At 66.6% G+C, this 56,967-nt stretch carries 51 protein-coding genes and 1 other RNA gene (2 of these 52 cut by a window edge); 31 read left to right on the top strand and 21 right to left on the bottom strand.

All coding sequences use genetic code 11. The annotated features are described in order from the left end of the window. Together gluQRS and RPC_RS24505 are read left to right on the top strand one after the other, a co-directional pair. Window positions 1-822, top strand: partial view of a tRNA glutamyl-Q(34) synthetase GluQRS gene (gene gluQRS / locus RPC_RS24510; protein WP_011475283.1) — the 3' portion only. Its footprint begins 54 nt before the window's first position; only the last 822 of its 876 coding nucleotides appear in the window; its start codon lies beyond the left edge, outside the window; the stop codon is at window positions 820-822. An 85-nt stretch (window positions 823-907) separates the two neighbouring features. Beyond that, complete coding sequence (locus RPC_RS24505) at window positions 908-2,155, top strand: ATP-binding protein (RefSeq protein ID WP_011475282.1); 1,248 nt, start codon at window positions 908-910, stop codon at window positions 2,153-2,155. Here RPC_RS24505 and RPC_RS24500 read toward each other — a convergent pair. Then, entirely contained in the window at window positions 2,082-2,975 is an 894-nt protein-coding gene (locus RPC_RS24500; protein ID WP_011475281.1) for a YihY/virulence factor BrkB family protein, read from the bottom strand. The two genes, RPC_RS24505 and RPC_RS24500, sit on opposite strands and share 74 nt — an antisense overlap. A 129-nt stretch (window positions 2,976-3,104) precedes the next feature. Between RPC_RS24500 and RPC_RS24495 the strand changes: the two genes are divergently transcribed. The 6 genes from RPC_RS24495 (at window position 3,105) to RPC_RS24470 (ending at window position 7,074) form a co-directional block, all read left to right on the top strand. Next, entirely contained in the window at window positions 3,105-3,299 is a 195-nt protein-coding gene (locus RPC_RS24495) for a twin transmembrane helix small protein (protein WP_011475280.1), read from the top strand. 36 nt (window positions 3,300-3,335) lie between these two features. Next, on the top strand, window positions 3,336-3,908 hold the full coding sequence (locus RPC_RS24490; protein ID WP_011475279.1) for a cob(I)yrinic acid a,c-diamide adenosyltransferase: 573 nt from the start codon (window positions 3,336-3,338) through the stop codon (window positions 3,906-3,908). 103 nt (window positions 3,909-4,011) lie between these two features. Beyond that, window positions 4,012-4,761, top strand: coding sequence for an electron transfer flavoprotein subunit beta/FixA family protein (locus RPC_RS24485; RefSeq protein WP_011475278.1), 750 nt, complete (start codon window positions 4,012-4,014; stop codon window positions 4,759-4,761). Further along, complete coding sequence (locus RPC_RS24480; protein WP_011475277.1) at window positions 4,761-5,714, top strand: electron transfer flavoprotein subunit alpha/FixB family protein; 954 nt, start codon at window positions 4,761-4,763, stop codon at window positions 5,712-5,714. Before RPC_RS24485 ends, RPC_RS24480 begins: the two co-directional genes overlap by 1 nt. Window positions 5,715-5,857: 143 nt before the next feature. Continuing rightward, a complete protein-coding gene (locus RPC_RS24475; protein ID WP_011475276.1) occupies window positions 5,858-6,739 on the top strand; it encodes a 3-hydroxybutyryl-CoA dehydrogenase in 882 nt (293 codons plus the stop codon). Window positions 6,740-6,873: 134 nt separating this feature from the next. Beyond that, window positions 6,874-7,074: a putative motility protein gene (locus tag RPC_RS24470; RefSeq protein ID WP_011475275.1), complete on the top strand. Its 201-nt coding sequence runs from the start codon at window positions 6,874-6,876 to the stop codon at window positions 7,072-7,074. Window positions 7,075-7,240: 166 nt separating this feature from the next. Here the strand turns inward: RPC_RS24470 and tlpA are convergent, their stop codons facing one another. Next, entirely contained in the window at window positions 7,241-7,915 is a 675-nt protein-coding gene (tlpA, locus tag RPC_RS24465) for a thiol:disulfide interchange protein TlpA (protein ID WP_011475274.1), read from the bottom strand. 102 nt (window positions 7,916-8,017) lie between these two features. Between tlpA and argH the strand changes: the two genes are divergently transcribed. From argH to RPC_RS24445, 4 genes are all read left to right on the top strand, one after another. Then, the gene (argH, locus tag RPC_RS24460) at window positions 8,018-9,415 is read left to right on the top strand and encodes an argininosuccinate lyase (protein ID WP_041803284.1); all 1,398 of its coding nucleotides are present in this window, start codon (window positions 8,018-8,020) and stop codon (window positions 9,413-9,415) included. Window positions 9,416-9,502: 87 nt separating this feature from the next. Further along, window positions 9,503-9,766 carry an LPS translocon maturation chaperone LptM gene (gene lptM, locus RPC_RS24455; protein ID WP_011475272.1) on the top strand — a complete coding sequence of 88 codons (264 nt, stop codon included), beginning with the start codon at window positions 9,503-9,505 and terminating at the stop codon, window positions 9,764-9,766. A gap of 9 nt (window positions 9,767-9,775) precedes the next feature. Beyond that, window positions 9,776-11,041, top strand: coding sequence for a diaminopimelate decarboxylase (gene lysA, locus RPC_RS24450; protein ID WP_011475271.1), 1,266 nt, complete (start codon window positions 9,776-9,778; stop codon window positions 11,039-11,041). 547 nt (window positions 11,042-11,588) lie between these two features. After that, entirely contained in the window at window positions 11,589-14,141 is a 2,553-nt protein-coding gene (locus RPC_RS24445; protein WP_011475270.1) for a TIGR02302 family protein, read from the top strand. A gap of 177 nt (window positions 14,142-14,318) precedes the next feature. Here the strand turns inward: RPC_RS24445 and RPC_RS24440 are convergent, their stop codons facing one another. From RPC_RS24440 to RPC_RS24420, 4 genes are all read right to left on the bottom strand, one after another. Continuing rightward, window positions 14,319-15,779, bottom strand: coding sequence for a pyridoxal phosphate-dependent decarboxylase family protein (locus tag RPC_RS24440; RefSeq protein ID WP_011475269.1), 1,461 nt, complete (start codon window positions 15,777-15,779; stop codon window positions 14,319-14,321). Then, window positions 15,776-17,002, bottom strand: coding sequence for an ATP-grasp domain-containing protein (locus RPC_RS24435; RefSeq protein ID WP_041803283.1), 1,227 nt, complete (start codon window positions 17,000-17,002; stop codon window positions 15,776-15,778). The genes RPC_RS24440 and RPC_RS24435 overlap by 4 nt, the downstream gene beginning before the upstream one ends. Window positions 17,003-18,781: 1,779 nt before the next feature. Next, window positions 18,782-19,153, bottom strand: a complete 372-nt coding sequence (locus RPC_RS24425; protein WP_011475267.1) for a response regulator — start codon at window positions 19,151-19,153, stop codon at window positions 18,782-18,784. Window positions 19,154-19,155: 2 nt separating this feature from the next. Further along, window positions 19,156-20,076 carry an MJ0042-type zinc finger domain-containing protein gene (locus tag RPC_RS24420; protein ID WP_011475266.1) on the bottom strand — a complete coding sequence of 307 codons (921 nt, stop codon included), beginning with the start codon at window positions 20,074-20,076 and terminating at the stop codon, window positions 19,156-19,158. A gap of 207 nt (window positions 20,077-20,283) precedes the next feature. Between RPC_RS24420 and ftsE the strand changes: the two genes are divergently transcribed. The 4 genes from ftsE to RPC_RS24400 all read left to right on the top strand — a co-directional run bounded on the left by ftsE (window position 20,284) and on the right by RPC_RS24400 (window position 23,577). Continuing rightward, the gene (gene ftsE, locus RPC_RS24415; protein ID WP_011475265.1) at window positions 20,284-20,943 is read left to right on the top strand and encodes a cell division ATP-binding protein FtsE; all 660 of its coding nucleotides are present in this window, start codon (window positions 20,284-20,286) and stop codon (window positions 20,941-20,943) included. Further along, window positions 20,936-21,907, top strand: coding sequence for a cell division protein FtsX (locus tag RPC_RS24410; RefSeq protein ID WP_011475264.1), 972 nt, complete (start codon window positions 20,936-20,938; stop codon window positions 21,905-21,907). The genes ftsE and RPC_RS24410 overlap by 8 nt, the downstream gene beginning before the upstream one ends. 147 nt (window positions 21,908-22,054) lie before the next feature. Further along, entirely contained in the window at window positions 22,055-22,777 is a 723-nt protein-coding gene (locus RPC_RS24405; RefSeq protein ID WP_011475263.1) for a YdcF family protein, read from the top strand. Window positions 22,778-22,788: 11 nt separating this feature from the next. After that, complete coding sequence (locus RPC_RS24400; protein ID WP_011475262.1) at window positions 22,789-23,577, top strand: lysophospholipid acyltransferase family protein; 789 nt, start codon at window positions 22,789-22,791, stop codon at window positions 23,575-23,577. Window positions 23,578-23,592: 15 nt separating this feature from the next. On the opposite strand, the gene RPC_RS24395 is transcribed toward RPC_RS24400, so the two are convergent. Continuing rightward, on the bottom strand, window positions 23,593-24,189 hold the full coding sequence (locus RPC_RS24395) for a gamma-glutamylcyclotransferase (RefSeq protein WP_011475261.1): 597 nt from the start codon (window positions 24,187-24,189) through the stop codon (window positions 23,593-23,595). Window positions 24,190-24,218: 29 nt separating this feature from the next. On the opposite strand from RPC_RS24395, the gene RPC_RS24390 reads away from it, so the two are divergent. Next, complete coding sequence (locus RPC_RS24390; protein WP_011475260.1) at window positions 24,219-25,406, top strand: DUF2125 domain-containing protein; 1,188 nt, start codon at window positions 24,219-24,221, stop codon at window positions 25,404-25,406. Between the two features lie 192 nt (window positions 25,407-25,598). Here the strand turns inward: RPC_RS24390 and RPC_RS24385 are convergent, their stop codons facing one another. Continuing rightward, window positions 25,599-28,115 carry a glycogen/starch/alpha-glucan phosphorylase gene (locus RPC_RS24385; RefSeq protein ID WP_011475259.1) on the bottom strand — a complete coding sequence of 839 codons (2,517 nt, stop codon included), beginning with the start codon at window positions 28,113-28,115 and terminating at the stop codon, window positions 25,599-25,601. 443 nt (window positions 28,116-28,558) lie between these two features. On the opposite strand from RPC_RS24385, the gene RPC_RS24380 reads away from it, so the two are divergent. Further along, window positions 28,559-28,993: a hypothetical protein gene (locus tag RPC_RS24380; protein ID WP_011475258.1), complete on the top strand. Its 435-nt coding sequence runs from the start codon at window positions 28,559-28,561 to the stop codon at window positions 28,991-28,993. 168 nt (window positions 28,994-29,161) lie between these two features. Here the strand turns inward: RPC_RS24380 and RPC_RS24375 are convergent, their stop codons facing one another. The 3 genes from RPC_RS24375 to polA all read right to left on the bottom strand — a co-directional run bounded on the left by RPC_RS24375 (window position 29,162) and on the right by polA (window position 33,987). After that, on the bottom strand, window positions 29,162-29,965 hold the full coding sequence (locus RPC_RS24375) for a DUF2865 domain-containing protein (RefSeq protein ID WP_011475257.1): 804 nt from the start codon (window positions 29,963-29,965) through the stop codon (window positions 29,162-29,164). A 145-nt stretch (window positions 29,966-30,110) separates the two neighbouring features. Beyond that, the gene (pyrE, locus tag RPC_RS24370) at window positions 30,111-30,674 is read right to left on the bottom strand and encodes an orotate phosphoribosyltransferase (RefSeq protein WP_011475256.1); all 564 of its coding nucleotides are present in this window, start codon (window positions 30,672-30,674) and stop codon (window positions 30,111-30,113) included. Between the two features lie 247 nt (window positions 30,675-30,921). Next, window positions 30,922-33,987, bottom strand: a complete 3,066-nt coding sequence (polA, locus tag RPC_RS24365) for a DNA polymerase I (RefSeq protein WP_011475255.1) — start codon at window positions 33,985-33,987, stop codon at window positions 30,922-30,924. 151 nt (window positions 33,988-34,138) lie between these two features. On the opposite strand from polA, the gene RPC_RS24360 reads away from it, so the two are divergent. Further along, window positions 34,139-34,732 (top strand): hypothetical protein, encoded by a 594-nt coding sequence (locus RPC_RS24360; protein WP_011475254.1) that lies wholly within the window; start codon window positions 34,139-34,141, stop codon window positions 34,730-34,732. 196 nt (window positions 34,733-34,928) lie between these two features. Here RPC_RS24360 and RPC_RS24355 read toward each other — a convergent pair whose 3' ends face one another. Continuing rightward, a complete protein-coding gene (locus RPC_RS24355; RefSeq protein WP_011475253.1) occupies window positions 34,929-35,987 on the bottom strand; it encodes an acyltransferase family protein in 1,059 nt (352 codons plus the stop codon). A 177-nt stretch (window positions 35,988-36,164) separates the two neighbouring features. On the opposite strand from RPC_RS24355, the gene hrpB reads away from it, so the two are divergent. From hrpB to RPC_RS24340, 3 genes are all read left to right on the top strand, one after another. Then, entirely contained in the window at window positions 36,165-38,774 is a 2,610-nt protein-coding gene (hrpB, locus tag RPC_RS24350; RefSeq protein ID WP_041802248.1) for an ATP-dependent helicase HrpB, read from the top strand. Between the two features lie 381 nt (window positions 38,775-39,155). Next, entirely contained in the window at window positions 39,156-39,665 is a 510-nt protein-coding gene (locus RPC_RS24345; protein WP_011475251.1) for a TIGR02281 family clan AA aspartic protease, read from the top strand. Window positions 39,666-39,781: 116 nt separating this feature from the next. After that, entirely contained in the window at window positions 39,782-39,991 is a 210-nt protein-coding gene (locus RPC_RS24340; protein WP_041802247.1) for a hypothetical protein, read from the top strand. Window positions 39,992-40,288: 297 nt separating this feature from the next. Here the strand turns inward: RPC_RS24340 and RPC_RS24335 are convergent, their stop codons facing one another. The 3 genes from RPC_RS24335 to RPC_RS24325 form a co-directional block, all read right to left on the bottom strand. Further along, window positions 40,289-41,218 carry a sugar kinase gene (locus RPC_RS24335; RefSeq protein ID WP_011475249.1) on the bottom strand — a complete coding sequence of 310 codons (930 nt, stop codon included), beginning with the start codon at window positions 41,216-41,218 and terminating at the stop codon, window positions 40,289-40,291. After that, window positions 41,215-42,162 (bottom strand): NAD(+) diphosphatase, encoded by a 948-nt coding sequence (gene nudC / locus RPC_RS24330; RefSeq protein WP_041802246.1) that lies wholly within the window; start codon window positions 42,160-42,162, stop codon window positions 41,215-41,217. The genes RPC_RS24335 and nudC overlap by 4 nt, the downstream gene beginning before the upstream one ends. A gap of 124 nt (window positions 42,163-42,286) precedes the next feature. After that, window positions 42,287-42,706: an HIT domain-containing protein gene (locus RPC_RS24325; RefSeq protein WP_011475247.1), complete on the bottom strand. Its 420-nt coding sequence runs from the start codon at window positions 42,704-42,706 to the stop codon at window positions 42,287-42,289. Window positions 42,707-42,855: 149 nt separating this feature from the next. On the opposite strand from RPC_RS24325, the gene ffs reads away from it, so the two are divergent. From ffs to RPC_RS24305, 5 genes are all read left to right on the top strand, one after another. Then, window positions 42,856-42,952: signal recognition particle sRNA small type (ffs, locus tag RPC_RS25275), an RNA gene on the top strand. 173 nt (window positions 42,953-43,125) lie between these two features. Then, window positions 43,126-44,982 carry a DNA polymerase III subunit gamma/tau gene (locus RPC_RS24320; protein ID WP_011475246.1) on the top strand — a complete coding sequence of 619 codons (1,857 nt, stop codon included), beginning with the start codon at window positions 43,126-43,128 and terminating at the stop codon, window positions 44,980-44,982. A gap of 26 nt (window positions 44,983-45,008) precedes the next feature. Next, the gene (locus RPC_RS24315) at window positions 45,009-45,326 is read left to right on the top strand and encodes a YbaB/EbfC family nucleoid-associated protein (RefSeq protein ID WP_011475245.1); all 318 of its coding nucleotides are present in this window, start codon (window positions 45,009-45,011) and stop codon (window positions 45,324-45,326) included. Window positions 45,327-45,328: 2 nt separating this feature from the next. After that, window positions 45,329-45,934 (top strand): recombination mediator RecR, encoded by a 606-nt coding sequence (gene recR, locus RPC_RS24310; RefSeq protein ID WP_011475244.1) that lies wholly within the window; start codon window positions 45,329-45,331, stop codon window positions 45,932-45,934. A 20-nt stretch (window positions 45,935-45,954) separates the two neighbouring features. Further along, on the top strand, window positions 45,955-46,356 hold the full coding sequence (locus RPC_RS24305; protein ID WP_415914773.1) for a hypothetical protein: 402 nt from the start codon (window positions 45,955-45,957) through the stop codon (window positions 46,354-46,356). A 234-nt stretch (window positions 46,357-46,590) separates the two neighbouring features. Here RPC_RS24305 and RPC_RS24300 read toward each other — a convergent pair whose 3' ends face one another. The 6 genes from RPC_RS24300 to RPC_RS24275 all read right to left on the bottom strand — a co-directional run bounded on the left by RPC_RS24300 (window position 46,591) and on the right by RPC_RS24275 (window position 53,651). Next, the gene (locus RPC_RS24300) at window positions 46,591-47,034 is read right to left on the bottom strand and encodes an NfeD family protein (RefSeq protein WP_011475242.1); all 444 of its coding nucleotides are present in this window, start codon (window positions 47,032-47,034) and stop codon (window positions 46,591-46,593) included. A 76-nt stretch (window positions 47,035-47,110) separates the two neighbouring features. After that, a complete protein-coding gene (locus RPC_RS24295) occupies window positions 47,111-48,121 on the bottom strand; it encodes an SPFH domain-containing protein (RefSeq protein WP_011475241.1) in 1,011 nt (336 codons plus the stop codon). Window positions 48,122-48,369: 248 nt separating this feature from the next. Then, window positions 48,370-49,407 carry a ferrochelatase gene (hemH, locus tag RPC_RS24290; protein WP_041803278.1) on the bottom strand — a complete coding sequence of 346 codons (1,038 nt, stop codon included), beginning with the start codon at window positions 49,405-49,407 and terminating at the stop codon, window positions 48,370-48,372. A 71-nt stretch (window positions 49,408-49,478) separates the two neighbouring features. Further along, window positions 49,479-50,651: a nickel/cobalt transporter gene (locus RPC_RS24285; protein ID WP_011475239.1), complete on the bottom strand. Its 1,173-nt coding sequence runs from the start codon at window positions 50,649-50,651 to the stop codon at window positions 49,479-49,481. Beyond that, window positions 50,651-51,358: a DUF1007 family protein gene (locus RPC_RS24280; protein ID WP_011475238.1), complete on the bottom strand. Its 708-nt coding sequence runs from the start codon at window positions 51,356-51,358 to the stop codon at window positions 50,651-50,653. Before RPC_RS24280 ends, RPC_RS24285 begins: the two co-directional genes overlap by 1 nt. A 202-nt stretch (window positions 51,359-51,560) precedes the next feature. Beyond that, window positions 51,561-53,651, bottom strand: coding sequence for a M3 family metallopeptidase (locus RPC_RS24275; RefSeq protein ID WP_011475237.1), 2,091 nt, complete (start codon window positions 53,649-53,651; stop codon window positions 51,561-51,563). 137 nt (window positions 53,652-53,788) lie between these two features. Here RPC_RS24275 and RPC_RS24270 point away from each other — a divergent pair, with 137 nt between their 5' ends. The 4 genes from RPC_RS24270 to RPC_RS24255 all read left to right on the top strand — a co-directional run. Further along, complete coding sequence (locus tag RPC_RS24270) at window positions 53,789-54,070, top strand: hypothetical protein (RefSeq protein WP_011475236.1); 282 nt, start codon at window positions 53,789-53,791, stop codon at window positions 54,068-54,070. Between the two features lie 684 nt (window positions 54,071-54,754). Next, window positions 54,755-55,897, top strand: coding sequence for a type III PLP-dependent enzyme (locus RPC_RS24265; RefSeq protein WP_011475235.1), 1,143 nt, complete (start codon window positions 54,755-54,757; stop codon window positions 55,895-55,897). Window positions 55,898-56,193: 296 nt separating this feature from the next. Then, window positions 56,194-56,787 (top strand): GNAT family N-acetyltransferase, encoded by a 594-nt coding sequence (locus RPC_RS24260; RefSeq protein WP_011475234.1) that lies wholly within the window; start codon window positions 56,194-56,196, stop codon window positions 56,785-56,787. Then, on the top strand, window positions 56,787-56,967 hold the 5' portion of the coding sequence (locus tag RPC_RS24255) for a hypothetical protein (RefSeq protein WP_041802244.1). Its footprint extends 5 nt past the window's final position; the window shows 181 of its 186 coding nt (coding positions 1-181); it begins with the start codon at window positions 56,787-56,789; its stop codon lies off the right edge, out of view. Before RPC_RS24260 ends, RPC_RS24255 begins: the two co-directional genes overlap by 1 nt.

Raw genomic sequence — 56,967 nt, 5'->3', positions numbered from 1 at the left:
CACGCTTTTTCGGCGTTGCTGAATTTCGACCTGGCGCGGGCGGCCGGCGGCCGGATGTTGCTGCGGATCGAGGACATCGACGCCACGCGCTGCCGTCCGGAATTCGAAGCCGCGATCCTCAGTGACCTGTCCTGGCTCGGCCTCCGCTGGGAGGGCGAGGTGCGGCGGCAGTCCGAGCATTTCGAACTGTATCGGCAGGCGACGACGCGACTCAGCGAGATGGGCTTGCTGTATCCGGCGTTCGAAAGCCGCGCCGAGATCGCCCGGTTGGTGATGCAGCGCGAGCAGGCCGGGCCGTGGCCGCGCGATCCCGACGGCGCGCCGCTGTATCCCGGCGACGCGCGCGCGCTGACGCCGGATCGGCGCGCGCAGCTGCTGGCCTCCGGCGCGCCCTATGCGCTGCGGCTCGACATGGCGGCGGCGATCGCCCGGGTCGGTTCGCTGAGCTGGCGCGAACGCGGCGAAGGCCCGCACGGCGAGACCGGCACCGTGCCGGCGCAGCCGCAGGCCTGGGGCGACGTGGTGCTGGCGCGCAAGGACACGCCGACCAGCTATCATCTCGCCGTGGCGATCGACGACGCGCTGCAGGGCGTCACCGAGGTGGTGCGCGGTCGCGACCTGTTCTGGGCCACCAGCGTGCACCGGCTGCTGCAGGCGCTGCTCGATCTGCCGCAGCCGGCCTACCGGCATCATCGTCTGATCCTGGACGTCGCCGGACACAAACTGTCGAAGTCGATGCGGGCCACCTCCCTGGTGGAATTACGAGGTAGCGGGATCACGCCGCCGGCGATTCGTCGGCAATTGGGTCTGCCACCGGCCTGAAGTTGGCGGCAAGCCGACGGCGCGCAGCTTGCGTGACTCGAAGCACCGTGTCGTGGCATGGTGCGCGCGGGCGGTCGGGGGATTGATGGCAGTAACATCGCGCCAGCTGCGAAGCGGGCGGACGCTGGTGAAGCGGACGGCGAAGAAGCGCGCCCGCAAACCCGCGCCGCCGAAGCGCCGCGCGCCGCCGCGCTCCGATCCCGGCATCGTCGAGTTGGCGTTGGCGGCGTTCGCCCACGAGGTGCGCACGCCGCTCACCGGCATTCTCGCGGTCAGCGATCTGCTCGCGACCTCCGATCTCGACCCCCGCGAACGCCGCTGGGTCGACACCATCAAGGCCGGAGCCGAGCATCTCGCCGGCCTTGCAACCTTGTTCGTCGACGCCGCACGCAGCAGCGCCTCCGGCCTCGGCGTGCGCGAAGATTTCTTCGATCTGCGCGCGCTGGCCCGCAACGCCGCCAACTCGCTGGCCGGGCGCGCGGCCGCCAAAGGCCTGCAGGCGACCACCCGGATCAGCGACAAGCTCCCGGCCTTCGTGGTCGGCGACGCGATCCGGCTGCGCGCGGCGCTGGAAAACCTGATCGACAATGCGGTGAAGTTCACCGAGCAGGGCTCTGTCGCGATCAAGGTGTCGACCGCGCGCGCGCCGAAGGGCAAGGTCGGAATCGTGTTCGCGGTGTCCGACAGCGGCATCGGGCTGACGCTCACCGAGATCAAGCGGCTGTTTCGGCCGTTCTCGCAGGCCAACGTCACCATCGCGGCGCGGTTCGGCGGCGCCGGCCTCGGGCTGTCCTCGGTACGGCAGATCGCGCGTGCGATGGGCGGCGACATCGCGGTGGCGCAGCGGCCCGGCGGCGGCACCACCTTCACGCTGACGGTGGCGTTGACCCGGTCGACCGGGGCGCTGACGCTGTTGCCGGGCGCCGACGGCGAAAGCCCGGAAGATCGCGCCGCGCCGCTGCATCTGCTCAGCGTCGAGGACAATCCGTTCGGCCGCGTCGTGCTCAACGCGGTGCTCAGCGAACTCGGCCATCATACCGAGTTCGTCGGGCGCGGCGAACTCGCCGCGAGCCGCGTCGCGGAGGGGCAGTTCGACGCGGTGCTGATGGACATGGTGCTGCCCGGCATCAGCGGCGTCGAGGCGATCCGTCAGATCCGCGCGCTGCCCGGGGCGACAGGCCGCATCGCCATCATCGGCGTGTCCGGCCGCGGCGATGACGAGGCCGCCTCGCGCGCCGCCGGGGCCGACGCCTTCCTGCTCAAACCGGTGTCTCCTCGGGGGCTAGCGACTGCGCTGCTTGAAGCGACACGCCGCGAGGCAGTCGCGACTTGATGATCGCGGCGTTTAGTTCGCCGCCATAGACGAAGATCGCGGCGATGAAATACAGGAACACCAGCGCGATGATCACCGAGGCGAGCCCCGCATACATCGTCACGTAGTTGCTGGCGAAGCGCGCCAGATACATCCCGAAGCCGATCCCGGAGAGCAGCGAGGCGACCATCGTGAAGATGATCCCCGGCAGGATCTGCCAGAATGTCCGTCGCCCGCACGGCAGCCAGGCGTGCAGCAGGAACAGCGCGATGATCAGCACGGTGATGGTGATGCCGTAGCGGGTGACGTTGAGCAGCGTGGCGTTGTCCTCGATCACCAGCGGCACGTAGCGCCGCGCCGCCGCGAGCAGCAACGGGCCGAGCACGATCAGGAACGCCATCGCCAGCGCGGTGAAGGCGGCGACCAGCGTGTAGCCGATCGACTCCAATCGCAGCCAATACCAACTGCGCGTTTCGGTCACCGCATAGGCCCGGTTCAGCGCCACCCGCAGGCTCTCGATGCCGTTGGAGGCGAAGTAGATCGCCAGCAACAGGCCGATAGTCAGGGCGTCGCCGCGCGTCGTGGTCAGCACGTCGTGGATTTCGCCGGACAGCGCGTCGGCGACCTGGATCGGCCACACCTGCAGCATCAGTTCCGCGGCCTGGTCGGCCAGTCCCTTCGATCCGAAGAAACCCGCCAGCGAGGTCAACACGATCAGGAACGGGAACAGTGCCATCAGGCTGGACAGCGCGATATGGCTGGCGATCGCCCAGCCGTCATCGGCAAGGAAGGTGTAGAAGGCGTCGATCCCGACCAGATAGGCGTAGCGCAATTGCCTCACGGTTCACCTTGGTCTGAAGCGGGCTGACGTGCCACAATACTATCATCCGACGCCGAGAGGAAAGCCAACTGCACCGCTACCCCCGATGTCCGCAATGGCGCCGCTGCGCCTGTGGTGTTATGAGACCCCATGGCAACGTTCCTGAGCACGATTCTCCTTCCCGTCGCGGTCGGCGCTGTCGCGATCGTTCTGCTGCTCGGCCTGTTCAACATGATGCGGGGCGGCTCCCCCAATCGATCGCAGCAACTGATGCGATGGCGGGTTTTGCTGCAGTTTGTCGCGATCGTGATCACGATGCTGGCGGTCTGGGCGTTGGGGCGCTAAGCGGAACCTGACCCGGCGAAGCAACGAGGGACGGCGATGGTAGTGCTGAATCGGATTTATACCCGCAGCGGCGACGACGGTACCACCGCGCTGGCCAATGGCGAGCGCCGGCCGAAATACGATCTGCGGATCTGCGCCTATGGAACCGTGGATGAAACCAACGCCGCGATCGGCGTGGTGCGGCTGCATCTCGCCGACGCGCCGGCGGTCGACGCCATGCTGGGCCGCATCCAGAACGATTTGTTCGATCTCGGCGCCGATCTCGCAGTGCCGCAGCGTCAGGGCAGCGCCGAACGGCTGCGCGTGCTGGCGAGCCAGGTCGAGCGGCTGGAACGCGAGATCGATAGTCTCAATGCCACGCTGGCGCCGTTGGAGTCCTTCGTGCTGCCGGGCGGCTCGCCGGCGGCGGCGCACCTCCATGTCGCCCGCACGATATGCCGCAGGGCGGAACGCGCGATGGTGGAACTGGCGGCCCGTGCCGACGAAACGCTCAGTCCGATTGCGATCCAGTACATCAACCGGCTGTCGGATTTCCTGTTCGTCGCCAGCCGGACGGCGAATGATAACGGCGCCGGCGACGTCCTCTGGGTACCGGGACAAAACCGCTGATCGCCTGCCGCGATTTTTGGCTTTGCCGCGTTGACCGCTGATAGCGAGCGCTTTAGGTTCCGCGGCCACGAGATTCAACTTAGCTCAACACGAAAGAGGATCGATGAAGGTTCTGGTGCCGGTTAAGCGGGTCGTCGATTACAACGTCAAGATCCGGGTCAAGAGTGACGGGTCGGGCGTCGAACTCGGCAACGTCAAGATGTCGATGAATCCGTTTGACGAGATCGCGGTCGAGGAAGCCCTGCGCCTCAAGGAAGCCGGCAAGGCGACCGAGGTGGTGGTGGTGTCGATCGGCCCGGCCCAGGCCTCGGAAACCATCCGCACTGGGCTGGCGATGGGCGCCGACCGCGGCATCCTGGTCAAGGTGGAAGGCAATGTCGAGCCGCTGGCGGTCGCCAAGATCCTCAAGGCCATCGCCGACGAGGAGAAGCCCGGCCTGATCATTCTCGGCAAGCAGGCGATCGACGACGATTCCAACCAGACCGGCCAGATGCTGGCGGCGCTGCTCGGCTGGTCGCAAGCCACCTTCGCCTCCAAGCTCGAGGTCGACGGCGCCGACTTCCAGGTCGCCCGCGAGGTCGATGGCGGCTCGCAGATCGTCAAGCTGAAGGGCCCGGCGATCGTCACCACCGACCTGCGGTTGAACGAACCGCGCTATGCCAGTCTTCCGAATATCATGAAGGCGAAGAAAAAGCCGATCGCAGAGGCAACCGCCGAGCAATACGGCGTCGATCTCGCCCCGCATCTGGAGATTCTGAAGACCGTCGAACCCGGCGGCCGCAAGGCCGGCGTCAAGGTCAAGGACGTCGCCGAGCTGGTCTCGAAACTCAAGAATGAAGCCGGGGTGATCTGATGACGACGCTGCTGATTGCCGAACACGACCACGCCGTCCTCAAGGATTCCACCAACAAGGCTTTGACCGCGGCGAGCCAGCTCGGCGCCGAGGTTCACGTCCTGGTGGCCGGCGGCGGTGAAGGCACCAAGGCCGCGGCTGAAGCAGCCGCCAAGCTCGCCGGCGTGACCAAAGTGCTGGTCGCCGACGACGCGCTCTATGCGCACGACCTGGCCGAGCCGCTGGCCGCGCTCATTGTCGCGCTGGCGCCGAATTACGATGCCTTCGTGGCGCCGGCGACCTCGCGGTTCAAGAACGTGATGCCGCGCGTGGCCGCCCTGCTCGACGTCATGCAGGTTTCGGAAATCATCAAGGTGATTGCTCCGGATACCTTCGAGCGGCCGATCTATGCCGGCAACGCGATCCAGACCGTGAAGTCGAAGGACGCCAAGAAAGTCATTACCGTACGCACCTCGACCTTCGCCGCGGCGCCGGGCGAGGGCGGCAGTGCGGCGATCGAGAGCGTGGCGGCGGCGGCTGATCCCGGCGTCTCCAGCTTCGTCGGCGAGGAGGTCGCGAAAAGCGATCGGCCCGAACTGACCTCGGCCAAGATCATCGTCTCCGGCGGCCGCGCGATGCAAAGCCGCGAGAACTTCAGCAAATATATCGAGCCGTTGGCCGACAAGCTCGGCGCCGGCGTCGGCGCTTCGCGCGCCGCGGTCGATGCCGGCTACGCCCCCAACGACTGGCAGGTCGGCCAGACCGGCAAAGTGGTGGCGCCGGAGCTCTACGTCGCGATCGGCATTTCCGGGGCGATCCAGCATCTCGCCGGGATGAAGGATTCCAAGGTGATCGTGGCGATCAACAAGGACGAGGATGCGCCGATCTTCCAGGTCGCCGACTACGGCCTGGTGGCGGATCTCTATCAGGCGGTGCCTGAACTGACCGAGGCGCTCGGCAAGCTCGGGAAGTAACCAACCCACGGCGCCGTTCGGTCGGAAACCGAACGGTGCACCAAAGCAGAAAGCCGTGCCGGCTGTGCCAACGGACAGCGGCTTGATTCTATGCGAGGATGGGGCGCCGCGATCCGCGGCAAGCCCTCCGATGAGATGACAACATGGCGTTAGCAATCAAGAAAGTCGGCGTGATCGGCTCCGGCCAGATGGGCAACGGGATCGCCCATGTCGCGGCGTTGGGCGGCTTCGACGTGGTGTTGAACGACATCGCCGCCGACCGCACCAAATCGGCGATGGCCACCATCAACGGCAATTTGTCGCGCCAGGTCGCCAAGAAGATCATCACCGAGGAGGCCCGCAAGCAGGCTTTGACGCGGATCACCGGTGCCGACCGGCTCGACGGCCTCGCCGATTGCGACCTGGTGATCGAGACCGCGGTCGAAAAAGAAGAGGTCAAGCGCAAGATCTTCCACGATCTGTGCGCGGTGCTGAAGCCCGAGGCGATCGTCGCCTCCAACACCTCGTCGATTTCGATCACAAGGCTCGCCGCCTCCACCGACCGCCCGGAGCGCTTCATCGGCATTCACTTCATGAATCCGGTGCCGCTGATGGAATTGGTCGAGCTGATCCGCGGCATCGCCACCGACGACGCGACGTTCGACGCCGCCAAGGCGTTCGTCACCAAGCTCGGCAAGCAGATCGCAGTGTCGGAGGATTTCCCGGCCTTCATCGTCAACCGCATCCTGCTGCCGATGATCAACGAGGCGATCTACACGCTGTATGAGGGCGTCGGCAATGTCGAGGCGATCGACGCCGCGATGAAACTCGGCGCCCACCACCCGATGGGGCCGCTCGAACTCGCCGATTTCATCGGGCTCGACACCTGCCTGTCGATCATGCAGGTGCTGCACGAGGGGCTCGCCGACTCGAAATATCGGCCGTGCCCGCTGCTGGTGAAATACGTCGAGGCCGGCTGGCTCGGCCGCAAGACCAGCCGCGGCTTCTACGACTATCGCGGCGACAAGCCGGTGCCGACGCGCTGAGATGCGGCCCAGAATCGCGATAATTTTCATAGATTTAGCTTCGTTTTCGCGGGCCAAATACTGGCTGCGTCGGTGGTGCTGCAAAGGGATCGTTAATCCCGCCCGGCTAGACTGCCGGCTCGGAGTATAAGTCAATGGACATGAGTTTGATCAGCGCCGCGCTTGGCGCAAAGGCCGGCCAGGTGCAGATGCAGGTGGCCACCAGCATCATGAAAACCAACGCCGACGCGGAGAAATTCGCGGTGTCGACGTTGCTCGGCGCCGCCCAGCAGAGCGCCAATTCGCTCGCCAACGTGGCCTCCGGCATCGGCGGCAATCTCGACATCTCCGCCTGAGAGGGCCCCTTGTCCCGGACGCGGTGCAGCGCCCTTGGCGCTGCGACGCGAGCCGGGACCATTGCAAGCGCTGTCATTCGTAACGGCCCCGGCTCTGCAGCGCACCACGCCGCGAGAGCGGCGCATTGCACTGCGTCCGGGGCACGCTTCTGCCAGCGCTTTCAACCTACGGCGCCATCGCCGCGTTGATCAGCTTGAGCGCGTCGTCACTGTCCCATTCCGCCGGTCCGGCAATGGTGCCGATCTCGCAGCCGGCGCCGTCCATCAGCACCGAGGTCGGCATCCCCAGCGCCCGGCCTACCGCCTTGAGATCCTGGAACACCTTGGCGTTCGGATCGGCGAAATAGCCGAGCCGGGTGAGGCCGCCTTCTGTCAGGAAAGCCTTCGGCTTGGCGGGGTCGCGGGTGTCGATGTTGATCGCCACCACCTCGAAACGGTCGCTGCCGAGCTTGGCCTGCAGATTGTCGAGCGCCGGCATCTCCTTGCGGCACGGCACGCACCAGGTCGCCCACAGATTCACTAAGATGGTCTTGCCGCGCCAGTCCGCCAGCGTCTTCGGCTGGCCGGCGGCGTCGGAGAACGCCAGCTGCGGAATCCGCAGCGGCGCCGTCGCCATGGTCAGCGCCGCGACCTCGCCCTTCGCCAAAGGCGCGATTTTCTGCGCCAGATCGACCGCCGGACGGCACGCCGGATCGCCCGGCGGATTGCGCTTCAGGGCGCCGATCCCGTATACCCCGGCAAATCCCGCCGCCGTGCCGATCAGCATCGCGGCCAGGATGATGGGAATTCGGCGGGACGCGCTGCGGCGCGGCGCTGGAGACTTAGGACTGTCGTCGGTCATGCGGGATCGATATTCCAAGAGGCGGGCGCCGCTGTGCTGCGGCGGACGACGGGTTCAGGCATACAACAAGACGTGCAACAGGACATGATCGTGGCGAAAGACATGAGTAACAAGATGTGGGGCGGCCGGTTCAGCGAGCGCCCCGACGCGATCATGGAAGAGATCAACGTCTCGATCGATGTCGACCGCCACCTCTATGCCCAGGATATCGCCGCCTCGAAGGCGCACGCCGCCATGCTGGCCGCGCAGGGCATTGTCACCGCGAAAGATGCGAAAAATATCGCCAAGGGTCTAGACACGATTTTGTCAGAGATCGTCGCCGGATCGTTCGACTTCAAGCGCGCGCTGGAAGACATCCACATGAATGTGGAAAGCCGGCTCAGCGAGCTGATCGGACCCGCCGCCGGACGGCTGCACACCGCGCGCTCGCGCAACGATCAGGTGGCGACCGACTTCCGGCTGTTCGTGCGCGACACCATCGACGGCATCGACGCCGCGCTGGCGAGCTATCAGCACGCGCTGGCGACACGGGCGCTGGAGCACGCCGATACCGTGATGCCGGGCTTCACCCATCTGCAGACCGCGCAGCCGGTGACTTTCGGGCATCATCTGATGGCCTATGTGGAGATGGCGGCGCGCGACCGCGGCCGGTTCCGCGACGCCCGCAAGCGGCTCAACGAAAGCCCGCTCGGCGCCGCCGCTTTGGCCGGCACTTCGTTTCCGATCGACCGCGACGCCACCGCAAAGGCGCTCGGCTTCGAGCGGCCGATGGCGAATTCGCTGGACGCGGTGTCGGATCGCGATTTCGTGCTGGAAACGCTGGCGGCGGCCTCGATCGCCGCCGTGCATCTGTCGCGCTTTGCCGAGGAAATCGTGCTGTGGACCTCGCCCTTGGTCGGCATGGTGCGGCTCTCCGACAAATTCACCACCGGCTCCTCGATCATGCCGCAGAAGCGCAATCCGGACGCCGCTGAACTGGCGCGCGCCAAGACCGGCCGGGTGATCGGCGCTTTGACCGGGCTGTTGATCGTGATGAAGGGCCTGCCGCTGGCCTATCAAAAGGACATGCAGGAGGACAAGCAGGGCGCGATGGAAGCCTTTGCGGCGCTGTCCTTGGCGATCCGGGCGATGAGCGGCATGGTCAGCGACCTGGTGCCGGACCCGGCGCGGATGAAGCAGGCCGCCGGCGAGGGCTACGCCACCGCCACCGATCTTGCCGACTGGCTGGTGCGCGAATTGAAGATGCCGTTCCGCGACGCCCACCACGTCACCGGGCGGATCGTCGGCGAGGCTTCCAAGCAGGGCGTCGCGCTGCACGAACTGCCGCTGGCCGAGATGCAGGCGATCGAGCCGCGCATCACCCAGCAGGCGCTTTCGGTGTTGAGCGTCGAATCCTCGGTGAAAAGCCGCGTCAGCTACGGCGGCACCGCGCCGAAGAACGTCCGGGCGCAGGCCAAGGCCTGGCTCAAGCGGCTGGAAAAAGAACACAATTCAGGCTGACCGGGTGGATCGGAAATTGCTCCCGCTGCGGCTCTCGCCAGAGCGGAGCAATCTTTGTATGGTGCCCGCGCAATTGGGGACTTCGCCGTGAATCGCTTGATCCGCCCGTCCTGGGCCGTGCTTGCTCTGACCCTCGCCGCCCTGACGCTGGCGGGCTGCGGTCGCAAATCCGGGTTGGATCTGCCCCCGGGCGCTTCGGCGCAAGTCGCACCGACGCCCGATCCGGTCGCCGGCAGCGAACCGGCCGCGCAAAGCGGGCTGTTCGACCAGTCGGCCAGCAGCAGCGCGCCGCCGGTCGCCGCCAAGGGGCGCAAGAAGCCGTTCATCCTCGATCCGCTTCTCAACGACTGAGCCGCCGCAATGCATCATTTCGACTATCGCAACGGCGTACTGCACGCCGAGGCGGTGAACCTGTCATCGCTGGCGGATGCGGTCGGCACGCCGTTCTATTGTTACTCGACCGCGACGCTGGAGCGGCACTACCGGGTGTTCAGCGAGGCCTTCGCGGGCGTCGACGCGCTGGTGTGCTACGCGATGAAAGCCAATTCCAACCAGTCGGTGCTGCGCACGCTGGCCAAGCTCGGCGCCGGCGCCGACGTGGTTTCCGGCGGCGAACTGCAGCGCGCGGTGGCCGCGGGCATCCCGCCGCAAAAAATTCTGTTCTCCGGCGTCGGCAAGACCGCGACCGAGCTGCGCGCCGCGCTTGCGCACGACATCCTGTGCATCAACGTGGAGTCCGAGCCCGAGCTGGAATTGCTGTCGCGGATCGCCAGCGAGATGGGCCGCACGGCGCGGATCTCGGTGCGGGTCAATCCCGACGTCGATTCGGGCAGTCACGCCAAAATCTCCACCGGCAAATCCGAGAACAAGTTCGGCATTCCGATCAGCCGCGCCCGCGAAGTCTATGCTCGCGCCGCCAAGCTGCCGGGCCTCAAGGTCACCGGCGTCGACATGCATATCGGCAGCCAGATCACCGATCTGGCGCCGCTGGAAGTCGCGTTCCGGCTCTTGGCGGATTTCGTCACCGTGCTGCGCGGCGACGGCCACACGATTTCGCACGTCGATTTCGGCGGCGGCCTCGGCATTCCCTATTTCGAGGAGCCAGGCGTGCCGCCGGAACCGCAGGCCTATGCCGCCATGGTCAAGCGGGTGACGCACAATCTCGGCTGCACGCTGATGTTCGAGCCGGGCCGGCTGATCGTCGGCAATGCCGGCATCCTGGTCGCCCGCGTCACCTACGTGAAGCGCGGCGACGCCAAGAACTTCGTCATCATCGATGCGGCGATGAACGACCTGATCCGGCCGACGCTGTACGAGGCCTATCACGACATCCTGCCGGTGCAGCAGGCCGCGCCGGGATCGCGCGACATCGTCGCCGACGTGGTCGGCCCGGTGTGCGAGAGCGGCGACTATCTGGCGCTGGATCGCAGCATGCCGGAGCCTGCGCCCGGCGATCTCATCGCGATCATGACCGCCGGGGCCTATGGGGCGGTGCAGGCCTGCACCTACAACACCCGCGCGCTGGTGCCGGAGGTGCTGGTCAAGGGCGACAACTACGCGGTGGTGCGGCCGCGCGTCGATGTCGAGCAACTGATCGCGCTGGACCAGCCGGCGCCGTGGCTGTGAGCGGGTCGCCAGGTTGTCACTGAGAGCGTGACCGGACAATCAATCAGCTTTGCTAAGCAGGTGGCGTTTCGAGAGTAACGACCCTCTCTCCGCGTCATGGCCGGGCTTGTCCCGGCCATCCACGGAAACACGCACGGCCTTGCTCGTGGGCGTGGATGGCCGCGACGAGCGCGGCCATGACGTGTTGAGCTAAGTGCCAGGTCGCCCTCGCAGCATTTTCCGCGGGCCGCAACGAACCCTTCAGCCTGCCTGAACGAAAACCAAGTGGGACCGCCAGCCGCAACGAAAAAACCGGCGGTCCCGATCGCGACAGTACAATCTTGGCCGGGAAGTGCGGCTTCGCCGACCAACTGCGCGATGGAGCCACGGTAGCGGACCCCGGCTGATCAGCAACGCAATCCGCCTCTTAACCTAACCAATCAACCTTACCGCGACGGAAGGAAGCCTGCGGCCCCGATGGCGCCGTCACGCTATCGTGTTGGTGGCCGCAAGGTGCCTCATTGCCGCCGCTGTGCTAGGCTGCAGTCCGCACAACCCGGAGAGCTCATTGAGCGGCGCACCCCCCGACCCCTCGCAGATGCAGCGCGATCCCGATGCGGCCCCAGGCCTGCAACTGGCGCAGGCGCTGCGGCGGGCCAAGTGGGCGATCGCCTGGGAACGCAGTTGGCCGTCCTTGGCGCGGCTGCTGAGCGTCGCCGGACTGTTCCTGGTGCTGTCGTGGGCCGGGTTATGGCTGGCGCTGCCGTTTATCGGCCGCGCGATCGGGCTGGCGTTGCTGGTGGTGTTGGCGCTGACGGCCTTGCTGCCGCTGCTCAAGTTCCGCTGGCCGGGCCGCGACGAGGCGTTGAACCGGCTCGACCGCGGCACCGGCATCAAACATCGCCCGGCCACCGCGCTCGCCGATACGCTGGCGTCGAAAGACCCGGTGGCGCAGGCGCTGTGGCAGGTGCAGCGGCAGCGCACTTTGGCCTCGCTGAAATCGGTGCGCGCCGGGCTGCCGTCGCCGCGGCTGGCGATCCACGACCCCTGGGCGCTGCGCGGGCTGGTCGCGGTGCTGCTGGTCGCAACCTTCATTGCCGCCGGCGAAGAGCGCACGTCGCGGGTGGCTGCGGCGTTCGACTGGAACGGAGTGCTGGCGCCGGCGACGACCCGCGTCGACGCCTGGGTCGCGCCGCCGCTCTACACCAACAAGCCGCCGATCATCCTCACCGCCAGCCGCGAGGCTGCCGCAGCGGTGCTGCCGGTACCGGCCGGCTCGACGCTGGTGGTGCGGTCCAGCGGCGGCACGCTCGACGTCGCGGTGTCCGGCGGCATTACCGAAACGCCGCCGACCGCGCCGCCGCCCTCCGGCACCAGCGAACGGCATTTCTCCATTGCCGGCGACGGAACCGCGCAGGTGCGCTCGCCCTCCGGGCAGCCGCCGTGGAAATTCACCGCCGCCGCCGACCGCGCGCCGAGCATCGCCTTGGCCAAGGACCCCGAGCGCCAGGCCCGCGGCTCGCTGCAGATGTCCTACAAGCTCGAGGACGACTACGGCGTTACAGAAGCTCACGCCAGGTTCGCGGCTCGCCCCGGCGCTGCCACGGGCGGCGCGGCGCCGCGGCCGTTGTTCGAGCCGCCGCAATTCTCGCTGGTGCTGCCGAACGCCCGGACCCGCGCCGGCGTCGGCCAGACCGTGAAGGATCTCAGCGAAGATCCCTATGCGGGCGCCGAGGTGACGCTGACACTGACCGCCAAGGACGAAGCCGGCAACGAGGGCAAGAGCGAGCCGTTCGAGATGCGGCTGCCGGAGCGGCTGTTCACCAAGCCGTTGGCGCGCGCGCTGATCGAGCAGCGGCGGATTCTGGCGCTCGACGCCGGCCGCAACGCCGACGTCTATGCCGCACTCGACGCCATGATGATCGCGCCGGAGCTGTTCACGCCGGAGACCGGGCAGTATCTCGGGCTGTTCACGGTGTCCAACCAGCTCGAACGCGCGCGCTCCGACGACGCTTTGCGCGAGGTGGTCGGCAGCCTGTGGGCGCTCGCGGTGACGATCGAGGACGGCAACATCAGCGACGTCGACAAAGCGCTGCGCGCCGCCCAGGAGGCGCTGAAGCAGGCGCTGGAACGCGGCGCCAGCGACGAGGAGATCAAGAAGCTCACCGAGAATCTGCGCGCCGCGCTGGACAATTTCCTCAAGCAGCTCGCCGAGCAGATGCGCAATAATCCGCAGCAGCTGGCCCGTCCGCTCGACCAGAACACCAAGGTGATGCGGCAGCAGGATCTCAACAACATGATCGAGCGCATGGAGCGGCTGTCGCGCTCCGGCGACAAGGATGCCGCCAAGCAACTGCTCGAACAGCTGCAGCAGATGCTGGAAAACCTGCAGATGGCGCAGCCCGGCCAACAGGGCGACGGCGACATGCAGCAGGCGCTGAACGAGCTCGGCGACATGATCCGCAAGCAGCAGCAATTGCGCGACAAGACCTATCAGCAGGGCCAGGACCAGCGCCGCGACCGCGGCAAGAAGCCCGGCGAGCAGGGTTTGGGCGATCTGCAGCAGGATCAGCAGGGGCTGCGCGATCGGCTGAAGAAACTGCAGCAGGAGTTGGCGAAGCGCGGCATGGGGCAGGCGCCGCGCGGAGACAAGGGCGAAAAAGGCCAAGGCGGCGAGCCGGGCCAGCAGGGCGAACAGGGCGAGGGTGACCAGGGACAAGGCGGCGACGGCCTTGGCGATGCCGACAGCGCGATGGGCGATGCCGGCGGCCGGCTCGGCGAAGGCAATGCCGATGGCGCGGTGGACTCCCAGGGCAAGGCGCTGGATGCGCTGCGCAAAGGCGCGCAGAAACTCGCCGAGGCGATGCAGCAGGGCGAGGGCCAGGGCGACGGCCCCGGCAACCGGCCCGGCCGCCAGCAGAGCGGCGGCAACGACAGCGATCCGCTCGGCCGCCCGCTGCACGGCCGCGAATTCGGCGACGACCTCACGGTGAAGATTCCCGGCGAGATCGACGTGCAGCGGGTGCGCCGCATCCTGGAAGAGCTGCGCCGCCGGCTCGGCGACAGCCAGCGCCCGCAGATCGAACTCGACTACATCGAGCGGCTGCTGAAGGATTATTGATCCGCGTGTCCGGACGCGGGGCCGCGTTCTTCACGCGGCGCCGCGAGCCGGGACCGTTCCAAGCGCTGCGTTCCGTAACGGCCCCGGCTCTGCAGCGCACCACGCCGCAAGAGCGGCGCGTTGCACTGCGTCCGGCGCACGCTTTACGTAGGCGCAATCAACTCCAAAGATCGGCCGCTACTTCACCCGCGCCTCACCGAACCGCAGCACCGCCTCGATCAGCGCATCGACATCCTGCACGTCGGTGCGGTGGTTGACGATCGCAGCCCTGATCGCCAGCGCGCCGTGGATCGTGGTGGTCGAGGGCGCGACGATGCCGGATTCGTGCAGGTCGGCGACGATCTCGGCGTTGAGGTGGTTCGGATCGTCGCCGCGGAACCGGAAGCAGACGATGTTGAGCGCCACCGGCGCCAGCAGTTCCAGCCGCGGCTCGGCGGCGATCTTGCGCTCCAGATACTTCGCCAGCGCGCAGGTGCGTTCGATCATCGCGCCGAGCTTGTCGGTGCCGTAGGTCTTCAGCGTGAACCAGGTCTTCAGCGCACGGAAGCCGCGCGACAGATCCGGGCCGTAGTCGCACGGCCAGGGCGAGCCGGCGGCGAGGCCACGGGTTTCGCGGCGCAGATAGGCCACCGGCGCCGCGAAGGTCTCGCGATGCCGCTCGCCGTCGCGCACCATCAGGAAGCCGGCGTCGTATTGCACCTGGCCCCATTTGTGGAAATCGAACGCGATGGAATCCGCGCGCTCAAGTCCCTTCAGCCGCGGCGCGATCTGCGGCGACAACATGCCGAGTGCGCCGAACGCGCCGTCGATGTGAAACCACAGCTTCTCGCCGCGGCAGAGCTCAGCCAGCGCATCGAGGTCGTCGATCGCGCCGGTGTCGACCGCGCCCGCGGTGCCGATCACCAGGAACGGCGCCCGCCCGGCGGCGCGGTCCTCGGCGATCCGCGCCCGCAACGCCGTGACGTCGATGCGGTGGGCGGCGTCTTGGCCGATCCGGCGCAACGCGTCGCGGCCGAGACCTGAGAGATCCATCGCCTGGGCGATGCAGCCGTGGGCCGCGACCGAGGTGTAGGCGGTGAGCCCGGCCTCGCCGAGCCCGCGTTGCCGCACCTCGGTGCCGAGCGTCGCGGTGCGCGCCACCAGCACCGCCATCAGGTTGGCCATCGAGGTGCCGGTGACGAACACCCCGCTGGCGGTCTCCGGAAAGCCGAACAGCTGCCGGACCCAGCGCACGATCTGGCGCTCCACTTCGATCGGCATGTGGTTGCGGCCGCCGCAATTGGCGTTGAGCCCCGCCGCCAGCATCTCGGCCAAAACCCCGACCGGGGTGCCGCCGCCATGCACCCAGCCCATGAAGCCTGGATGCACATTGCCGGTGGCGTAAGGCGCAATCAGCTCGCTGAACTCACCATAGACGTCGCTCAGGTCGGAGGGCGCCCGCGGCAGCGCCTGCTGGAATTGCCCGCGCACCGCCGCGGGGATCGGCCGCCACACCGGGCGTTCGCGGACCTTGGCGATATAGTCCAGCATGTCGTCGAGCATGCGGTGGCCCTGGGCGCGCAATTCCTCCCAGTCTTGCGGATCGAGCGTCTCGCTGTGGCCCAACGCGTCCGCGGCCTCGCGCCGCGTCGTGCTCACGCCGCGCGGTCCGCATGCTGCTGCGCGCGTCGCTGCAGCATCGCGGCGAACGCGTCGAAGATCTTGTGCATCTGCGGCGGCTTGTAGGGAAACAGCTGCGGCGAATCCATGTTGTGCACCACCGCGGTGTTGTCGGCCTCGAAGATCAACAGGTCGCCGGATTTGGTCTGCGCGCAATCCACCATGAAGTAATCGAGCCCGACGCGCTCCGTCATCGCGGCGAGCGCCGAGCGATGCCGTAGCGCGAAGCCGAAATCGAAAGTGTGCATGAAGGTGGCCTCTTCCTGGCGCTTCTCCTCGCTTTCCGACATTCCGGCGTTGAGGTACCAGATGTTCCATTGATCGGCGATCGCCATATGGCAGGCATAGGCCTTGCCGTCGGCGATCGCGATCCGGTACTTGCGAAACTGTCCGTCTTCGCTGGAATAATCCACGAAGCGCGAAACGAAGAAGTCCTGCTCGCGGCGCTCGATCAGATAATTCGCCAGCTCCGTCGGGCCGTCGAGCTTGGCCAGGCCGACGCCGGCATGCGAGCCGCGCGGCCGGATGATCACCGGGAAGTCGGTGCCATCGGCGGCCTCCGGCAGCGTCTGCGACAGCAGCACCACCTCGAGCAATTGCGCGCGGCTGACCGCGATGGTGGCGGGAATATCGAGGCCGTCGATGCCGTTGAGCAGCCGATACAGCTTATCGCGGTCGAGGTTGGCGACCCGGTCCGGCGGATTGAGCAACGGCCGCGGCCAGCTCGGCGCCCGGGTGGCGATCTCGGCCAGCGCATGGCGGCATTCCTCGGAATCCGAGGCCACCACGATGGCGACGTCGTGCTCCGGCAGCGGATCGGGGATCGCGGCGCCGGGCACCACGTAGAGCGTGGTCAGCTCGATGTCGCTATTCTCCAGCAGGAATTCGATCGGCGTATTGCCGCCCATGTCGATCGCCGCCGCCAACGCCAGCACCCGCAGCCGCGGTTGCTCCGCCGAACACGGCGAGCGGAACAGCTGGTGCAGCGCCAGCACTTCGTCCTGAACGGCCAAGCCGGTTGCTTTTTGCCCGAGCAGTTGGGCGATCAGCGACAGGTCGAGGCCCTCGCCCGCGGAGGCTGTGCCGTTCGTCACCTTGTCGATCAGCTGCTGCCACAGCGGCAGCAGGCTGACGCCGTCGAACGCCATCTTGGTCAGCCGGGCGAAACCGATCCGGTCGGCGGCTGCGGTGGCGCCGCGCATCGTATCATCGGGCGGTGGTGTCATGGGATCCCTCGACATTGCGGTTTCGCTGTGCTGCCGCAGCAGCCATTCGGTTCTGGCGACGATCGTCGCGACGTTGGCGAGCTGGCGCTGCACATTGCTTCTGGCGAGCGCCGCATCGGCCGACCAGGCGTCGGTGACGTGACGCGCGCCGATGCAGATCCGCAACGCCCCGGTGGGTTGGCCGGCGGCGCCGCGCCATTCCACCGGCTGGCCGATCAGGCAGCTGGCCGCGGTCACGAGGTCGTCCGCCGGATCGGCTTCGACGCGGGCGAGCCCGCGGTGAATCGCCTTGCAGGCCTCGGGGGCCAGCGGGTTGCCGTCGGGCTCGAGCGTGAAGGCAAAGATCGTAGGCCACGCCATCTCGTCGTCGCCCTCGCCGGTCCGGTGCTGCAGCGGCAGCGGCCGCAACGACGGCGACGCCGCGATCAGCCGCGCAATGCCGGCGCCGAGCTCGCGGAGCGCGGCGCGGCGAAACTGTTCGGGCACCGCGTAATAGCCGCGGATCTCTTCGAGCGCGGCCTCCCAGCGCAGCCATTGCCCGATCTTCAAGCGCGGCGCGAATTGCGCGCGCAACGCCGCCCAGGCGGTCGGCCAGTCGCTGCGGACGTTGTAGGCCTGCAGAGCGGAGAGGTCGGCTTCGGTCGCCGCGATGGTTCGCGACAGCATGGGCGGCACCAGCAGCGCGCCGCTGAACGCCGGGCCGGTGAAATATTTCGAGCCGGTCAAAAGCACCATGGCGCCGCGCTCGAGGTACCAGCCGATCCGCCGTCGCGACAGCCGCATCTGGCAGGCGTCGACCACCAACTGAACTTGCGCCGGCCAGCGCGCCGCGATCTCGTCGATCACCGCGTCGCTCGGCGCGCGCCAGCCGAGCTTCGAGCAGTCCATCAGCTGCAACAGCACGCGATCGCCGGCGGCGACCGCGCGGGTCACCGCGCCGAGCACCTGCGCGTCGCATTCGGCGTCCGACAAGGGGTGGCCGGCGTCGTTGCGCAACGACAGCGCGACGCAGCCGACCGATTGCAGTCCGGCGAGCGGCGTTCCCTTGGCGACGGCCCGTCCATTCGACGTCAGGTCGCCGAAATGCCTGCCGCGCGCGGTGTGCGCGGTGCCGCTGCCGGTCTGGTCGGCGCCGACGATGATGGTGGTGAGGCGCTCGCCCAGCACCGCCCGGGTCAGTCCCAGCGCTTGCAACTGAGCGTCGGTGCCGGAGGCGGAAAACACCACCTCGGTCGCCGACGCGCCGAGCCCGAGCAGCGCCTTCAGGTCATGCCGCAGCTGTTCGACGCGCGCCTCGAAGGCGGCGTCGAGGCCGTGTTGAATCGCCGATTGCATCAGCGCGCCGCGCGCCCGTCCGGCGGCTTCATAGCCGCGTGGCGAAATCGAACTCGCGGTGCTGGAAGAGAATTCCAGGGTGTCGGCGCAGGGGGTTGGACGACAATAATAAGCGTTGACGCCATCGGGATGTGCCAGCGCCAGGCGGGCGTCGCCGTCGGACATCAGCAAGCGGTGCAGCGGCACGAACAGATCGCGCAGCTGCACGGCAGGGCTGTCCTGCCGGTGCGTCCGGGAGCCGAGATCACCAACCGCGGACAGTCGAATCCTGCCGTTCGACATTGCTCACCCTCTCGCCCGGCGCGGCCACCATCGAGGGTTTTCGGACGGTCGTATCGATCGCGGCGGTCGCCGCGAGCACCGCGGAACCGTAGATGGAGTATGGTTAACAACACCTTATCGGGGAGGCCGGTACTGTGCCTAACGTTGCGCGGCGAGCGCATCCGCCACCGCGGCGCGGATATCCTCCACCGAGAACGGCTTGGCGATGACGTCGTGCACGATGGCGTCGAGTCCGGAGGTGCGCTCGCGCTGATCGGCGAAGCCGGTCATCAGCAGGATGGTGAGCTTGGGAAACCCGCTCGCCGCCGCGAGCGCCAGCGCGATGCCGTCCATGATCGGCATCTTGATATCGGTCAGCAGCAGATCGAAGGAGCGGCGGTCGCGGTTCAGAATATCCAGCGCCTCGGCGCCGTCTTCGGCGGTGACGGTTTGATGTCCGTCCAGCGCGAGGGCGCGCGCCACCATCAGTCGCACCGATTCTTCGTCGTCGGCGATCAGCACCCGGGCCATCGCTATGCGCCCCCGCCCATGAGGTCGCGGCGACTGAAGAAACGCACGTCGATGCTGCGGGCTTCCGGCGGCGGCGAAGCCAGCCGCGATCGGAACCAGGCCTTTTCGCCGGGGTTCAGCACTGACTGTTCGAGCACCGCGTTCCAGGCGTAGATCTCGGTGCCGCGCTCGTCGCGGACCACGAAACGCAGCCGCGGCAGATCGACCGGCTTATTGGCCTGATCGAGGATGACGCCCTCGATCACCAATACCGGCTTGCCTTCGACGGTTTCGCTGCTGATCTTGACGTCCTTGATCGCCAGCCCGCGCAAATTGACCTCGAGTCCGGTCAACTTGTAGAACGTCGCGGTTTGCGGCAGCGCGCGGACCACGTCGGCGCGCCAGATCACCAGTCCCATCAGCAGCGCGGCCATCGCCGCGCAGGCGGTCGGCAGGCTGAAGATCGATCGGAACGGCTGCGGCAGCCGGGCGAACGGGTTGCGCGGCCGCGGCACCCAGGACGGCAGGCTGATGCTGGGCCGCTTCGCGCGCGGACGCGGCGGCGGCGGTGGCGGCAGATCGGCCTCTTCGTCCTGCTGCGCCAGCGCCGCCCATGCCGCCTGCGCCGCCAATTTTCGTCGCAGCACCGCATCCTCGTCGGACGGCGGCATCTCGGTGGAGATCGACGGACTGTCCACCGTCGGCGCCTTGGTGTCCTGCCAATCGGCGTCGGACGGCTGGGCGCTGACGGCGGGCGCCGGATCGGGCTCGGGCTCCGCCGCGCCGGCCATCGACGGCAGTCTGGCGTCCGCCGCAATCGCGTCCTCGGGCCGCGCCAGCCAGACCTGCTTGCAGCGGGCGCAACGCACGCTGCGGCCGGCCGCACCCAAGGTGTTCGGGCCGATCGCATAGGATGTCGTACAATGCGGGCAAACGATGTGCATGGAGCGAATCGTACCTATGATGCTAAGCCTAGCCTACCCCACGTCCGTTAACGAACCGGAAACCATAACCGGTTCACAACCGAGGCCGGGAACGGGTGTGGCCCGCCCCGGCAGGCCGGGGGCCTTTCGCGGTGCCCGGCGGCTCGGATGGCGACCGCTGTCGCGCCGTGCCATCCGCTGTCGCGCCACCCTCGAACGGAGCTGAATGTGGTTCGGTTCGAAAATGTCGGCCTGCGCTACGGGCTCGGTCCGGAGATTTTGCGCGATCTCAATTTCCAAATTCCGGCGCACTCCTTCCAGTTCCTCACCGGTCCGTCCGGCGCCGGCAAGACCTCTTTGCTGCGGTTGTTGTTCCTGTCGTTGCGGCCGACCCGCGGGCTGGTGACGCTGTTCGGCAACGACGTCTCGCAGCTCGGCAAGGACGAGATCGCGCAATTGCGCCAGCGCATCGGCATCGTGCTGCAGGATTTCCGCCTGCTCGACCACATGACCACTTACGAAAACGTCGCGCTGCCGTTCCGGGTGACCGGCCGCGACGAGTCGAGCTACCGCCGCGAGGTGATCGACCTGTTGAAATGGGTCGGGCTCGGCGAGCGGATGGATGCGTTGCCGCCGGTGTTGTCCGGCGGCGAGAAGCAACGCGCCGCGATCGCCCGCGCGGTGATCGCTCGCCCCCATCTGCTGCTGGCCGACGAGCCGACCGGCAACGTCGATCCGACGCTCGGCCGACGGCTGTTGCGGCTGTTCATCGAGTTGAACAAATCCGGCACCGCGGTGATCATCGCCACCCATGACATTTCCTTGATGGATCAATACGAAGCGCGGCGCCTTGTGCTGCATCAGGGACGGCTGCACGTCTATGAATAGAGCGGACCACGAACGCGGCGTGTTGATGGACCTCGGGCATGAACGCCCGCAGGTGCCGGCTCGGGCGCGCAATCTGGCGCCGATCGTGCCGCGGGCCTCGATCGCCGGCCGCGCGTTGGTCGCGGTGGTGGCGATCATGACGTTTCTGGCTTCGATCACCACCGGCGCGGTGCTGTTGATCAGTGCCTCGGCGGCGGAATGGCAATCCGAGGTCGCCAGCGAAATCACCATCCAGGTCCGCGCGGTGGCGGGCCGCGACACCGAGCGCGACGTCGCCGCGGTCGCCGAGGCGATGCGGGCGCAGCCCGGCATCGTCGACGTGCGGCCGTTCACCAAGGCGGAATCCGGCAAGCTGCTGGAGCCGTGGCTCGGCGCCGGGCTGTCGCTGGACGATCTGCCGGTGCCGCGCATGATCATCGCCCGGCTGTCGCCGGGCACGCCGCTCGATCTCGGCGAGCTGCGCCGCCGGGTCAGCGAGGCGGCGCCCTCGGCCAGCGTCGACGACCACCGCGCCTGGATCGAGCGGATGCGATCGATGACCGGCGCCACCGTGATCGCCGGGCTCGGCATCCTGGCGCTGGTGATCATCACCACCATCATCTCGGTGTCGTTCGCCACCCGCGGCGCGATGGCGGCGAACCGGCCGATCGTCGAGGTGCTGCATTTCGTCGGCGCCGGCGATCGCTACATCGCCAACCATTTCCTGCGGCATTTCCTCCGGCTCGGACTGGAGGGCGGGGTGATCGGCGGCGGCATCGCGATGCTCGGCTTCGGTTTTTCGGAATCGATCGCAAGTTGGTTTTCCGGCACCCCGGTGGGCGACCAGTTCGCGGCGCTGCTCGGGACGTTTTCGCTGCGGCCGCAAGGCTATCTGGCGCTGGCGGTGCAGACGGTGTTGATCGCGGCGATCACCGCATGGTCGTCGCGCCGAACGTTGTTTGCGACGCTCGACGAGATCGACTGAGCCGGGAAAATCGTGGCGTTGCGACATGCGGTTGTCCCGGCGCGCCGCCGGCCGGGCGATGTGCTGAGACCGCTCGGACTTCAATTCGCCAGAAAAACTACTACTGTGCCGGTTCGAAACAGACATCAAGAGAACGATCGACCTCGTATGACCCAGCCGTCCGATCAGGATCCGCCGAACCTCGCAGCGGGCGCACCCCCCCGCTGCAGCGGGCTGCGCGCGGCGATCGTGGCCACGCTGGCGATCGGCTTCGTCGGCATGGCGAGCGGATTCGTCGTGTTTCTATCGCAACTGCGCGGCGCCGAAATTCAGCCCGGCCGCAATGCCGACGGCATCGTGGTGCTGACCGGCGGCTCCTCGCGGGTGTCCGACGCGATCGAATTGCTGGCGGCGGGCTACGGCCGGCGGCTGCTGATCTCCGGGGTGCATCCGACCAACGGCGCCAACGATATTTCGCGATCGCTGCCGGACAGCCAGCAGCTGCTCAGCTGCTGCGTCGATCTCGACCGCTCCGCGATCAACACCCGCAGCAACGCCGCCGAAGCACGGCGCTGGGCCCACGAACGCGGTTTCCACTCGCTGATCGTGGTGACCTCGAATTACCACATGCCGCGCGCGATCGTGGAAATGTCGCACGCCATGCCGGATATCGAACTGATCCCGTTCGCGGTGGTCGGCGACAAATGGCGCGACGATCCGTGGTGGACCAGTGGCGCCACGTTCCGGCTGTTGTTATCGGAATATGCTAAGTACATCGCCGCCGAGGCCCGGGTGCGGCTGGCCGGGTTCGGGGCCGAGCTTATGCCGGACGGCGAGCCCGCGACCGAATTGGTGGCCCGCCGCAAGCCGGCGACGGCTCTCGCCAATTGATCGGATGATCCATGGTTTCGATTTTTCTGCGATCGCTCGTCTTCAATATCTTGTTCTATATCCTGTTGGTGTTCTGGGTGCTGGTGGGAATCCCGACCTTCCTGATGCCGCGCTGGGCGATCATCAACATCGCGAAATATTGGGGCATCAGCAGCATCTGGCTGATGCGCCTGATCTGCAACACCAAGGTTGAGTTTCGCGGTCTGGAGAAGATCCCCGAGGGGCCATTGATCGTCGCGTCGAAGCACCAGTCGATGTGGGAAACCTTCGCGCTGCTGCAGTTCTTCGATCAGCCGCTGTATATCCTGAAGCGCGAATTGCTGTGGATCCCGTTCTTCGGTTGGTATCTGTCGAAGGCCGACATGATCGGGGTCAATCGCGGCAATGGCGGCCGCGCGCTGGTCAGCATGGCGCGCCGCGCCGGCGAAGAGGTCCGTCGCGGCCGGCAATTGATCATCTTCCCGGAAGGCACCCGCACCGCGGTCGATGCCGAGCCGCGCTACAAGACCGGGGTCGGCCAGATCTATGCCGATTGCGAAGTGCCCTGCATCCCGGTGGCGCTGAATTCCGGGCTGTTCTGGCCGCGCCGCGCCTTCCTGCGCTATCCCGGCACCATCGTGGTGGAGTTTCTCGATCCGCTGCCGGCGGGATTGCCGCGCAAGCAGTTCCTGTTGCAGGTCAGCGAGCTGATCGAAACCGCCACCAACCGGCTGGTCGACGCCGGCCGGCAGGAACAAGCGCAACTGTTCGGCCGGGTGCCGAGCCGGGTGCCGCTGAAGGCCAAGCCGCCGGCGGCTTAGAAAGCGCCGGCGGCGCTAGCGATGCACCGGGGTGTCGTCGCGCAGCTGCAGGGCCAGCCGATGCAGCTGCGGATCGCGGCAGCCCTGTGTCTCCAGCGCTGCCACCGTCGACAGCACGTAGTCCTGGTTGGGGCCGGATTGGCCGTGGCCTTGCCGCACGATGCGCAGTTGTTCGGCATCGCTGAGCCGCCCGGCATATTGCGCGTGACCGCGGTCGACCACATAGGTCAGTGCACTGACCCGGCGGCGGGCGTCATCTTGCAGCCACACCGAGCGCATCACCTCGCGATAGACTTTGGTGACCTGCTCGCGGCCGCGCAGATAGGCGACGGTTTCGGCGCGATCCGCCGCAGCGACCCGGAACGCGACGCCGCGGCAGGCGCCGCCGCGGTCCAGCCCGAGCACCAGGCCGGGTTTCTCCGGAGTGCCGCGATGCACGAAGGAATAGACGCAGAGCGCGCGATGCTCGCCGATCAGCCGCGCCGAAAGCTGCTCGAGAAAGGCGAAGCCGGGGTGCCACATCAGCGAGCCGTAGCCGAACACCCAGAGGTCGCCCGCCGCGGTTGCGGCATCGGGCAGGTTATTCGTCGACGTGATATGGGAATCGCTCAATTGACAAATCTCGAGTCTAGGGTCGCCGCATGTCCGAAATAATTCTCACGCCGCGCCGGCGGCTCTGGCCGGTCTTCGTCTTGCCGACTGTGCTGCTGGTTCTGGCCGCGGCCTGGAGTGGCTTCTGGTTTTACACCGCCGGAAGGCTCGATCAATCGGTCGATGCCTGGCGCGCGCGTGAAGCGGCGTCCGGGCGGGTCTATGAGTGCGGCAATCGCTCGGTTGCGGGCTTTCCGTTCCGGCTCGAGGTGCGCTGCAAGGACGCCAGCGTCGCGCTGACGTCGCAATCGGCCGGGCCGGAGCAGACGCCGATCACCGCCAAGCTCGGCGAAATCCTGGTGGTCGGACAGATCTACGATCCGCGGCTGTTGATCGCCGAATTCACCGCGCCGGCGGTGCTGGCCGGCCGCGGCCAACCGCCGTCGATGGCGGTGAGCTGGAGCGCCGCGCGGGCGAGCGTGGTCGGCCTGCCCGGCGTGCCGCAGCGCGCCTCGATCGTGTTCGACGATGCCGTCGTCGATCGGATCGCGGGCGCCGTGCAAACCGCCCAGGCGCGCGCCCGCCATGCCGAGCTGCACGGCCGGCTGCTCGATGCGCCGGCAGCTGGGCCGCAGCCGCTCGAAGCGGTGGCGCAACTCGCCGGCGCCAGCCTGCAGGAGCTGCACCCGCTATTGGCCGAGCCGTTCGACGCCGACCTCCGCGCGGTGTTGAACGGGTTGCAGGATTTTTCGCCAAAACCCTGGCCGCAGCGGTTTCGCGAGCTGCAGGCCGCCGGCGGCAAGGTCGAGATCAGCCGCTCGCGGATCCAGCAGGGCGAGCTGATCGCGGTGGCGGCAGGGACGCTTGGTCTCAGCCCGAACGGCCGGATCGACGGCGAATTGCAGATGACGGTGGCGGGACTCGACAAGGTCGTTCCGGCGCTCGGCATCGACAAGATGCTGGAGCAGGGCGTGCCGCAGGCGACGCTCGACCGGGTGGCGCCGGGGGTGCGGGCCAAGGACGTCAACAGCGTGCTTGGCGCGCTCGATCGCGCCATCCCGGGGCTTGGTAAGGCGGTGCGTCAGAACGCCAATGCCGGCGTCGCCGCCGGCATCAACGCGCTCGGCAAGGACGCCGTGCTGGAGGGGCGCCCGGCGCGGGCCTTCCCGCTGCGCTTCGTCGACGGCGCGGTGTTCATCGGCCCGCTGCAGGTGGGGCAGGTCCCGCCGTTGTTTTAGGGCGTCTATGGCCCAGACGGTCATTCCGGGGCGCGAGCGGCTTCAGCCGCGAGCGAACCCGGAATCTTGCAACACGTGGAAGACTCTTGCGCCCGCAGCGAGATTCCGGGTTCGCTCGGCCTGCGGCCTCACGCCCCGGAATGACTGCTGCTGCGGTCGCGCGAGCCCGCCCGACCAACGCGTCGCTATCGACTACCGCTGCGCCTGGCGGGCCTCCGAAGGTTGCGCGGCGGGCGTGGTCGGTACGTCCCAAACGTCCTCGGCGTATTCGCGAATCGTGCGGTCCGAGGAGAACCACGCCATCCGCGACACGTTGAGAATCGCCGCCCGGGTCCAGGCCGGCCCCGCGCGCCAGCGCGCGTCGATGCCGCGCTGGGCTTCGTAGTAGGAGTCGAAATCAGCGCTGACCATGTAGTGGTCGAGGTGGCGCAGCGCGTGTGCGATCGAAGCGAAGCGGCCGACGTCGTCCGGCGAGAACACCCCGGAATCGATCGCGCGGATCGCCCGCGCCAGATGCGGCGAACGCCCGATCACGTCGGTGGCGTCGAGGCCTTGCGACCGGCGCGCCACCACTTCGAGGGCTTCCATGCCGAAGATCGCGATGTTTTCCGCGCCGACGTGGTCACGCATCTCGATATTGGCGCCGTCCAGCGTGCCGATGGTGAGCGCGCCGTTGAGACCGAGCTTCATGTTGCCGGTCCCGGAGGCCTCCATCCCGGCGGTCGAAATCTGCTCGGACAGATCGGCGGCGGGAATGATCACCTCGGCGAGGCTGACATTGTAGTCCGATAGGAACACCACCTTGAGCCGCCCGGCGATTTCGGGATCGTTGTTGATGGTCTCGGCGACGTCATTGATCAGCTTGATGATCAATTTGGCGTAGCGATAGCTCGCCGCCGCCTTGCCGGCGAAGATCTTGACCCGCGGCACCCAGTCGCGCTGCGGCTCGTCCTTGATCGCGTAGTACAGCGCGATGGTCTCCAGCACGTTGAGCAGCTGGCGCTTGTATTCGTGAATCCGCTTGATCTGCACGTCGAACAGCGCGCTGGGATCGACCTTGATCTCCAGGCGGTCGGCGATCAAACGCGACAGCGCCACTTTGTTGCGATGCTTGACGGCGCGGAACTGCTGCTGGAACGCACTGTCGCCGGCGTAGTCCTCCATCCGTTGCAGACGGGTCGGATCGTCGAGCACCTCCTCGCCGCAGGTGGCGCGCGCCAGGTCGGTGAGCCCCGGATTGGCCAGCATCAGCCAGCGGCGAAAGGTGATGCCGTTGGTCTTGTTGGTGATGCGGCCGGGATAGAGATGGTGCAGGTCGTGAAACACCGTCTCTTTCATCAGATCGGAATGCATCGCCGAGACACCGTTGATGCGGTGCGAGCCGATGAACGCCAGGTGGCCCATCCGCACCCGCCGGCCGGCTTTTTCGTCGATCAGCGACACCGAGGCGCGGAAATCGACGTCGCCGGGGCAGCAGGCATTGGCGAGACCCAAATGCACTTCGTTGATGCGATAGATGATCTCCAGATGGCGCGGCAGGCAGCGCTCGAACAATTCGACCGGCCAGGTTTCCAGCGCCTCCGGCAGCAGCGTGTGGTTGGTATAGGACAGCGTCGCCCGGGTGATTTCCCAGGCCTCGTCCCAGCGCATGCCGTGGTGATCGATCAGGATCCGCATCAATTCGGTGACGGCGAGGCTCGGATGGGTGTCGTTGAGCTGCACCGCCGCCTTTTTCGCCAGGTTGCGCAACTGGCCTTCGGCGTGCAGATGCCGCTTGATCAGATCCTGCAGCGAGGCCGAGACGAAGAAGTACTCCTGCCGCAGCCGCAATTCGCGGCCCGCCGCGCTTTCGTCGTTGGGATAGAGGAATTTGCAGATCGCCTCGGCGCGCGCCTCGTGCGCCGTGGCGCCGAGATAGTCGCCCGAGTTGAACACGTCGATCAATAGCGGATCCGGCGCCCTTGCCGACCATAGCCGCAGCGCGTTGACGTGCTTGCCGCGCCAGCCGACGATCGGGGTGTCGTAGGCCACCGCCTGCACCGTCTCACCCGGATACCAGATCGCGCGATCATGGCCGCGGGAATCCACCGAATGTTCGACGCTGCCGCCGAAATGCACCTGATAGACGACTTCCGGCCGCTGCAATTCCCAGGGATTGCCGAAGCCCAGCCATTCGTCGGGATATTCCTGCTGCCAGCCCTGGGTGATGATCTGGCGGAACAGGCCAAAATCGTAGCGGATGCCGTAACCGAATGCCGGGATCTCCAGCGTCGCCATGCTTTCCATGAAGCAGGCGGCGAGCCGGCCGAGGCCGCCATTGCCGAGCGCCGCGTCGGGCTCGCATTTGCGCAGCTCCGACAGGCCGACGCCGAGATCGCCGAGTGCCGCGTCGAACAGCGGCAGCAGGCCCATATTGTTCAGCGCGTCGGTGAACAGCCGGCCGATCAGGAATTCCAGCGACAGGTAGTAGACCCGCTTGCGGCCGGCGTCGTAGCTGTCCTTTTCGGAAACCAGCCAGCGATGCACGATGCGGTCGCGCAGCGCCAAGGCCGCGGCCTTGTACCAGTCGTGCTTGGTGGCAAGCGCGGCTTCCTTGCCGATCGCCAGCGTGAGCTTGGCGACGATGGCGCTCTTGATTTCGGCCAAAGCCAGCTCGTCAAGCGGCGGCTGCGGCGGGCGGAAGTCGTCGGTGATCGTTTGAATTGGCAAAATGTTACCCTAAAACTGCGTTAGACATGATCATACGCGCATTATCCATGGATCGGAACCCGTGGCGCGGCGATCGTTTGTGCGTTGCGATGCTTGGTTCGAGCAGATGGCATGTCCGCAATCTAGCACCGCACTGTTGCGAGCAAATCACGGCGGTGCCAAGTTCGGGATATTCCGGAGCGCCCTGATACCAATTCTCGTAGAATGGCGCCCGGACTACCGCAGGATGGTACTTTTCTCGAAATCGTCATCCGCTTTCGCTTTCTGATTGCGCATGATCTTGTCCGAAAACGGTATTTCAAGGTAGCCAAGCGCCAATTCGGGCATGATCGATCATTGGCCTGCGAACAAATTAAGAACACTTTAGCAAGTCATTGATATATCGTTATGATTCGGCCTGTCAGACTACAAGATATTGGGCCTTCGGGACTTGCGAGGACTAGATGTCCACCACCATTGCTTTCGAGCCGTTCGCGCTGACCCGGATTGCGGATTTCGCGCGGTCGCTGTCGCGGCTGCATCAAATCGCCTGCCGTCAGCCGATCGATGATGACCAGCTCGACCGCGAGTTCAACGCGGTCTGCGTGTCGATCTGGGGCTACACCACCGACGATTTCAGCGACGCGCTGTTTTCTGCCGCCGACCACGCTTGGCTTGATTCGCTCGACGAGGCGCATGCCCGAATCTTCGCGGCCGAGCTGGGCTACGACCTGGTCGACGATCACGGCATGCTGACAGATTGGTGGGGCTATTGCTGGATGATTCTAGCCGAGCAGCGTGGCCTGTTGACGCCGGAGAACAAGGCGGCGGCACGGGCGCGGATCGAGGAGGCGTATCTGGCGGCGCCGAACGTGATCGGCATCGTGCGGGGGCGCTAGACCAAGGCCGGTCATTCCGGGGCGTGAGCAGCGAAGCTGCGAATGAACCCGGAATCTCGCTGCTGGGGCGAGTGCGCGTTCGCGGCGAGATTCCGGGTTCGCTCAGCCTGCGGCTTCGCGCCCCGGAATGACGAAGCTCTGGTATCGGTCGCTTCTTTTGAAGAGCAGTTACCGCGCCTCGGCGCGCTTGCCTTTGGCGGGTGCCGGCTTGGCGGGTTCCGGCGGCAGCGCCACGCCGCTGTCGGCGAGCGGCGCCGGATCGACGATCATTTCGGCGCTGACCGGCGCGACTTTCATTTCGCCGAGCCTTGCCCGAACCTCGGCGGTCAGCCCCGGATAGGAATTCACCGGGGTGAATTCCGCGGTCTGGCTGGCGCCGACCCGGACCCCGGAATAGGCCACCAGGCCATTGGTGGTGGCGATGACGTCGCCGGAGCGCAGCGAGGTGTCGAGCGTGAGGTCCACCGGCGCGAGCCCGGCGGGATCGCGGCCGTTGCAGGTGCAATCGGCTTTCAGCGCCTTGCGATAGGCAAAGGCATTGTCGCTGTCGGCGTAGCGCTCGCCGTTGCTGGCGGTGGCGCCGTCGATATTGCTGCCGAAATACACCCGGGTCGGGCTGGCCGGACAGAATGCCTGGCACATTTGCGCCGCTGTGGCGCCGCCGCGGGTGGTCAGCGGAAAATACCGGCCGTCGCAGCTGCGCACGCAGAACGCGGGGCCGGAGCCGGAGGCGTTCATCGGGCGCGGCGGCGGCGCAGCTTGCTGGTTGAGGCCGAACGGATCGGCGAAGAAATTCGATTGGGTCGGGGCGGAGCGTTGCTGCGGCCTTTGCTGGAAACCGCCGAACAGCGCTTCGAGGAAATTCTCGGCGACCGCGATCCGCGGCGCCAGCGCGACCGGCATTGCCACCGCAACGGCGATGGCCAACATCACGCCGCGGCGTGCCCGCGCAAATTCGAACTGTCGACGCAACGCTCACTCCACCCAGGCGGTCTGGCTTTGGCCGGATCGTTTGTCCGGCGTGGGTGCAACTTTAATGCGGGATGGTAAACGGCGAGTAAGCGGGCCGGCCGGTGGGCTCAAACAGATGCCGATATCGATGCCGAAATGGCGCCGTTCAGCTCTTGAGGAACTCGCTGGCCTTGTAGAGCGAGCGGAATGGCAGCCCGGCCGCGGCGAACGCCTCGGTGGCCCCTTCTTCGCGGTCCACCATGGTCAGCACCAGCACGATCACGCCGCCGGCCTCGCGCACCGATTCGGCCGCCTTGATCGCCGAGCCGCCGGTGGTGGTGACGTCCTCGACGATCACCACCCGCTTGCCCTGCAGCGTCTCGGTCTTCGACAGCCCTTCGACCGAGAGCCGGGCGCCGTGCTCCTTCGGCTTCTTGCGCACGAAGAACGCGGCGATCGGATGGTTCTTCAGCCAGGACAATTGCGCGATCGCGCCGGCCAGCGGCACCGCGCCCATCTCCAGCCCGCCGATGTAATCGACATTGTCCTCGCGCAGCGCCTCGAAGGTCAGTTCCGCCAGCAATGCCGCGCCTTCCGGATCGAGCATGGTCGGCTTCAGATTGAAATAGAAGTCGCTCTTGCGGCCGGAGGCCAAGGTGATTTCGCCGCGGCCGAACGAGCGGGCGCGGATGATGTCGGCAAGGCGGGCGCGGGAGGCGGATTTCGACACGGGTGATTCTCTTGGGCTGGGATTGGCCAGCAATCTATCGATCGCGGGCTGCGCACGCCAGCGGAGATCGTGCGGGCGCAGGGAAGCTTAGCTGGTCGCGTGTCCCGGACGTGGCGCAGCGCGCAGCGTTGCTCCACGAGCCGGGACCGTTACGAAGTCAGCGTCCGTTACGGTCCCGGATCTGCAGCGCACCACGCCGCAAAGGGCGGCGCGCTGCGCCGCGTCCGGGGCACGGCGCCATGAGCGCTCAATGCGCCTCGTCCCAGTTGTTCGCCGCGCGCGCGTCGACCTGCAGCGGCACCGACAGCAGCACCGCCGGGAACGGGGCGTCCTGCATCACCTGCTGCACCACCGGCAGCGTTGCCGCGACCTCGTCGTCGGCCACCTCGAAGATCAATTCGTCGTGCACCTGCAACAACATCTGCGCCGATAATTTCTTTTCGGCCAGCGCGTCTTCCATCCGCACCATGGCGCGGCGGATGATGTCGGCGGCGGTGCCCTGCAGCCTGGCGTTGATCGCGGCGCGCTCGTTGAAGGCGCGCACCGAGGCGTTCGAGGCCTTGATGTCGGGGTAATGGCATTTTCGGCCGAACAGCGTTTCGACAAAGCCATGGGCGCGGCAGAAGTCGCGGGTGGCGTCCATATAGGCGCGGATGCCGGGAAAGCGCTCGAAGTACTTCTTGATATAGGCGCCGGCCTCCTCGCGCGGAATGCCGAGCTGGTTGGCCAGCCCAAACGCCGAGATGCCGTAGATGATGCCGAAATTGATCGCTTTGGCGCGGCGCCGCACCTCGCTCGGCATGTCCTTGATCGGCACCCCGAACATTTCCGAGGCGGTCATGGCGTGGATGTCGAGACCGTCCTGGAACGCCTGTTTCAACACCGGGATGTCGGCGATTTCGGCGAGCAGCCGCAGCTCGATCTGGGAATAATCCGCCGACACCAGCTTGTGGCCGGGGGCGGCGATGAAGGCGCGGCGGATCTTGCGGCCGTCCTCGGTGCGCACCGGGATGTTCTGCAGGTTGGGTTCGTTCGACGACAGCCGTCCGGTGGTGGTCGCGGCCAGCGCGTAGGTGGTGTGCACCCGGTGGGTCTGCGGATGCACGTAGGTCGGCAGCGCGTCCGTATAGGTCGAGCGCAGCTTCGACACCTGCCGCCAATCCAGGATTTTTCGCGGGAATTCGTGGCCCTGCTCGGCGAGCTCTTCCAGGACCTGCGCCGAGGTCGACCACGCCCCGGTCTTGGTCTTGGAGCCGCCGGGCAGCTGCATCTTGCCGAACAAAATGTCGCCGAGCTGCTTCGGGCTGCCGATATTGATCTCTTCGCCGGCGATCTCGCGGATCTCCGCCTCGATGCGCGCCGCGGTCTGGGCGAAATCGCCGGACAGCCGCGCCAGCACTGCGCGGTCGATCGAGATGCCGCGCCGCTCCATCCGCGCCAGCACGCCGATCAGCGGCCGCTCCAGTGTCTCGTAAACCGTGGTCATGCGTTCGGCGACCAGCCGCGGCTTCAACACCCGCCACAGCCGCAGCGCGACGTCGGCATCCTCGGCGGCGTAGCAGGTGGCGCGGTCGATCGCGACCTGGTCGAACGACAGCTTGGCCTTGCCGCTGCCGATCACCTCGCCATAGCTCAGCGTCTTGTGGCCGAGCCAGGTCTCGGCGAGGGCGTCGAGCCCGTGGGCGTGGCGGCCGGCGTCCAACGCATAGGACATCAGCTGCACGTCGTCGGCGTTCTGCAGCGTGATGCCGTGCTGCGCCAGCAGCACCGCGGTGAATTTGATGTTGAAGCCGATCTTCAGCACGCCGGGGGATTCCAGGATCGGCCGCAGCGCTTCCAGCGCGTCGCGGGCGGCGATCTGATCGGGTTCGAGCCCGGAAGCGAACAGTCCCGCGGCGTCGCCGGATTGCCGATGGCCGAGCGGAACGTAGCAGGCCTCATTGGGGCCCAGCGCCAGCGCCAGCCCGGTCAACTCCGCCTGCATCGGATCGACCACCGCGCTCTTGATGTCGAAGGTGGCCTTGGCCTCCAGCGCGACATGGCCGAGGTCGTGGATTTTCGCGATCCAGCCGTGCAGTTCGTCGCGCGTGCGCAGCGTGGCGTAGCCGTCGCGGTTGACCGGAATCTTCCGCGCCTCTTCGGCCCGCGCGGCGGCGAGGAGTTGCGGGGTGAGGGCATCGCTCGATTGCGGCGCCGATGAGGCAAGGCCTTGCCCCGTTTGCGGCGCGCTCCCTCCCCCCTTGCGGGGGAGGGTTGGGGAGGGGGGTGCCCCAAAAAGATCGCCGGCGTCCGTGGCCCCCCCACCCCGACCCTCCCCCGCAAGGGGGGAGGGAGAAGACGTCCCGCTCTTCACCGCAGCATCGGCCTCGACGTCGGCCGGATCGATCTGCGAATACTCCGCGACCCGCCGCGTCAGCGTGGAGAATTCCATCGCCTTCAGAAACGCGATCAGTTTTCGCGCATCCGGCTCGTGCACCGCGAGTTCGTCGAGCGGCACGTCGAGCGCGACCTTGTCATCGAGCAACACCAGCTGCCGCGAGATCCGCGCCTTCTCGGCGTTGGCGATCAGCGCCTCGCGGCGCTTCGGCTGCTTGATCTCGGCGGCGCGGGCGAGCAGCGTGTCGAGATCGCCATACTCGTTGATCAATTGCGCCGCGGTCTTGACGCCGATGCCCGGCACCCCCGGAACGTTGTCGACGCTGTCGCCGGCCAGCGCCTGCACCTCGACCACCTTGTCGGGCGGCACGCCGAACTTCTCGATCACTTGCGGGATGCCGATGCGGCGGTCCTTCATGGTGTCGAACATGGTGACGCAGTCGGTAACGAGCTGCATCAGGTCCTTGTCGGAGGAGACGATGGTGGCGGTGGCGCCGCGTTCGCAGGCCTGCCGCACATAGGTCGCGATCAGATCGTCGGCCTCGAAGCCGATCTGTTCCAGGCAGGGCAGATCGAACGCCCTCACCGCCTCGCGGATCAGCGCGAATTGCGGGATCAGATCGTCCGGCGCCGGCGGCCGCTGCGCCTTGTAGAGAGGATAGAGTTCGTTGCGGAAGGTCTTTTCCGCCTTGTCGAAGATGATGGCCAGATGGGTCGGCCGCTCGTCGTTCGGCATTTCGCGCAGCAGCTTCCACAGCATGTTGCAGAAACCCAGCACGGCGTTGACCTGCAGCCCGTCGGACTTGCGGTTGAGCGGCGGCAGCGCGTGGTAGGCGCGGAAAATATACGACGAACCGTCGACCAGAAAGACGTGGTCGCCCTTGCTCGGGGCTTTGACGGCGACGGAGGACGCGGCGTGTTCAGAGGTTTTCGGCATGGCCGCAACTTAAGGAGTTTTACCAGGAAATGACACCTGTCCGGCAGCGGACAGAGCATGAAAATTTCATCGCAGCTCGCTGCCGAAAAGGTTGCATCGGCGGCTGTTCCGTGACCCGGTGCAGCGCAGCTGCAGCGAAAGGAATCCGCCGATGCCCCCGCAAATCGACGTGTTGATGGCGAAGTTGCGCGCGGTGGAGGCCGAGATCGAGGTCGAACTCGCCAGGCATCGCGAGGCGCTGCGCTACCACCTGGAAAACCGCAAGGTCGTGTTCGAGAAGGAGGCGCTGCGGCTGCAGCGCGCCATCAAGGTCACGCTCGGGCGCTACATCCGCAACGCCGATCCGTGGATCGTGGTGACCGCGCCGGTGATCTATTCGCTGATCGTGGCGTTCGTGCTGCTCGACGTCATGGTGATGACCTACCAGGCGATCTGTTTTCCGATCTACAAGATCCCCAAGGTGCGGCGCCGCGATTACCTGGTGTTCGACCGGCATCATCTGGCCTATCTCAACCTGTTGGAAAAGATCAACTGCGCCTACTGCTCCTACGGCAACGGCGTGATCGCCTTTGCCCGCGAGGTGGCGGCGCGCACCGAGGTGTATTGGTGCCCGATCAAGCACGCCCGCCGCGTGCTGGGGCCGCATCCGCATTACCAGGGCTTTGCCGATTTCGGCGACCCCGAAGCCTACCGCGCCAAGATCGACAGCATGGCCGACGGGGTGAAGTTCGACGAGCCGGCGTGAGCGCCGTTGTTCCGCGTGCCCCGGACGCAGTGCACCGCGCCGCTCTCGCGGCGTGGTGCACTGCAGATCCGGGGCCGTTACGGAGCGATGCCTTTGTAATGGTCCCGGTTCTGCAGAGCAGCGCTACGCGCTGCACCGCGCCCGGGACACGAAAACTACAACGGCTGTGCATAAAGCCACGCCGTGTGTGCCGTGACTATTCCGCCGCCGCCAGCGCCGCGCGCTTCTTCGGTGCGATCCAGAACGCGTCGGGGCGTTCGAACAGGAAACGCGCGCCGGTGATCAGCGCCAGCCGCCAGATCGCCAGCGCGCCGACCACGCCTGCGATGGTGACCAACAACGAGATGGTGCCGACGCCGAGGAAGGGCGCGAATTTCAGCAGCGACAGCCGCGCGATCACCATCGGCAGGAAGAACGCCAGGTAAATCACGATGGAATGCTCGCCGCAGAACCGCAGCCCGTTCAGCCATCGCCGGCGCGCCAGCAGCGTGCCGGTGACGATGATGGCGCAGGCGCCGGCGAATCCCAGCAGCAGCGAGATCACCGGCCAGTTGCTGCAGCCGTCGTAGATGATCGCGGCATTCGCGATCGCCCACAGCACCAGCGCCGCCATGGCCCAGCGCGGCCGGGCGCGGGCGTAGTCCGACAGCGCGAACACCTTTGCTGCGAACAGATAGCCGGAATAGAAATACACGAAGCGCGCGGCGAATTCGTCGATCACGGTCCAGCCGGTCGACAGATGCGTCATCTCGAGCGCCGCCGCGACGAGCCAGATCGCGGCCGGCGGCAGCCGCTTGGTCGCCTTGGTGACCACGAAGAAGATCGGCAACAGATAGATGAACCACAGCGTGCCGAACGGCTCGATGAAGGCTTCCAGATACATCAGCCCGACATGCGCCCAGCCCTGATCGGCGGCAAACGCCGGCGCCTTGAAGCCGAACTGGATGGTCACCCACAGCACGTAGAAGTAGGCGAAATGCACCACCTTGCGGTCGAGATAGCTGCGCCAGTCGCGGTCGATCACCACCGCCAGGAACAGCCCGGAGATCAGGAAGAAATCCGGCATCCGGAACGGCCGGGCGAATTCCACCAGATAATGCATGTAGCCGGTCTGGCCGGCGGCGGCCTCGACGCCGAGCACCGAATGCATCATCACCACCATGATGATGCAGATGCCCTTGGCGTAATCCACCCAGTCGATGCGGGGCGGCGGCGACGCAGGCGTCATGACGGCGGATGTGCCGTTTCTGGTCATCGGTGTCCCTTTTCGGCGCGGTTGTGGCGCATTGTCCTGCCAATCGGTTGCGATGGTGTTGCACCAATCAAACAATGTGCCGGCCTCAGGGAATCGTGATCGCGGCCGCGCCGATTTGCCGGCGCGGGCGATTCTGTTAACCATCGCGGCCCCTTGCTTGGACCGGACGAGCCGCCTTTGACCCTTGCCTTCGACACCCCGCTGCCGATCGACGCCGTGCTGGATCGGCTCGGCTCCGCGCTGGCCGCCAATAACGTCGCGGTGCTGGTGGCGCCGCCCGGCGCCGGCAAGACCACGCGGGTGCCGCTGGCGCTGCTCGACGCGCCCTGGTTGGGCGCAAAGAAAATCATCATGCTGGAGCCGCGGCGGATCGCGGCGCGCGCCAGCGCCGAACGGATGGCGAAAACGCTTGGCGAGCGCGTCGGCGACACCGTGGGTTATCGCGTCCGCTTCGGCAGCAAGGTCTCGCGCGCCACCCGCATCGAAGTGGTCACCGAGGGCATCTTCTCGCGGATGATTCTCGACGATCCGGAATTGAACGGCATCGCCGCCATTCTGTTCGACGAATTCCACGAGCGCTCGCTCGACGCCGATCTCGGCCTCGCGCTGGCGCGCGATGCCCAGGTCGGGCTGCGCGAGGATCTGCGGATTCTCGTGATGTCGGCGACCATCGACGGCGCCCGGGTCGGCAAATTGCTCGGCGATGCGCCAGTGATCGAAAGCCTCGGCCGCGCCTACCCGGTCGAGACGCGTTATCTCGGCCGCAAGCCGGATGCGCCGCTGGAGCGGCAGATGGCCGAGGCGATCGCGTCGGCGTTGCGCGAAAATCCGGGTTCGGTGCTGGCGTTCCTGCCGGGCGCCGCCGAGATCCGCCGCACCGAGACGATGCTGCGCGAACGCGTCGTTGATGCCTCAATCGAGATCGTGCCGCTGTTCGGCGCGCTCGATGCGAGCGTGCAGGATCGCGCGATTCAGCCGGCACCGAAGGGGTGCCGCAAGGTGGTGCTGGCGACCTCGATCGCGGAAACCTCGCTGACCATCGAGGGCGTCCGCATCGTGGTGGATTGCGGCATGGCGCGGGTGCCGCGTTACGAGCCGGACATCGGCCTCACGCGGCTGGAAACCGTACGGGCCTCGCGCGCCGCGGTCGATCAGCGTCGCGGCCGCGCCGGGCGCACCGAGCCCGGCGTATGCTATCGGCTGTGGGACGAGCCGCAGACCGCCTCATTGCCGGCCTACACCCAGCCGGAAATCCTCAGCGCCGATCTGTCGTCGCTGCTGCTTGATCTCGCGCAGTGGGGCGTCGGCGATCCGGCGCAGCTGGCGTTTCTCGATGCGCCGCCGGCGCCGGCTTTGAAGGAAGCGCGGGCGCTTCTGGCCGAACTCGGCGCGCTCGATACTGAGGGCCGCATCACCGACGAAGGCAAGAGTCTGCGCGCGCTGGCGCTGCCGCCGCGGCTGGCGCGGATGATTGTGGATGCGCAGCGGCAAGGCTGCGGCGAGGACGCCGCGGCGATCGCGGCGATCCTCACCGAGCGCGGGCTCGGCGGCGACAGCGTCGATCTCGACGCCAGGCTCGAGCAATTCCGCCGCGATCGCTCGCAACGGGCGATCAGCGCGCGACAGCTGGCGCAGCGCTGGGCGGCGCCCTCTGCTCCCTCCCCCCTTGCGGGGGAGGGTCGGGGAGGGGGGTCTACGAGCACGGCTTCGGTTCGGGGCACCCCCACCCCCAACCCCTCCCCGCAAGGGGGAGGGGAGTCGCGCCGTGCTCGCGGCGAGGCCGCGCCTTCGCAGCAAGGCGCAGGGGAGTTAACCACCGGCGGCATGTTGGCGCTCGCCTTTCCCGATCGCGTGGCGAAAAACCGCGGCAACGGCTCGTTCGTGCTGGCCAACGGCCGCGGTGCGGCGATCGACAAGACCGCCGCATTGGCGCGCGCGCCTTACATCGCGGTCGCCGAACTCACCGGCACCGCGGCGAACGGCAGAATCCTGCTCGCCGCGCCGATCACCCTCGAGGAGATCGAGGCCCGCTTCGCCGCCGAGATCGACGCCGTCGACGATATTTCCTTCGACCGCGTCGCGCTGGCGCTGCGCGGCCGTCGCAAGCGCACGCTGCACGCCATCACGCTGTCGGAAGCGCCGATGGCGGTGGTGCCGTCGGAGGCCACCGCGCGGGTTTTTGCCGATGGCCTGATTGCCGCCGGGCTCGACAAACTGCCGTGGTCGAAATCGCTCAAGCAATGGCGCGACCGGGTGACGTTTTTGCGCAAGGCCGAGGGCGACGCTTCACAGAAACTTTGGCCGGATCTGTCCGACGCAGCGCTCGCCGAGGCGCGCGAGGCCTGGCTGGTGCCGGCGCTGTTCGACAAGACCGCGTTGAAGGATGTTTCCGCCGGCGATCTGTCCGACGCGCTGATGGGGTTGCTGCCGTGGGATCTGCGCGCGCGGCTGGAGCGCGAGGCGCCGACCCATTTCGAGGCGCCGACCGGCACGCAGCTTGCGATCGACTACGAGGCCGAGCAGGGCCCGACCATCGCGGTGCGCTTGCAGGAATTGTTCGGCCTCACCACGCATCCCTCGCTCGCCGGCGGCGCGGTGCCGCTGGTGCTGGAATTGCTGTCGCCGGCGCAGCGCCCGGTGCAGGTGACGCGCGACCTGCCGGGGTTTTGGCGCGGCTCCTATGCCGCTGTGCGCACCGATCTGCGCGGCCGCTATCCGCGCCACCCCTGGCCGGAGGATCCCGCCGGCGCGCCGCCGACCCGGCGCGTCAAGCCGCGCGGCACGTGAGCGGCCGCAATTCGATCGCGCTTCCGCAGCGGTGACATCTCGACAAGGAGCCACCTCTCCGCGTCATGGCCGGGCTCGTCCCGGCCATCTACGGAAACAGGCAGGGCGTCGCTTGTGGGCGTGGGTGGCCGGGACAAGCCCGGCCATGACACGGGTCGGGCGTAAGCGCTTTAATGATCTGCACCGCATTTGCGGCCAAGCTCGGTCAACCTGACTGAACGTCAAGCGAGCCGAGGACGGCGCCGCGGCGCTGCCGTTAACGCTTCGCTCACGCTTTTCCGCAAAAACCAAAGATCGCGGGCCGCGTTAGTCGCCGGTTGCGACCTGCCATGATCAAATCGCGCTGCGTTGTTCGCGTCGATCGAAGTGTGAGTCTGCGTGATGCGTAACATCATGATCTTTGCCGCGTTGATGGCGATCCTCGGCACCGCGATGGCGGAAGTCGCCGATCGGATGACGCCGAAACCTGCGGCCGTGGTCGCGGCCACGGTCGGCGCCGCGGCGACGCCGGACTCCGCCGTCCGCAGCGTCAGCATTGCGCGCGACGCCCGCGGCCATTTCCAGACCGACGGCCGCATCGACGGCCAGCGCATCGGCTTCATGGTCGACACCGGCGCCTCGGTGATCGCGCTCAACGAAACTTCCGCGGCGCAGTTCGGCTTGCGGCCCGCGCGCGGCGACTACAACGCGATGGTCACCACCGCCAACGGCACCGTGAAGGCGGCGCGTGCCCGATTGGCGTTGGTCGATGTCGGCGGGCTGCTGGTGCGCGATGTCGATGCGCTGGTGCTGCCCGACGAAGCGCTGTCGGTGAATCTGCTCGGCCTGTCGTTCCTGTCGAAACTGAAGCGCTTCGAATATGCCAACGGCACGATGGTGCTCGAGCAATAACGCATGCTGCGATCTGAACATCCGTTCAGATCGCACGCAAAAGTTTCGCGGAACGCTCATCATCGTTCTGTGTTGCCTCCCTGCTGAAACGCCAATGATTTCCCAGGAGGAACACGATGAAGCTTCGCTATGCGCTCGCCGCTCTGTCCATCGCCGCGCTCGCCGTTCCGTCGATCGCTTCGGCGGAAACCACCGTCATCAAGAAAGTCTATCGCGACGGTCCGCGCGCCGAGATGCGCGGTCACCACGATCGCGGTATGCATCGCGGTAAGCATCGCGGTGCCGATCGGGTGGTGATCATCAAGAAGCGCCACCACCGCTATTGATCGGCGGCGTCCGATCGAAATCGACTTGCAAGCAAGCCGGGCGAACGGAGCCAGAGCATTTTCGGTTAGGATTGAATCATCCAACCAAATGTCGTCGTCATTCCGGATTGCGAGTTCGAACAACGAGCAAGTCCGGAATCCATACTCCCTGCGGTGGTTATGGATTCCGGGCTCACTCGCAGCTGACGCTGCTCGTGCCCCGGAATGACGGCCTGGACTCTTGAACCGCAGCAATCCTAACCGAAAATGCTCTAGCCGTTTCGCCCGGCTTTCTGCGCCGCCGGCGTCGCGCACGGATCAGTACGCGATCGACCGGCTCAACAGCACGTCGACCTCGGCGCGGCGCGGGCAGGCGAAGGCGCCGCCGAATTTCGTGCATTTCAGCGCCGCCGCCGCGGAGCCGAAGCGCAGCGCGTCGGCGAGACTCTGCCGCTCGGTGATCGCCAGCGCGAAGCCGCCATGGAAGATGTCGCCGGCGCCCAGCGTATCCACGGTCTCGACCGGAAACGCCGGAGTGTTTTGCACGCGCCGCTGGTCGTCGAGCCAAATCGTGCCCTGCGGTCCGCGCGTCGCGGCGACGAAGGCCGGCGTCAGTTTGGCGATGGCGCGCAGTGCATCGATATCATCGGCGACGCCGGCGGTGGCGTGCAGCGCTTCCTGCGCAAAGATCAGGTGCGAGGCCGCGGTCAGCAGCCCGTCATCCAGCGACATCGCGCGGTCGACGTCGACCACCACGGCGATGCCGCGCCGCAGCGCCTCGGCACACAGCGCGGTGGCGAACGAAGCGCAGCGATTTTCCACCAGCAGCGCGTCGCAGTCGCGGAGCAAAACCTCCGTGTCGGGCAACTCGACCTGCCACAGCCCGGGATCGCGAAAGGTGACGATGGTGCGTTCGCCCGACGGATCGAACATTACTGAGGAGACCGGCGTCACCAGGCCCGGCATGTGCACCAGGGCCGTAGCGTCGATGGCCTCTTCGGCGAGCTTGTCGAAGATGAACCGGCTCGAGCTTTCGTTGCGATCGCCGATCGGTCCGGCCAGCGCGGCGCGTCCGCCGAGCCGGGCTATGGCGATCGCGGCGTTGACCGCGTTGCCGCCGCAGATCTCGGCGAAATGGCTGGCATAGGCCTTGGAGCCGAGCGCCGGAAGATGTTCGATCCGGAACGTCAGATCACGCACCGGCATTCCGATGCACAGCACGCGCGGCCGGCGAGCGTTTTCCGTCATGTCGCTGAAGACGGGCCGTGCAGCCAGCGGCCGAGCAGGTGGTGGGCGATCGCGAACGAATGCGCGCCGGTCAGCCCGTCGGGATGCCGCCGGTGATGCATCAGCATCGCCTCGTCGCGGGAAAACCAGCGGGCGTCTTCGAGTTCGGTGTGGTCGACCACGATATCCTCGGTGGTCGCCTGCGCCGAGCAGCCGATCATCAGCGACGACGGATAGGGCCAGGGCTGCGTCATGTAATAGGCGACGTCGCCGCAGCGGATCCCGGATTCCTCGAACACCTCGCGGCGCACCGCGTCCTCGAAGGTTTCCGCGGCTTCGACGAAGCCGGCGAGGCACGAATACATCCCGTGCGGAAACTGCTTCTGCCGGCCGAGCAGGCATTTGTCGCCGAACGTTACCAGCATGATCACCACCGGATCGGTGCGCGGGAAATGCTCGGCCTTGCAGCTCGGGCAATCGCGCTTCCAGCCGCCTTGCGACATCACGGTGCGGGCGCCGCAATTGGCGCAATAGCCGTGGCGCTGATGCCAGCTGACCATCGATTTCGCCATCGCGATCGCTGAGAGTTCTCCCGCCGGCACCGCGCCCTCCATCGCCATGCCGCGCAGCTCGCTCACCGCGACGTCGTTGCGGATCAGTAACCGCTCTACGGCGTCAGCCGCGATCCCCATGCCGAACAGTGGCGCGCCATCGCGCAAGCCGAGAAAGATGGTTCCGGAATTGGCCCCGAACGTCAAAGCCTCGTCGATCGTCAACAGCGCGCGGACGCCGTCGGCCTGCTTGGCCATCACCAGCGAATCGCGATGCACCACATAGGCGCGGGCGTCGCGGCCGCTTTCCAGCTTGAACAACTTGTCGTCGTCGCTGCGCAGATGCGCGGCGCGATCCAGCACATGCGTGACGAAGGCCGGCTGGCCGAGCGGAAACGAATCGTTTGTTGTCATGCGCTGGTCCGCGAGGCTGGCGCCGCCGTGGCGATCGAGGCTCGCAATTTCCGGGAAGGTGACTGCGGCGGTTGGTCGCAAGCTTGCCGGAAATCCTGGCTCAATTCAACCAAGCCAGATCTTGTCAACCAAGCCAGATCCGGCGGCGCAGCTCGGCGATGAAGCTCTGCACTTCCTCAGGATCGTGCGCGAGCGGCGGCACGACGCCCCACACCGGACGCGGCCAGGCCACGTCGCCGGAGCGCCGCGCAATCACGTGGACGTGCAGCTGCGGCACCAGATTGCCCAATGCGGCGATGTTCAGCTTGTCGCATTTGGTGACGTCCTTCAACGCGCGGCCGACGCGGGAGATTTCCGTCATCAGCTGCGCCTGCTCGACCTCGCCGAGATCGATGATCTCGCCGACGCCGGCGCGGCGCGGCACCAACAGCAGCCAAGGATAATGTGCGTCCTTGATCACCAGCACGCGGCACAGCGGCAGGTCGCCGATGTCGATGGTGTCTTTTTGCAGCTGCGCGTGCAGCGTCCAGTCTGAAGCGGGCATCGGGGTTCCGACCAAGGTGGGGCGTCGGCCGCGCTGTTCGGCGCTCGAACAGCGCTCGAACGACGGCGCATTTCGCGCCCGCTTTAACACACCGAATGGCGGCGTCGCCACGCTTGCATTTCGGCGCATTTGGCGCCATTTATGCCCCGGGAGATTGGCGGTGGACGAGCCACTCGCCAACCGGGTCAGGTCCGGAAGGAAGCAGCCCTAACGAGGTCCGGATCGGGTCGCTCGTCAGTCTCCTACTTGTTTTCTGCTTGTTTTTGCGAGCGAATTCAGCGCTCCGATCGATCGAAGGTGGACGCTTTCATCATTCGAGCCGGATCGCGCCCCGGGCTCCAGCCCGGCGGTGATCGCCTGAAACCGTCCGTGCATTTCCGCAATCCGGCGCCGAGAGACAACCACTTGCGGATCGATCGATGACCGACGCTGGCCCTCCCGTCATTCCCCCGAGCGATCCCGTCAGCGCCGCGCCCTCGGCCGGCACGCCGTATCGCGTGCTGGCGCGCAAATATCGCCCGAACAATTTCGAGGATCTGATCGGCCAGGACGCCATGGTGCGCACGCTGTCGAATGCGTTCGAGACCGGGCGGATTCCGCAGGCCTGGATTCTCACCGGGGTGCGCGGCGTCGGCAAGACCACCACCGCGCGCATCCTCGCCCGCGCGCTGAATTACGAAATGCCGGACGGCTCGGTGACCGCGCCGACCATCCACATGCCGGTGCCCGGCGTGCATTGCCAGGCGATCATGGAAAGCCGGCACATCGACGTGCTGGAGATGGACGCGGCCTCGCATACCGGCATCGAGGACGTCCGCCAGATCACCGACGGCGTGCGCTATTCGCCGACCAGCGCGCGCTACAAGGTCTACATCATCGACGAAGTCCACATGCTGTCGGACAAGGCGTTCAACGCCTTCCTGAAGACGCTGGAGGAGCCGCCGGAGCACGCCAAATTCGTGTTCGCCACCACCGAAATCCGCAAGGTGCCGGTGACGGTGCTGTCGCGCTGCCAGCGCTTCGACCTGCGCCGCGTCGAGGCCGACGTGTTGATGGCGCATCTTGCCAATATCGCCGGCAAAGAGAACGTCGAGGTCGAGCCGGAGGCGCTCGGCATCATCGCCCGCGCCGCCGAAGGCTCGGTGCGCGATTCGCTGTCGCTGTTCGATCAGGCGATCGCCCATGCCGCCGGCACGGTGCGCGCCGACGCGGTGCGGCAGATGCTGGGGCTGGCCGATCGCACCCGGGTGATCGACCTGTTCGCGCATCTGGCGGGCGGCGACATCGCCAGCGCGTTCGGCGAATTCCGCGAACAATACGACGTCGGCGCCGACCCGGTGGTGGTGTTGAGCGACCTCGCCGAATTCGTCAATTTCGTCACCCGCGTGAAGATCGTGCCGGCGACCGCGGAGAACGTCGCGTTCGGCGAGACCGAGCGGCTGCGCGCCCGCGAGTTTGCCGCGAAGCTGTCGATGCGGGTGCTGTCGCGGATGTGGCAGATGCTGTTGAAGGGCATCACCGAAGTGCAGGGCGCCACCCGCCCGGCGGCGGCCGCCGAAATGGTGCTGGTGCGGATCGCCTATGTGGCGGATCTGCCGACCCCCGACGAAGCCATCAAGATGTTGCAGGACGGCGGACCAGCATCGGCGTCGGCGGCCTCCGCCGCGGCCCGCAACGGCGCCTCGGCCTCATCATCATCGAATTCATCATCGGGCTCGCCGGCGAGCGCGATGGCGTCGGCGCGGATGTCGTCGGCGCCGCGCGGCGGCGCCGAAGCCTCGCTGCGTCCGCAGCTCAGCGCGTCGCAGCCGGCTGCTGCGGCGGCGCCGGTGCTGACCATCAACAGCTTCCCCGAACTGGTGGCGCTCGCCGCCGAGAAGCGCGACGTGATGACCCGCGTCGCTTTGGAAGCCGACGTGCGGCTGGTGCGGATCGAAGACGGCCGGCTTGAGCTCGCGATGGAGCGTAGCGCCGCGCGCACGCTGATCAACGATCTGTCGCGCAAATTGGAGCAATGGACCGGCCGGCGCTGGACCGTGATCGTCTCCAATGAAGAGGGGCAGCCGACGCTGCGCTCGCAGGCGCTGGCGCAGCAGAGCGAACGCGAACGCGCCGCGGAGGCCGATCCGCGCGTGCAGGAGGTGCTGGCGCGGTTTCCCGGGGCCAAGGTCCTGGAGGTGCGCCGGCTCGCGCCCGAAACGCCGGACGCCGATGCGCCGGAAGCCGATGCCACCGGCGAAGATTCGCCGGAGACTCTCGACAACGACGACCAGTAACAACTCTGCAGTGGAAGGAACGGATCATGGCTGATTTTCTCGGCATGATGAAGCAGGCGGCGCAGCTCCAGTCCAAGATGAAGGCGATGCAGGAAGAGCTCGAGCATATCGAGGTCGAGGGCATTTCCGGCGGCGGGCTGGTCAGCGTGCGGATGACCGCCAAGATGGAGGTCAAGACCATCAAGATCGACCCCTCGCTGATCAACGCCGACGAGGCCGGGGTGCTGGAGGATCTGTTGGTCACCGCGCTCGCCGATGCGCACCGCAAGGCGGAAAGCGCGATGCAGGAAAAGATGCAGGCGCTGACCGGCGGACTGTCGCTGCCGCCGGGGCTCGGCCTGTAAGCATGGCCGCTGCGGTTGCCGGCCCTGAGATCGAACGCCTGATTCAGTTGCTGGCGAAGTTGCCGGGGCTCGGGCCGCGCTCGGCGCGGCGCGCAGCATTGCACCTGATCAAGAAGCGCGAGGCGCTGATGGCGCCGCTCGCTTCGGCGCTGCAGGTGGCGATCGAACGGATCCAGGTCTGCAAGGTCTGCGGCAATATCGACACGCAAAATCCCTGCACGGTGTGCACCGACCCCAGGCGCGATCCGTCGATCATCGTGGTGGTGGCCGACGTCGCCGATCTGTGGGCGCTGGAGCGCGCGCACGCCGCGAGCGGCCGCTATCACGTGCTCGGCGCCACGCTGTCGCCGCTCGACGGCGTCGGCCCCGATGATCTGTCGATCGACGCGCTGGTGGCCCGCGCGCACGATCCGCAAGTCAGCGAAATCGTGCTGGCGCTGAATGCCACCGTCGATGGCCAGACCACCGCGCATTACATCACCGACCTGTTGATGGAGGCGGGCGTCAAGGTCACGCGCCTCGCGCACGGCGTGCCGGTCGGCGGCGAACTGGATTATCTCGACGAAGGCACGCTGTCGGCGGCGATGCGGCAGCGAACCTTGTTTTGACACCCAACGAAAGATCACCAATGACCGGATCCCGTGTGAGACGATGGCTGATGCTGGCCATGGCGACGGCGTTCGTCGCCGGGGCGGCGAGCGAGGCGGTGGCACAAAAGGCGCTCAGGAGCGGCGACGTGCTGACCGGCCAGCTCAATGCCATGCGCAGCCGCGCCAAGGGCAAGCGCGTCGCCACGTTCCAGGTGGCCAGCGAGCCGCGCCGGCTGCCGGCGCCCGGCGGGCTGTGCAATCTGGAGACCGGCCCGCAGACCTTCCAGCTGGTGACCACCACCGAGGCCCAGGCGGCGCAGCTCAAGGGGCTGATCGGCAAACAAGTCTCGATCAAAGTCGGCGAACTGGCCTGCGCCGAAGCCGCCGGCGAGATCAGCGAAGCCGTGGTGCGGTCATGGAGCGTGGTGGCGAGGCCGTAGGGTTTTCCGCTGGTCTATTTGAATCCGCTCACGAAGAAACGACCGGAAAAGAGGCCTGTGTCCCGGACGCGAGCAGCGTTCTTACGCTGCTCCGCGAGCCGGGACCGTTACGAGTGCCGTGTCTCGTAACGGTCCCGGCTCTGCAGCGCACCCCGCCGCAAGCGCGGCGTGGTGCGCTGCGTCCGGGGCACGGTTGCGGTGAATTTCATCGCCGGGCTCGAACGACGCGCCGCGTTAAGCTCCCGCCACGGTCAGGCTGGCGCCGTCGGCCTCGACGATCTTCACCTTGCTGCCGGCCGGCGCGTCGGGGCCGGACACCCGCCACACGGTGTCGTCGATCCGCAGCGTGCCGGCGCCGTCGACGATCGGCTTCTCCAGCGTCAACACCCGGCCGACCAGCGCTTCGGCGCGCTTGTTGAGAAACGGATTGCTGCCTTCGCCGGGTCGCGGCCGCGCGAAGCGCCGCCACAACGGCACCGCGGAGATCGAAAACAGCGCAAAGGCCAGGATCTGCGCCTGCCAGGACGGCTCGGTGACGAACGACAGCCCGCCGACCAACAACGCCGCGAGCCCGAGCCAGAACAGAAACACTCCGGGCGCCATGAGCTCGAGCCCCATCAGCACGAAGCCGACGATCAGCCAATTCCAGCTGCCCAGCGACACCAACAAACCCGTCATTCCCAGCCCCCACGACCCGTCATCACGCTCTCACACACGACTCACGCTCACAGCCGTCTCCGGCGGTTTCGTCACCTCAGCGCGGCGGCGCCGCCGGGCCGCTCCCCGCCGTGCCGCTCGGCGGCACCGAACCGCGGCGCGCCGCGGCCTGCGCCGCTGCGCTGCCTTCGCCGAACGTCGCCTTGGCGATCTCGCCGATGCCGGCCAGCGATCCGAGTATACTCATCGCTTCGATCGGCAACATGATGATCTTCTGATTCGGTGAATCCGCCAACTGCCCGAACGCCTTGATGTACTTGTCGGCGATGAAGTAGTTCAACGCCGCGACGTCGCCCTTGGCAATGGCTTCGGAGACCATCTGGGTTGCTTTGGCCTCGGCCTCGGCGGAGCGCTCGCGGGCTTCGGCGTCGCGGAACGCGGCTTCGCGGCGGCCTTCGGCCTGCAGGATCTGGCCTTGCTTTGCCCCTTCGGCACGAAGAATTTCCGACTGCCGTTGGCCCTCGGCTTGCAAAATATCCGCGCGCTTGACCCGTTCGGCCTTCATCTGCCGGCCCATCGCCTCGACCAGATCGGCCGGCGGCACGATGTCCTTGATCTCGATGCGGTTGACCTTGAGGCCCCACGGCGACACCGCGGCGTCGACCACGCGCAGCAGCCGCTCGTTGATCTCGTCGCGATGCGACAGCACCTGGTCAAGATCCATCGCGCCCATCACCGAGCGGATGTTGGTCATGGTCAAGACGATGATCGCCTGGTTGAGGTCGGAGACCTCGTAGCTCGCCTTGGCTGCGTCGAACACCTGATAGAACGCGACGCCGTCCACCGTGACGGTGGCGTTGTCCTTGGTGATCACCTCCTGCTCGGGGATCGCGATCACCTGCTCCATCATATTCACCTTGCGGCCGACCCGGTCGAAGAACGGAATGATCAGGTTGAGCCCCGGCGACAGCGTCCGGGTGAACTTGCCGAACCGCTCGACGGTCCAGGCAAAGCCCTGCGGCACGGTCTTGACCCCGGCGAACAAAGTGAGAATGACCAGCACGACCAGTGCGATCGAAAACACGTCGAAGCCGCTGAACGTCATCATGGGTGTCTCCTCGCGGCGGACAGGGAATGCGGCGGAGCCGGATCGGCAGCCGCGAATGCCGAGTGGTCGCCGACCCCGGATTTAAGGTTCGACTGCAACAGGACGACGATTGTCGAACAGTCTCACGCAAAAAGCGATTGAATCGAAGTGGTGCGGCGAACCTCCCTCGCCCCGCACGCGGGGAGAGGTGAAGTCAGTGCTCGCAGAAAGATCTTCTCTTTCGCGCGGAGCCGCAGCGGAAACCCGCCCTACAGCCAGCCCTCGAGCTCGCGCAGCACCAGTTGACGGATCACCGCGATGCCGTCGTCGCTGTCGTTGAGGCAGGGCACCGCGGCGAACTTTTCGCCGCCATTGTGCATGAAGATCTCGGCGTTTTCCTGCGCGATTTCTTCCAGCGTTTCCAGGCAGTCCGAGGCGAAGCCCGGCATCACCACGGCGAGCCGGCGGACGCCGTCCTTGCCGAGTTGTTCGATGGTCTTGTCGGTGTAGGGCTGCAGCCACTGATCGAAGCCGAACCGCGACTGGAAGGTCAGCATCAGACGCTTCTCGTCGAGGCCCATGCGCTCGCGCAACGCATCCACCGTGGCGATGCAATGCGACTGGTAGGGGTCGCCCTTGTTGATGTAGGCCTGCGGCATGCCGTGGAACGAGGCGACGATACGTTCGGGCTCGAACGGCAGCGTCGCCAGATGGCTGCTGATCGAATTGGCCAGCGCGTCGATATAGGCGGCGTCGCGATAATACGGCGGCGTCACCCGCAGCGTCGGCTGCGCGCGCATCTCGCTGAGCACCCGGAACGCCTGGTCGCAGACCGTGGCCGAGGTCGCCGCGGAATATTGCGGATACAGCGGCACCACCAGCAGCCGGTTGCAGCCTTGCGCGACCAGTGCGTCGATCCGCGAGCGCATCGACGGATTGCCGTAGCGCATCGCCCAATCGACCACGATGTGGTCGTGCGCGGTCAGCGTCGCGGCGAGTTTGTCGGCCTGCGCCCTTGTGATGGTCTTCAGCGGCGATTCGTTGGCTTCGTTGTTCCAGATCTTTTGGTAATCGCGCGCCTTGCGCGCCGGGCGGGTACGCAGGATCAATCCGTTCAGCGCCAGCTTCCAGACGATGCCCTGGTTCTCGATGACGCGCGGATCCGACAGGAACTCGCGCAGATAGTCACGCACCCCCTTGGTGTCGGCGCTGTCCGGCGTGCCGAGATTGACCAACAGCACGCCCACCCGTTCCGGCGCCTGATCGGCAACGGCCTCAGGGCCGTGAATGGGAACAATGACTGTCATGAGGCGGTTGGCTTCGCGCGTTGGCATAATGTTGTCAAGATAAGGCAACATTCGCCGAAATCGAGCCTTGCTCATAGGCAGGTCACCCGCTCTGCGGCCATATAGCCCAGTAACAGCCCGAGGCCGAAAAGCAGCACCAGTCCGGCTGCGCTGAATTCTACACCACGCATGATCAATGCACCGCCGGCTTCGCGGCCGGCCGCCAGCCGCCGCGCCAGCCCCTTGGCTGAAACCGCCAGGGTGGCAATGGTTGCAACCGTAATGGCGGTGCCGACGCCCATCGCAAAGGTAGCGGCGACGCCGGCCCAGAACATGCCCTGTGCAAGTGCGAACACCAGCACCAGGATGGCGCCGGAACACGGCCGCAACCCGACCGCGAGAATCGCGCCGAAGCCGCGCCGCCAGCCGCCGGGTCCGGCAAGGTCTGCCGGTTCCGGACCATGCGCGTGGCCGCAGTGCCCGTCATGGACGTGGGCCGCGCCGCCATGGTCGTGGTGATGATGATCGTCATGGCGAGGGAGATGGTCGTGGTCGTGCGAATGCGCAACCTCGGGATGCCCCTGATGAGCGTGCGGGTGCGCTGCGTCATGAGGCTCGGCGTGAGGTTGGTGATGATCGTGGTGTTGCGCCGCGGCGGGGGCGAGGGCGAAGGCGTCCGCCGGCCGCTGCCGCGCGGCCGAGAGCGCGCGAAAGAAGCCGCCGCCCTTGCTCCACACCAGCCGCGCGCCGAACGCCGCGATCAGCGCATAGCTCACAATCTCGATCACGCGTTCGGCGCCGCACATCGTCTTGGCGGTGGCGTTGAGCAGCCAGGCGCAGATCCCGACGACCAGAACCGCGACCAGCGCCTGCAACAGCGCCGAGACGAACGACAGCACGATGCCGCGCCGCGCGGTCTCCTCGTTGGCGACCAGATAGGACGAGATCACCGCCTTGCCGTGGCCGGGGCCGGCGGCATGGAAGATGCCGTAGGCGAACGAGATCGAAAGCAGCGTCCACACCGCGCTGCCGTCGGATTTCGCCGCCCGGATCGTCGCCGACATCTGGCGGTAGAACAGCGACTGCTGCTCCAACAGCCAGCCGACCACGCCGCCGACCTGCGGCGCTGCGGGCGGGCGCGGCCCGCCGAACGGATTTTGCGCCAGCGCATGGCTCAGCGCGGCGTCGAGCAGCGGCGCCAGCGTCAGCACGGCGGCGCAGATCAGCAAGGTCCGCGCGACGGCGGCGATCCGGGAGCGGGGCATTACGGGCAACTGACGATGATTTTGTTGGCGAACATCGCGCCGTAATTCGAATTGTCGCCATTCATGAAGTTCTGTTCTCCGAGACGGGTGGCGTCGGCGGTGCCGTCATTGGGGCGCTGAAAGCTCAGGGCGCAACCGGTCGGCGCACCGACCAGTTTGACCGGATCCTTCTGTTCGAAACTGAAATCGATGAAATACGTCGGGTCGAACACTTCCACCGCCAGTTCCTTGCTCTTCACCGGAACCTTCAGCGGCAGCGTGAAGTGCAGCGTCAGCACGTTGTTGTCGAAGACCAGATAGTAATCGACCGGCGCGAGAAATCTCTGCTTCCGGCCGTCGGCCTTGGCGAAGGTGAAGAAGCCGAATTCCTTCAGCGATTCGACGTTGGTCTGCGCCAAGGGCGCGAGGTCTTCGCGGGTGTAGACGTCCTTGGTCTTGGTCTCGATCCCCTGCAGCGCATAGGTCGAGAACATGTCGTCGAAGCTCCAGGCGTGGCGCACCCCGGTGACGGTGCCGTCGGCGGCATAGACCAGATCGCTATGCGCGGTGATCCAGACATGCGGATGCGCCTGCGCGGTGCCGCTGCCAAAGATCAGCCAACAAAGGCCCAACAGACTGCTGACGAAACCGTGGATGGAAGCAGTGCGCGCACGACTGCCGCGCGCACTGATCTCACCTCTCCCCGCGCGCTGGGAGAGGTCGACCATCGGCGCGCAGCGGCGATGGTCGGGTGAGGGGGCGCCGGAGTTCAAACGCGACGCCCCCTCACCCGACCCGGCTTCGCGGAGCCTGTGCTCGGACGGCGCGAAGCGCCGATCCGGGTGCTCCACCGGGCCACCCTCTCCTCGCACGCGGGGAGAGGGTGGCGATGCCGCGTCGCTTCGATCCAAATTGACGTCGTCGGCCACTTTACGCCGCCTCGGGCACATCGAGCAGGCCGCGGCGGCGCAGCAGCGCGTCGGGCTCGGGCGGTCGTCCGCGGAACGCGATATAGGCGTGCTCCGGATCGCGGGAGCCGCCCGCGGCGTAGATATCGTCCTGCAGCCGCTTGGCCACCGCGGAATCGAAGATGTCGCCGGCCTCCTCGAACGCGCCGAACGCGTCGGCGTCCATCACTTCGCTCCACATGTAGCTGTAATAGCCCGAGGCATAATGGTCGCCGGAGAAGATGTGGCCGAACTGCGTCGGCCGGTGCCGCATCGCGATTTCCTCCGGCATGCCGATCTTTTGCAATTCGCGGCGCTCGAACTCGGCGATGTCGCCGATCGCCGAAGCCGGCTGGGTATGGAATTCGAGATCGATCAGCGCCGAAGAGACGAATTCCACGGTGGCGAAGCCCTGGTTGAATTTTCGCGCGGCGAGGAAGCGCCGCAACAGATCGTCGGGCAGCGGCTCGCCGGTCTGGTAATGCGTCGCGAATTGCCGCAGCACCTGCGGCTGTTCCTGCCAGTGCTCGTAGAGCTGCGACGGCAATTCGACGAAATCGGTGAACACCGCGGTGCCGGACAGCGACGGATACACCACGTCGGACAGCATGCCGTGCAGGCCGTGGCCGAATTCGTGGAACAAAGTGCGGGCGTCGTCCGGCGACAGCAGCGCCGGTTCGCCGTTCGAACCCTTGGCGAAGTTGCAGACGTTGATGATCAGCGGCGCGACGTTGCCATCGAGCTTCTGCTGGTCGCGCAGCGAGGTCATCCAGGCGCCGGAGCGCTTCGAGGGGCGGGCATAGTAATCGCCGTAGAACAGCCCCTTGTGGGTGCCTGCGGGATCGAACACCTCCCAGACCCGGACGTCGGGATGCCAGACCGGGATGTCGTTGCGCTCGTTGAACGTGACGCCGAACAGCTTGGTTGCGGTGTCGAAGGCGGCGGCGATCATATTGTCGAGCGAAAGATACGGCTTGATCGCGGCGTCGTCGAAATTGGCGCGGCGCTGCCTGAGCTTCTCGGCGTAATAGCGCCAGTCCCAGGCTGCCAGCGCGAAATTGCCGCCTTCCTCCGCGATCAGCGCCTGCAGCGCGTCGCGATCCGCCAGCGCCCGGGCGCGCGCCGGCCGCCACACCCGTTCCAGCAGCCCGCGCACTGCCTGCGGCGTCTTAGCCATGGAATCTTCCAGCCGATATTCGGCGAAGCTGGCGAAGCCGAGCAGCTTGGCGGTCTCTTCGCGCAGCTGCAGGATCTCGGTGATCGCCGCGTTGTTGTCGTTGGCGTTGCCGTTGTTGCCGCGCGCGGTGAACGCCTTGTAGACCTTTTCGCGCAAATCACGCCGGGATGAGCTCTTCAGGAACGGCTCGACCGAGGAGCGCGACAGCGTCACCACCGCCTTGCCGGGCCGTCCGCGCTCGGCAGCCGCCGCCTTGGCGGCGGCGACGAAGCTGTCGGACAGCCCGTCATAATCGTTGTCGCCGAGCTCCAGGGTCCAGTCCTGCTCGTCGCCGAGCAGATGATGGCTGAATGCGGTGCCGAGGTTGGCCAGCCGCTCGTTGATCTCGGCCATCCGCGCCTTGGCCTTGGCGTCGAGCCCGGCGCCGGAGCGATGGAAGCGGGTGTAGGTGCGCTCCAACAGCCGCAGCTCTTCGCCGGACAGCTTGAGCCTGGACCGCAGCCCGTAAAGCAGCGCGATCCGGCCGAACAGCGCGGCGTTCATCATGATCGGATTCCAGTGCCGCGCCATCCGCTGCGACACTTCGGTGTCGATCGCGAGCAGCGCCGGGTTGGAATGCGCCGACACCAGATCGTAGAACACCGCGGCGACCCGGTTCAAAAGCCGGCCGGAGCGCTCCAGCGCGGTGATGGTGTTGGCGAAGTCGGGCGCCGAGGGATCGTCGGTGATCGCGGCGATCTCGGCGGTGTGGTCGTCGAAGGCCTGCTCGAACGCCGGCAGGAAGTGTTCCGGCGCGATCTCTGCGAACGGCGGGGTCTCGAACGGCGTCCGCCAGGCCTGCAACAAGGGATTGTCGAGCCGTTCGGAATTGGCCGTCGCGACCGAGGAGTCTGGCATCGAGAGGTCCTGCTTCGAGGAAAGGAGCCTGCGACATATAACACGGGATCAGGCTTTTTTGAGCCTTGATGCGCGTTTGCGGCTTGCCGCAGCGGGCTTTTTCAGAGAGATTGCCGCCGCAAACAGGATCTTCCCCGATGAGCAAGCAGCCCGCTTCCAAAGGCCCCCGCCAGGCTCCTCAAGGCCCCCGCCGGATCATCTGGCCGACCGTGGTCACGGTGATCAGTGCCGCGATTTTGATCGGCGCCGAGGTGTTCGGCGCGGCGTTCGCCGGCGGCTGGGCGCTCGCCATCCTGTTCGGCCTCAACGACACCGCCGCGCATATCGTGCAGGTGGTGCTGTTCGTGATCGGCGTCGTGGTGATGGTGGCGTTTGTCCGCCACGCCCACCACGTCGAGCCGTTCACCCGGCGCGCTTAGCAGCCCGCGCGACTGATCGCCGCGCGACCCGCTGCGATGCGAGAAACCCTTGCCGGGCGCGGACTTTCCTTCATGACACGTTAAGTACTTTGAACATCCGTTCATGTTCGAGGTGAGTTTCGTTGCGCGCGCGCAACGCTCGTCCGCCGTGTCGGGGAAATTTCGCGTTAAGCCAAAAAAAATCTTGCGAAGCCGGACTAAAGCACCTATCTCCGGTCTTGCCCAATTTCGCACGTGCCTGTGGTCGTGTGTCAGTCGGTAGGTATCCGGACAAGAGGCCGGACAGCCGCCAAGGGATAAAGAAGCCGAGGGTCGGTGATCGCAAGATCAGCGGCCAGCATCTCTCTCAAGGGATGCCGTTGAAGGTGACTTTACCCCTTGCAACCGTGACTGGCAGCCGGAGGCGAACCGGCGCACCTCGCTCTCAACGAGGGACGCGACTTAAAGCAACGACGGATCGGGCTTTTTTGGTCTCTGCCGGCTTTCCACCAGCCGGCGCGATTACCGAAGAGGCTTGTCCTTCATTGCCAGGTGTGCGGGCGGGATCACTCCCAACCAATCCACGGCAGAACAGTTCGGTCTGAGTGTTTTCCACGCTGCGCTTCCATCGCGCGACGTGGCCGAAGCGCTTTGATCCGAGATCCGTTTTGAGTCCGCCCATCGCTGGGCGGCTGGGAGAGTGCTATGACCGAACGTATCCAGGAATTCCTCCGCGCCCGCCGCAACGAAGGTCAGGACGTCGAACCGTGCCTGGTCGTCGATCTCGACGTCGTGCGCGACAACTTCCAGAGCTTTGCCAAGGCGTTGCCCGACAGCCGGGTGTTTTACGCGGTGAAGGCCAATCCGGCGCCGGAAGTGCTGTCGCTCTTGGCCTCGATGGGCTCGTGCTTCGACTGCGCCTCGGTGCAGGAGATCCAGATGGCGCTGGATGCCGGCGCCACGCCCGACCGCATCTCGTTCGGCAACACCATCAAGAAGGAACGCGACATCGGCCGCGCCTTCGCGCTCGGGATTCGGCTGTTCTCGGTGGATTGCACCGCGGAAGTCGAGAAGATCGCCCGTGCCGCGCCCGGCGCCAAGGTGTTCTGCCGCATTCTTTATGATTGCGCCGGCGCCGAGTGGCCGCTGTCGCGCAAGTTCGGCTGCGATCCGGAGATGGCGGTCGACGTGCTCGACCTCGCCAAGCGTCTCGGCCTGGAAGCCTATGGCATCTCGTTCCATGTCGGCTCGCAGCAGCGCAAGGTGAAGGCGTGGGATCGCGCGCTGGCGATGGCGTCGTCGGTGTTCCGTGACTGCGCCGAGCGCGGCATTAATCTCTCGATGGTCAACATGGGCGGCGGCTTCCCGACCAAGTACCTGAAGGAAGTGCCGGCGGTGGTGCAGTACGGCCGCTCGATCTTCCGGGCGCTGCGCAAGCACTTCGGCAACGCGATTCCGGAGACCATCATCGAGCCGGGCCGCGGCATGGTCGGCAACGCCGGCGTGATCGAGACCGAAGTCGTTCTGATCTCCACCAAGAGCGACGACGACGATACGCGCTGGGTCTATCTCGACATCGGCAAGTTCGGCGGTCTCGCCGAGACGATGGACGAGTCGATCCGCTACGCGATCAAGTCGCGCCATGACGGCGCGGAGATGACGCCCTGCGTGCTCGCCGGCCCGACCTGCGACTCGGCCGACGTGATGTACGAGAAGCTGCCGTATCCGCTTCCGGTGACGCTCGAGATCGGCGACAAGCTGCTGATCGAAGGCACCGGCGCCTATACGTCGACCTACTCGTCGGTGGCCTTCAACGGTTTCCCGCCGTTGCGGACCTACCACATCTAAGGCCGTCGTCTTCTCCTCCCTCGCTTGCGGGGGAGGTCGGGTGGGGGAACTAATCGTTTCGCCCCACCCCAGCCCTCCCCCGTCAACGGGGGAGGGAGCAAGAGAATCGGGAGCCGGTGTGCCGGCTCCCATCCCGTCACCTTCCATCTGGATGACAACACGCCGCGCCGCGTTGGCGAGGCGGGACCCTGTGCTGCGGGAACGAAGTCGCTCGCCCATCGTTGGCGCCTTCCAAATCGCATGCTCAGCGGATTCCCCGCTTTTCAAACGCGTTCCCGGGGTGGGGACTGACCGCCATGACCGCATCGACCACGCTTGCTGTTTCACAGGCCCATGAAGCCACCGTCTCGATCCGCGCCGAGCGCGCGGCCGATGTCGCGGCGCGCGAAGCGCTGCTCGACGCCTGCTTCGGCGCGAGCCGCAACGCCCGCACCTGCCAACGGCTGCGCGACGGACGTCGCCCCGCCGAAGGCCTCGCCCTTTCGGCGATGCATCTCGGCCGCCTGGTCGGCACGGTGCGGCTGTGGCACGTCGATGCCGGCGGCCGGCCCGCGCTGGTACTCGGCCCGCTGGCGGTCGATCCCTCGGTGCGCGCGCTCGGCATTGGCGCTGCGTTGATGCAGCACGCGCTCGAAGCCGCCAAGGCGCTCGGCCATGGTGCGGTGATCCTGCTCGGCGACGAGCCGTATTACGTCCGTTTCGGCTTCAGCCGCGCGGTCGCCGAGGCGCTATCGCTGCCGGGACCGTTCGAGCGCCATCGGCTGCTCGGCCTGGAGCTGCGCGCCGGCGCGTTGGACGGCGCGATCGGCCTGATCGTGCCGACCGGCCGGCCGGACGACATCGCCAAGCCGGCGCGCGCCGGTCGTCGGCAATTGCGGCGGGCCGCGTGATGGCCTGGGATGCTGATGCCATGCGGCCGATCGGCGGCGAGATGTATTGCGAGCGTCTCGCTGCGCGCAGCCGCCGCGAAACACGGCCGGCGATCACCACAATCATCTTGATCATGATCGCGATCAAGATCGTCATCGACGTGCTGGCGCGGCGGCGATCGGCGGCGGTGTCGGACCCGT

Origin of the sequence: Rhodopseudomonas palustris BisB18 (assembly GCF_000013745.1) — a bacterium.
GTDB lineage: Bacteria > Pseudomonadota > Alphaproteobacteria > Rhizobiales > Xanthobacteraceae > Rhodopseudomonas_A > Rhodopseudomonas_A palustris_F.
Note: the sequence above shows the minus strand (reverse complement) of the source record. Positions and strands in the feature narration are given on the sequence as shown.

Bases quoted from the DNA above. Each gene is read 5' to 3' on its own strand.
- RPC_RS24400 (WP_011475262.1), top strand. From the start codon at position 22,789: ATGGTTTCGATTTTTCTGCGATCGCTCGTCTTCAATATCTTGTTCTAT.
- RPC_RS24260 (WP_011475234.1), top strand. From the start codon at position 56,194: ATGACCGCATCGACCACGCTTGCTGTTTCACAGGCCCATGAAGCCACC.
- RPC_RS24495 (WP_011475280.1), top strand. From the start codon at position 3,105: ATGGCAACGTTCCTGAGCACGATTCTCCTTCCCGTCGCGGTCGGCGCT.
- RPC_RS24285 (WP_011475239.1), bottom strand. From the start codon at position 50,651: ATGCCCCGCTCCCGGATCGCCGCCGTCGCGCGGACCTTGCTGATCTGC.
- RPC_RS24275 (WP_011475237.1), bottom strand. From the start codon at position 53,651: ATGCCAGACTCCTCGGTCGCGACGGCCAATTCCGAACGGCTCGACAAT.
- RPC_RS24410 (WP_011475264.1), top strand. From the start codon at position 20,936: ATGAATAGAGCGGACCACGAACGCGGCGTGTTGATGGACCTCGGGCAT.
- RPC_RS24380 (WP_011475258.1), top strand. From the start codon at position 28,559: ATGTCCACCACCATTGCTTTCGAGCCGTTCGCGCTGACCCGGATTGCG.
- RPC_RS24480 (WP_011475277.1), top strand. From the start codon at position 4,761: ATGACGACGCTGCTGATTGCCGAACACGACCACGCCGTCCTCAAGGAT.
- RPC_RS24390 (WP_011475260.1), top strand. From the start codon at position 24,219: ATGTCCGAAATAATTCTCACGCCGCGCCGGCGGCTCTGGCCGGTCTTC.
- RPC_RS24485 (WP_011475278.1), top strand. From the start codon at position 4,012: ATGAAGGTTCTGGTGCCGGTTAAGCGGGTCGTCGATTACAACGTCAAG.
- tlpA (WP_011475274.1), bottom strand. From the start codon at position 7,915: ATGACCGACGACAGTCCTAAGTCTCCAGCGCCGCGCCGCAGCGCGTCC.
- RPC_RS24435 (WP_041803283.1), bottom strand. From the start codon at position 17,002: ATGCGCGGCGCCACCGCAGCCGCCGACCGGATCGGTTTCGCCCGGCTG.
- RPC_RS24295 (WP_011475241.1), bottom strand. From the start codon at position 48,121: ATGATGACGTTCAGCGGCTTCGACGTGTTTTCGATCGCACTGGTCGTG.
- RPC_RS24300 (WP_011475242.1), bottom strand. From the start codon at position 47,034: ATGACGGGTTTGTTGGTGTCGCTGGGCAGCTGGAATTGGCTGATCGTC.
- RPC_RS24280 (WP_011475238.1), bottom strand. From the start codon at position 51,358: ATGGTCGACCTCTCCCAGCGCGCGGGGAGAGGTGAGATCAGTGCGCGC.
- polA (WP_011475255.1), bottom strand. From the start codon at position 33,987: ATGCCGAAAACCTCTGAACACGCCGCGTCCTCCGTCGCCGTCAAAGCC.
- argH (WP_041803284.1), top strand. From the start codon at position 8,018: ATGAGTAACAAGATGTGGGGCGGCCGGTTCAGCGAGCGCCCCGACGCG.
- RPC_RS24505 (WP_011475282.1), top strand. From the start codon at position 908: ATGGCAGTAACATCGCGCCAGCTGCGAAGCGGGCGGACGCTGGTGAAG.
- RPC_RS24340 (WP_041802247.1), top strand. From the start codon at position 39,782: ATGAAGCTTCGCTATGCGCTCGCCGCTCTGTCCATCGCCGCGCTCGCC.
- RPC_RS24420 (WP_011475266.1), bottom strand. From the start codon at position 20,076: ATGCACATCGTTTGCCCGCATTGTACGACATCCTATGCGATCGGCCCG.
- RPC_RS24425 (WP_011475267.1), bottom strand. From the start codon at position 19,153: ATGGCCCGGGTGCTGATCGCCGACGACGAAGAATCGGTGCGACTGATG.
- RPC_RS24490 (WP_011475279.1), top strand. From the start codon at position 3,336: ATGGTAGTGCTGAATCGGATTTATACCCGCAGCGGCGACGACGGTACC.
- recR (WP_011475244.1), top strand. From the start codon at position 45,329: ATGGCCGCTGCGGTTGCCGGCCCTGAGATCGAACGCCTGATTCAGTTG.
- RPC_RS24320 (WP_011475246.1), top strand. From the start codon at position 43,126: ATGACCGACGCTGGCCCTCCCGTCATTCCCCCGAGCGATCCCGTCAGC.
- RPC_RS24405 (WP_011475263.1), top strand. From the start codon at position 22,055: ATGACCCAGCCGTCCGATCAGGATCCGCCGAACCTCGCAGCGGGCGCA.
- RPC_RS24475 (WP_011475276.1), top strand. From the start codon at position 5,858: ATGGCGTTAGCAATCAAGAAAGTCGGCGTGATCGGCTCCGGCCAGATG.
- hemH (WP_041803278.1), bottom strand. From the start codon at position 49,407: ATGACAGTCATTGTTCCCATTCACGGCCCTGAGGCCGTTGCCGATCAG.
- RPC_RS24265 (WP_011475235.1), top strand. From the start codon at position 54,755: ATGACCGAACGTATCCAGGAATTCCTCCGCGCCCGCCGCAACGAAGGT.
- lysA (WP_011475271.1), top strand. From the start codon at position 9,776: ATGCATCATTTCGACTATCGCAACGGCGTACTGCACGCCGAGGCGGTG.
- RPC_RS24305 (WP_415914773.1), top strand. From the start codon at position 45,955: ATGACCGGATCCCGTGTGAGACGATGGCTGATGCTGGCCATGGCGACG.
- RPC_RS24335 (WP_011475249.1), bottom strand. From the start codon at position 41,218: ATGACGGAAAACGCTCGCCGGCCGCGCGTGCTGTGCATCGGAATGCCG.
- RPC_RS24355 (WP_011475253.1), bottom strand. From the start codon at position 35,987: ATGACCAGAAACGGCACATCCGCCGTCATGACGCCTGCGTCGCCGCCG.
- nudC (WP_041802246.1), bottom strand. From the start codon at position 42,162: ATGACAACAAACGATTCGTTTCCGCTCGGCCAGCCGGCCTTCGTCACG.
- RPC_RS24315 (WP_011475245.1), top strand. From the start codon at position 45,009: ATGGCTGATTTTCTCGGCATGATGAAGCAGGCGGCGCAGCTCCAGTCC.
- RPC_RS24345 (WP_011475251.1), top strand. From the start codon at position 39,156: ATGCGTAACATCATGATCTTTGCCGCGTTGATGGCGATCCTCGGCACC.
- RPC_RS24270 (WP_011475236.1), top strand. From the start codon at position 53,789: ATGAGCAAGCAGCCCGCTTCCAAAGGCCCCCGCCAGGCTCCTCAAGGC.
- RPC_RS24325 (WP_011475247.1), bottom strand. From the start codon at position 42,706: ATGCCCGCTTCAGACTGGACGCTGCACGCGCAGCTGCAAAAAGACACC.
- RPC_RS24360 (WP_011475254.1), top strand. From the start codon at position 34,139: ATGCCCCCGCAAATCGACGTGTTGATGGCGAAGTTGCGCGCGGTGGAG.
- RPC_RS24470 (WP_011475275.1), top strand. From the start codon at position 6,874: ATGGACATGAGTTTGATCAGCGCCGCGCTTGGCGCAAAGGCCGGCCAG.